Raw genomic sequence first — 56435 nt, 5'->3', positions numbered from 1 at the left:
CGGACGCGGCGTCTCTCCTGCCCGTTCGATCCAGCCGCCGCCCAGCGCACGATACAGATCCACGAGGTTCGTCCACCGTGCAAGCCGTGCCGAGATCAGCGATTGCTGCGACGAGTACAGGTCCGTTTGCGCCGTCAGCACCGTAAGGTAGCTGTCCACGCCGTTGCGGTAACGCAGATCGGACAGATCCAGCCGACGCTGGTTGGCAAACGTGTTGCGCTCGAGTGCGGCGATCTGCTGGTCGTAGGTGCCGCGCGCAGCGAGCCCGTCGGCCACTTCGCGGAACGCCGACTGGATCGCCTTCTCGTAGTTCGCAATCTCGATGCGCTTCTGCACGTTCGCGAGGTTCAGGTTCGCCACGTTCGCACCGCCCTGGAAGATCGGCAGCGTGACCTGCGGCACGAACGTCCAGGCTGCAGTGCCCGCCTTGAAGAGTCCGCCCAGCGTCAGGCTCTCGGTACCGAACGTGCTCGTGAGCGAGATCTTCGGAAAGAACGCGGCCCGCGCCGCGCCGATGTTCGCGTTCGCGGCGAGCAGCGTTTCCTCCGCTTCCATGATGTCGGGACGCCGCGTGAGCAGGTCCGACGGCAAACCGGCCGGAATGTCGGTCAGCAGGTTTTGCGCGCCAAGCGGCAAGCCTTGCGGCAGATCGCCTGGCAACGGCTCCCCGATCAGCAGAACAAGCGCGTTCTCCGCTTGCGCACGAGCACGCTCCTGAGCCTGCAGATTGGCCTTCGCCGTCTCGAGCACGCTCTCGGCCTGACGCAGATCGAGTTCCGTACCTGTGCCGTTTTCGAACTGCACCTTCGTCAGGTTGTACGAGTCCTGCGCCGTCTTGAGCGTGGACTGGGTCACCTGAAGCAGGTCGTCGTCGGCGAGCATGGTGAGGTACTGGTCCGCCACCTGCGACACGAGCGAAATTTCCGCTGCCTTGCGCGCCTGCGCCGTGGACAGGTATTGCGCAAGCGCCTGGTCCTTCAGGCTGCGGATGCGCCCCCAGAAGTCGATTTCCCACGACGCCGACAACCCGACGTTATAGACGCTGTACGGATTCGAGGGACCGGTCTGCAACGCACTGGGCACACGGGTGCGCGAGTCGGTTGCCACGCCGTTGATGGCGGGGAACAGGTCTGCGCGCGTGATCTGATACTGCGCCCGTGCGGCGTCGATGTTGAGCACCGAGACCCGCAGGTCCCGGTTGTTCTTGAGCGCGATTTCCACGAGCCGCTGCAGACGCGGATCGACGAAGAAGTCGCGCCAGCCGATGTCCGTGGCCGTAGCGCCGCTCGCGCTGCGCCCGTTCGTCGACGTGCCGCTCATGCCCGGCTGGGTCTCGTAGACGCCGCCGGTCGGGAACGACGACGCCACGGGCGCCGCTGGCCGTTCGTACCTCGGCGCCATCGTGCAGCCGGCGGCCAGCAAGGCGACCGCCGCTGCAATCAAAGCGTGTTTATGCATCTCAGTGTCCTTCCTTGCCCGAACCGTTGCCATCGTTGCCGCTACCGCCTTGCGGGCCGTGCGGGTGATGCTCGTCGTAATGGGCGAGCGCCTCGTCCGGATCTTCCTTCTCGCCGGCGAACCGCGCGCGGATCACCACGAAGAACATCGGGATCATGAAGATGGCGAGGAACGTCGCCGTCAGCATCCCGCCGATCACGCCGGTACCAATTGCGTGCTGGCTCGCCGAACCCGCGCCGTTACTGATGGCAAGCGGCAGCACGCCGAGAATGAACGCAAGCGACGTCATCAGGATAGGACGCAGCCGCAGCCGCGCGGCTTCCAGCGCCGCCTCGATCGGTCCCATGCCTTCACCCTGCTGCAGCTCGCGTGCGAACTCCACGATCAGAATCGCGTTCTTGGCCGACAGACCCACGGTGGTGAGCAGACCGACCTGGAAGAACACGTCGTTCTCGAGGCCGCGCAATGTCACCGCGAGCAGCGCACCGAGCACACCGAGCGGCACCACCATGATCACCGCGAACGGAATCGACCAGCTCTCATAGAGCGCCGCGAGACACAGGAACACCACGAGGATCGAGATACCGTAAAGGATAGGCGCTTGCGAGCCGGACTGGATTTCCTGGAACGACAAGCCGGTCCACTCGTAGCCGATACCCGCCGGCAGCTTCGTCGCGATCTGCTGCATGGCCTGCATGGCCTGGCCGGTACTCTTGCCCGGCCCCGCCGCGCCCTGGATTTCGACGGACGAAATGCCGTTATAGCGTTCGAGCTTCGGCGAGCCGTAGGTCCAGTGGCCGGTGGCGAAGGAGCTGAACGGCACCATCCCGCCCGAGCCATTGCGCACGTACCAGATGTTCAGGTCGCCCGGCGTCATGCGGAACGGCGCATCGCTTTGCACGTAGACCTTCTTGATCCGGTTGTCCGTATCGAGGAAGTTGTTCACGTACTGCGACGCCCACGCAATCGAGAACGTCTGGTCGACTGTGGATGCCGATACGCCCAGCGCCAGCGCCTTTTCACGGTCGATGTCCACCTTGAACTGTGGCGTGTCGTTCAGGCCGTTCGGACGCACGAGCGCGAGGTTCGGGTCCTTCGCGGCCATACCGAGCAACTGGTTGCGAGCCGCCATGAGCGCCGTGTGCCCGAGGCCGCCGCGATCCTGCAGTTCGAAGTCGAAGCCCGAGGCCGTACCGAGTTCCGGAATGGACGGCGGATTCACCGGAATCACCATCGCATCCTTGTAACCCGCATAGCGCGCGAACATGCGGCCCACGAGCGCCTGCACCTTCTGGTCGGCGTGCTGCCGCTCGGAGTAGTCCTTCATCCGCACGAACACGAGGCCCGAGTTCTGGCCACGGCCCGCGAAGCTGAAGCCGTTCACCGTAAACACGGCTTCGACGATGCTCTTCTCGTCCGTGAGCAGGTAGTTCGAGATGTTCGCCAGCGTGCGTGCCGTGGTTTCCTGCGTCGAGCCGGACGGCGTCTGCACGAGCACGAACATCGAGCCCTGATCCTCGTCGGGCAGGAACGACTTGGGCAGGCGCACGAACAGCAGCCCCACCGCCACGATCACCACCAGATAGATCACGAGCCAGCGGCCCGAGCGCTTGATCACGTGGTGCACGCCCGTGTGGTACTTCTCGCGGCTCTTGTCGAAGGTGCGGTTGAACCAGCCGAAGAAGCCCTTCTTCTCTTCGTGGTGGCCCTTCGGAATCGGCTTGAGGATCGTTGCGCAGAGCGCCGGGGTCAGGATCAGCGCGACCAGCACGGAGAGCACCATGGCCGCCACGATCGTGAGCGAGAACTGCCGGTAGATGGCGCCCACCGAGCCGCCCGAGAATGCCACCGGCACGAACACGGCCGAAAGCACGAGCGCCACGCCCACCAGCGCGCCGGTGATCTGGTCCATGGCCTTGCGCGTGGCTTCGCGCGGTGAGAGCCCTTCTTCGGCCATCACGCGCTCCACGTTCTCCACCACCACGATCGCATCGTCCACCAGCAGACCGATGGCGAGCACGAGGCCGAACATCGACAGCGTGTTGATGGAGAAACCCACCAGCGCCATGATCGCGAACGTGCCCAGGAGCACGACCGGCACCGCGATGGTCGGAATGAGCGTGGCGCGCAGGTTCTGCAGGAACAGGTACATCACGAGGAACACGAGGACGATACCTTCCAGCAGCGTCTTCACCACTTCCTCGATCGACAGGCGCACGAACGGCGTCGTGTCGTACGGATACTTCACGACGAGGCCCGGCGGGAAGTACTTCGACAGCTCGTCGACCTTCTGGCGCACGAGCTTGGCCGTCTGCAGCGCGTTCGCGCCCGTGGCGAGCTGGATGCCGAAGCCGGCCGTAGGCTGACCGTTGTACTTCGTGTCGAAGTTGTAGGTTTCGCCGCCCAGCTCGATGCGCGCCACGTCCTTCAGCCGCACCTGGGAGCCGTCCTGATTCACCTTCAGCAGGATGTTGCCGAACTGCTCGGGCGTGCGCAGCAGCGTCGCTTCAGTGATGGTGGCCTGCAGCGCCTGGCCCGGCACCGCAGGCGTGCCGCCCAGCTGACCGGCGGACACCTGTACGTTCTGCGCCGAAATGGCGTTCGACACATCGACGGGCGTCAGGCTGTAGTTCGTCAGCTTGTTCGGGTCGAGCCAGATGCGCATGGCGTACTGCGAGCCGAACAGCGTCACCGTGCCCACGCCGTCGATCCGGCTGATCGGGTCCTGGACGTTCGACGCGACGTAGTTCGCCAGGTCGTAGCGGCTCATGCTGCCGTTTTCGGAGTTGAAGGCGAGCACGAGCAGGAAGCTGCTGCTCGACTTCGTCACCTTCGTGCCGAGCTGCTGCACGACCTGCGGCAGAAGCGGCGTGGCGAGCTGCAGCTTGTTCTGCACCTGCACCTGCGCGATGTCGGGGTTGGTACCCGCGGCGAACGTGAGCGTGATGGTGGCCGTGCCGGAGTCGTCGGACGTGGAGGACAGATACAGCAGGTGGTCGAGACCGCTCATCTGCTGCTCGATCACCTGCGTGACGGTGTTTTGCACCGTGTCCGCCGAGGCGCCCGGATAGCTCGCGCTGATCTGGACCGCGGGCGGCGCAATGGTCGGATATTGCGCCACCGGCAAGGTGAAGATCGACGCGATGCCGGCGAGCATCAAGATGATGGCGATCACCCACGCGAAGATCGGGCGATCGATAAAGAACTTTGCCATGAAGCAGGCTCCCTGTTATTACGCGCCCGACGCAGCAGACGCCGCGGAAGCAGCGGCACCTGGCTGCGCGGCGGAACCGGCGGCAGCGCCCGAGCCCGCGGCGGCACCCGTTGCACCTGGTGCGCCTGGCGCCCCGCCCGCTTGCGCACCAGAGGCCGGCGCGGCCGGCAACTGCGCCGGCACGGCCTTCACCTCGGCGCCCGGACGAACCTTCTCGGTGCCCTGGACGATCACGCGGTCACCCGGGTTCAGTCCGCTCTCGACGATCCAGTTCGTGCCTTGCGTGCCGCCCGTCACGATGGTGCGGATCGCCACCTTGTTGTCGGCGCCCACCACGAGTGTCGTGGCCTGGCCCGACGCGTTGTGCGTCACGCCCACCTGCGGCACGAGGAAGGCGTTTTCGTTCATGCCTTCTTCGATGCGCGCGCGCACGAACATGCCGGGCAGCAGCACGCGGTCGGGGTTCGGGAAGATGGCGCGAACCGTGACCGAACCGGTGGTCTGGTCGACGGTGACGTCCGAGAACTGGAGCTTGCCCGGCTGCGAATAGGCGCGGCCGTCTTCCAGCAGCAGCGTGACCTTGGCGGCATGCGGACCGGCGGTCTTGATCTTGCCTTCCTGAATCTGCCGGCGCAGTTCGAGCCCTTCGAGGCTCGACTGCGTGAGGTCGACGTAGACGGGATCGATCTGCTGCACGGTGGACATCAGCGTGGCCGCGCTCGCCTGCACGTAAGCGCCCGGCGTGACCTGCGAGATGCCGACCTGGCCCGTGATGGGCGAGGTCACATCCGTATAGCCCAGATTGATCTGGGCCGTTTCGACCGCGGCCTTGCCCGAAGCGACGTCCGCTGCGGCCTGCCCTTGCGCCGCCACGGCGTCGTCGTAGTTCTGCTTGCTCACGGCGTTCGCCGCGACGAGCACCTTGTAGCGCGCCACCAACGCGTTCTGCGTGGCGAGGTTCGCCTGCGCCTTCGCGAGCGTCGCCTTCGCGCTATTGAGCGAAGCGATGTAAGGCGCCGGATCGATCTTGTACAGGCGCTGGCCGGCCTTCACGATGCTGCCTTCGGTGAATTCCCGGCGCAGCACGATGCCGTCCACCCGCGCGCGCACCTGCGCGACAAGGTAGGCGCTCGTGCGGCCCGGCAATTCCGTGGTGACCGGCACGGCGGTCGGCTGGACCGTCACCACGCCGACCTCGGGAGTTTGTTGCGGCGGTGCCGATTGTTTTTGTCCGCATGCTGCCAACACCACGGCAGCGGTCGCGACACTGATTAAGCGGAATGGAACCCGTTCGACGCGCATGGAGCAACCTCTGTCTATGACTGGGAACACAAAAAGTGCGTCCGTCTCGTGCGGGAGACGGGCACGCACACAAGCGTGTGAGACGACACAGTGACCGGACGCCTGAAGGCGATCACGCAGGGATATCGGGTGGAGCTCCCGGACTGAAAGGGAGACACCCATGCGCCGCCGGAACCGGCCGGCGCGAATACTTCCGTAAGCAACAGTGACGGATATTAACCGATTACCGGGTCATCCCTGCCTCGGCAACCGGCCGATGGGGTGCTATTATAGATACATTCATGAACGAATGTAAAAGCGTGGATGGGCGGCGAGCACAAAATTTCCGCCCGATTGTTTCGCTTTCTTGTATCTCAACAATCCAATTGTTGCGACGATCGTTCAAGCAGCCCCCCGCAGCAACGCAATCAAAGCAGGTCAGACGATTATGGTTCGACGTACGAAAGAGGAAGCGCTGGAAACACGCAACGGCATCCTCGACGCCGCGGAGCGCGTCTTCTTCGAGAAGGGCGTGTCGCGCACTTCGCTCGCCGACATCGCTCACGCCGCCGGCGTCACGCGCGGTGCCATCTACTGGCACTTCGCCAACAAGGGCGACCTGTTCACCGCCATGTTCGATCGCGTGCTGCTGCCGTTCGACGAACTGAAGGCCGCGTCGCGCGACCCCAGCGAACCCGATCCGCTCGGCCGCATACGCGACCTGTGCGTGCTATGCCTGCACGGCACGGCCACCGACGAACATCGTCGGCGCGTGTTCGACATCCTGTTTCTGAAGTGCGAGTTCGTGGAAGAAATGGGTCCGGTGGTGGAACGTCACCAGACCAACATACGAGAAGCGCTCGTCAACATCGAAGGCGGTCTGCTCAACGCCATGTCCAAGGGACAGTTGCCCGCGGATCTCGATGCCGCGCGCGCGGCACGGCTGCTTCATTCGGTGATTGGCGGCGCGCTGCGCGACATGCTGATGTCGCCCGATCTGTTCGACATGACCCAAGGCGCCGAACGCACCGTCGACGCCATGCTCGACGCGATCCGCTACAGCCCTGCGTTGCGGGTTGCGCCCGCACCATCCACGGACCAGCCGGTAGCCTGAACGCCGACGGCTCGCCGGGCGCGCGCCCGGCAGCGCTGCAGCCAACGCGCCGCTCAGGCGGCTTCGCGCCCGGCCCGCGCTTTCTGGTTCGAGGCGTAGATGCTGCCGCGCTCGAGCGGCGCGCCGGCCTCCACCGCCGCAATCCACTCGTCGGTGTTCGCCACCGCCGCAAAGCGCGACTGGAACACCACGCAGAACACGCGATGAATCTCCTCCGCCGAAGCGAAACCCGCGCTGTTCCCGTACGGCAATGAGCCCGTTGCATCGGCGAGAAATTCCACCGTCAGGCCCGCGTGGACAGCATGGTAGACGGTGGACGCATCGCAGTTGTGCGTCATGTACCCGACGACGGTGAGCGTGTCGATCTCGCGGGCGGCCAGCCAGTCGGCGAGGTCTGTGCCGGCGAATGCGCTTGGCAGCGACTTCTCCACGTAGTGGTCATGCGCGCGCGACGCCACCACCTCGTGCAGTTCCGCGCCGCGGCTGCCGCGAGCGAAGATCGGCGCACCGGCAGGCGCAAAGTTCTGCACGACGATCACGGGCACGCGCGCCGAACGGGCGGCGTCGATGGCGCGGCCGATGTTCGCGAGCGAATGATTGATGTTGGGATACTCGATCAGCAGGTTGCCATCGACGTACTCGTTCTGTACGTCGATAACGATGAGCGCGCGACGGGGCGGCAGCGACATGGAAACGCTCCTTGCGTAACGGGATAGGTGTGCGGCGTGCAATGCGGCGGGCAGCATGCCTGAGCGCACGCGACGGCTCAAGTTCAAAGCGCCTGAGTCCTCGGCGCGTTCACCCTTGCGCGAACCAGCGCGCCACGTACAACAGCAGCGCGACGAAGAAAATCATGGCGGCCCAGGCCCAGGTCGGCACCGCATGCGGCGCACTTTCGTGGCGCAGCGTGCTCGCGGCGCGTCCGCTCAACGTGCCGCCGTGTTGGGCGAGATGCGCGCGGCGGGCGACACCCGCGAGACTGATGGGTCGAAGGAACACATGCTGACGCCGCGCCGTCGTGCCGCGCGCGCGGTTCGGCCCCTGGCCGTGCTTGGCTTGAACGACTGCGCAGAACTCGGTGAAGAAGTCGTCGGCGAGATCGTGCAGCGCATTTTCGAGTTGCCGCGGCGGCAGCTGCGCAAGCGGTCCCGCGAGCGTCGCCCACACCGAGTAATCGACGCGCGTGCTCGCACCCTTCGAGAGACCCGCCGGCCCCGCGGGATGGTCGTCCGCACGCAGCGAGACGTCGATCTGCCCGCGCAGCGAGCCGACGCCGTCGGCACGCGCCTTGAAGCTCAACGTACGTTCAGGCGCATAGGGCTCCTGCCCTTCCTTCGGCACCACATGCACGCGGACTTCGTAGCGCGCGCGCAGTGGCCCGAGCGGCACGGTCAGCGTGAGTTCGTATTCGCCGGGCCCGAGCTGGCGGAACGACTCGCAGTTCTCCATGCTTGCGCGCAGCAGGGCGATATCCTGCAGCGCGTCCCATACGGCGGACGGGGCGAGTGGAATCCGTAACGCGTCGTTCAGTTCCATGGCGGCCTCCCCCTTTTCTCCCCCTTCAGCGCGCGGCCTCGCCGATCACGATGTCTGGTCGATGCGATCGACGCGCGAAGCGTAAAACGCCAGATAGCCGGTAATGTCCCTCACCTTCTCGAACGGTTGCTCGTAGCTCCACGCGGCGTTTTCGATCAAGCCGTCTTCGGTACGCAGATGGAAGTACGAGGCGTTGCCCTTGTACGGACAGTGCGATGTGTGATCGGAACGTTCGAGCCGCGCCATGTTGACGTCGGCGCGCGGGAAATAGAAGACGTCGGGCAGCCCGCTTTCGGAAAGCGTGAGCCCCTGATGCGTGTCGGCCACGGTAATGCCCTGATGGATGACTCGCACGCGATGAGAATTGGCCGCAATATCGATGCGATGATCGGCAGCCGGTTCCACAGCCATATTCGATCCCCTGTTCGTCAACAGTCGCCGCCGCGTCGCAGGCGTCGGCATGTTGCAGCGCCGCACCGACGGGCGCCTTTGCCGGGGCGTCCGCGCGCCATGCAAGACACTGCGCCAACGCACGCATGCTGCGGCACACCAAACGAAAAAGCCACGCTGCAAATTCGTGGCTTCATTATCGACGAAAGTTAAATCGGCTGCGCGGCGTTCATGCGCGCAGCCGCACGAATCAGCGCACCTACTGCGTGTTCCAGTGGAAGCCGGCGCGGGCCGTGCCCTTGGCCGGTATCGTCACGGCGCTCACCTTTTCCTCGCCCTTGTAGCTTGCGTGCACGGTGTAGCGGCCGGGACGCAGCCGCACCAGCATGAACGGGCCGCGCGAAGTGGTGGAGAGTGCGTCGCCGCCGTGCGAATCGACGATGCGCACGCGCACATCCGCAAGATAGTCCGCTGTGGGGCCAGTGAAGCGCAAGGCGAGCGGCCACTCGCTCTGCGCGCGCTCGAGCGCCTTCGATTCGTCCAGACCCACGCCGCCCGAGACGAACGACACGTCGCCCTGCTGCTGGACTTGCGGCAGACCACCGCCGTTGGCGTTGCCCGCGCTCGTGTTGTCGGTGGTGCTGCCACCCGTCACGTCGCTGGCCTGGGACCAGGCAGAGGTGGCGAAGCCGCCCGACGCAATGGTGGCCAGCCCGGCTACGGCGGCCACCGCGGCGAAGGATCGTAGTTTGCGTGGGGTATTCATCTTTTACGCTCCTGACGTGGTTGTTGGCTTCAGCCGGACATAGCCGCACATGGCATGCCCGCCTCCTGTCAAAACCTTACGTTGGACCGACCGGCGGTTCGCCGGCCGGGTTCCCGAAGCGTCACGGGAAGATGTAACGCGGTGCAACCGGGCGAACGGACTGCGGATTGCCCCGTCCGCCGCCTGACCGCTGAGGCTTGCAGCGTTAGCTCAGATCGACCGGCACGAAGATCTGTGCGTCGTCGCGCTGGATCAGCAGCGCGATGCTGCTGCCGGCCTGGGCCACCATCTGCTTCAACTGCTCCACCGAGGTCACGGGCCGGCCGTTCACGGCGAGAATCACGTCGCCCGGCTGGATGCCGGCGCTCGCCGCCGCACCGCCCGCCTGCTGCACGAGCAGGCCGTGCGTGAGCGACGTGCCGCTCTTCTCCTGCGGCGTAAGCGGACGCACGGCGACGCCGAGGCGGCCCTGCATCTGCGGCGTGGAATCGTTCGACGCCACCTTCGTGTCGTTCAGCGTGCCGATGGTCACGCTGAGGTTTTTGGTGCCCTTGTCGCGCCACACCTGGATGTCGGCCTTCGTACCCGGCTTGATGCCCGCGATCTGCGAGGGCAGGTCGGCCGAATCGGTCACCGGCGTGCCGTTCACCGAAAGAATCACGTCGCCGGGCTGCAAACCGGCCTTCGCAGCCGGGCCGCCCGGGTCCACCGAGCTCACCAGCGCGCCCTGCGGCTTTTGCATGCCGAACGAGTTGGCGAGCGTCTGGTTCATCGACTGCACCGACACGCCGAGCCGGCCGCGGCTCACGTGGCCCGTCTTCACGAGGTCGTCCTTGACCTTTATCGCCTCATTGATCGGGATAGCGAACGAAAGGCCCTGGAAGCCGCCCGTCTGCGAATAGATCATCGAGTTGATGCCGATTACTTCGCCCTGCAGATTGAACAGCGGCCCGCCGGAGTTACCCGGATTCACCGGCACGTCGGTCTGGATGAACGGCGTGTAGTTCTCGTTGGGCAGCGAGCGCGACTTCGCGCTGATGATGCCCGAGGTCACCGTGTTGTCGAAGCCGTAGGGCGAGCCGATGGCCACCACCCACTGCCCCACCTTGCTCTGACGCGGATCGCCGATCTTCACGGTGGGCAAGCCCTTCGCATCGATCTTGAGCACCGCCACGTCGGACTGCTTGTCCGCACCAATCACTTTCGCGCGGAACTCGCGCTTGTCGGTGAGCTTGACCGTCACGACGTTCGCGCCGTCCACCACGTGCGCGTTGGTGAGGATGTAGCCGTCGTTGCTGATGATGAAGCCCGAGCCGAGGCTCGTGCTGGGCACGTCGGCCTGGTCGCCGCCGTCGCCGCCATCGTCGCCCTGCATGCCGGGCATGTTGCCGTAGAAGTGGCGGAAGAACTGGTAGAACGGGTCGCTCGGGTCGATGGGCAACTGCATGTTGCCGCCGCGCTGCGCGGTATGCCGCACGACGTGCTTGGCGCTGATGTTCACCACCGCCGGCCCGTAGGTTTCCACGAGGCCGGAGAAATCGGGAATGCCGGTCTTCGCGGCGGCTTCGGCCGGCATCAGCGCGGCGGCTTGTGCGGGCGTGATGACCTGAGGCGGCGTCACGTTGCGCTGGCCCGCGACGTAACCCGCCGACAACGCGACGGCAACTGCCACGGCAACGGCACTGCGGGTAAGAATCTTGGCTTTCATTGCAGGGCTCCTGTCGAGAGGAATGCTTTTTGATGCCTCGAAGCGTAAGGGGTATCGCTTAAAGGAGTCTTAAAGCATTCGCGGGCTGGGAGCCGCTTGCAGACTGGCGCAGACGGCTTTGGCGACCTGCGCCGTAGGTGAGTCGCGCGGTGGCCGCGCCGGCCTGCCGATGGCCCGTCGCCCGTCAGAACCGCACGGTCACGAGCAGGCCGCCCGCGGGCGAGTCGCCGAGCATGATCTCGGCGTCGTGCTGGCTCGCAATGCGCCGCACGATGGCAAGACCCAGGCCGCTGCCCGATATGTCGGTGCGCGCGCGCGACTCGCCGGCGCCGACGCGATAGAAGCGGTCGAACACACGGGGTCGTTCCTCCGCGGGAATGCCGGGCCCGCTATCGGCAATACACACGACAGGATGGCCCTCTGCGAGACGCAGGCTCACGTCCACGCGGCCGCCGGCCGGCGTGTACTTCGTCGCGTTGTCGAGCAGGTTGTTGAACATGACCCGCAGCGCTTCCGCATTGCCGTTGATGGTGGCGGGCACACTGTCTTCGATGCCGAGGTCCACGCCGCGTTGCTGCGCAAGCGGCGCGTAAGCCGCCACGCAGTCGTCGAGCAGACCGTGCAGATCGACTGTGTTGTGCGCCGACGCGCGATTGTCCGGCTCGGAACGGGCCAACGCGAGCAATTGCTCCGCGAGCCGGGTGGCACGCATCACGCCTGCCTGCAGATCCGCCAGCGACTCGCGGCGGGTTTCGTCGTCCTTTGCGCGCGCAACCAGTTGCGCCTGGATCTGCACGGCGGCAAGCGGCGTGCGCAGTTCGTGGGCTGCGTCGGCCACGAAAGCGCGTTGCGTATCCAGTGCCTGGGCGAGCCGTTCGAGCAAGGCGTTGAGCGCGCGCACGAGCGGTTGCACTTCGTGCGGCAAGCGCCCTTCGGGCAACGGGTCGAGCGCTTCCGGATGACGCGTATCGAGCGCGCGCGTCACGCGTGCGAGCGGCGCGAGGCCGCGCCCCACCACCGTCCACACCGCGAGGCCCAGAAACGGCAGCAGCACGATGAGCGGCCACAGCGTACGCAGCGCCACGTTCGCGGCGAGCCGGTTGCGCACCGAGATGGGCTGCGCAAGCTGCACCACGTTATCGCCGACGATCGCGCCATACACGCGCCAGTCGCCGCGGTCCGTGCGCTCGGTGGAAAAACCGAGCTCGGCACGCGGCGCAAGCGGCGCGCGCGGATGCGAGTAGTACATGAGCACGCCGTTGCGGTTCCAGATCTGCAGCACGATGCCCTCGTCGCCGGTATCGCGCGAACCGAGAACCTGCGAGAACGGCTCGGACGGCAGCGCGGCCGCAATTTCCTGCAGCTGGTAATCGAACAGCTCGTTGGCTTCGGCGAGCGCCTGGCGATAAATCAGCCAGCCCGCGGCGCCCACCCCGGCCACGACGAGCGCGAGCAGCCAGAACAGCAATTGACGGCGAATCGAATGCATCGACCTGAGGTTTCCGTGGTTTCCGGTGTACGTGGAGAAATGCGCGGACGTGCGCGCCGGTCAGTCTTTCGCGATCATGTAGCCGAGGCCGCGCACGTTGCGGATCAGGTCGGCGCCAAGCTTCTTGCGCAAGGCGTGGATGTACACCTCGACGGTGTTGCTGCCGATCTCTTCGCCCCAGCCATACATCTTCTCTTCGAGTTGGCTCTTCGAGAGCACGGCGCCGGGGCGCGCGAGCAGCGCCTCGAGCAGCGCGAACTCGCGCGCGGAAAGCGCGACGGGCGCGCCGTCGAGCGTCACCTGGTGTGCGGCCGGATCGAGCGTGAGCCCGCCATGCCGGATGACCGACTCGGACCGCCCGGACTGCCGCCGGATCAGCGCGCGCATCCGCGCACCCAGTTCGTCGAGATCGAAGGGCTTGATCAGATAGTCGTCCGCGCCGGCGTCGAGGCCCTTCACGCGGTCGGCCACCGCGTCGCGCGCCGTGACGATCAGCACCGGCAACGCGTGGCCCCGCGCGCGCAGAGTGCGCAGCACGTCGAGCCCGTCGCGCTTCGGCAGGCCCAGATCGAGCAGCAGGAGATCGTAAGGCTCGCCGGACGCGGCTGAAAGCGCGGCCTCGCCGTCCTGCACCCAATCGACCGCGAAGCCCTCGCCGCGCAACGCCTTGCGTACGCCCTCGGCGATCATGCGGTCGTCTTCCACTAGCAATATGCGCATGGTGATCGAGAAGAAACGGTGGCGTCGAGCCGGCACGCGGCGCGCGGCAGGTCTCGACGAATAGTCCCGCATTCTAGCGCCCGCGCCTGACGGTTGCGGCAACGGAAGGCCGCAAGAAGGCGCCGGGCTTTTGACGCAGCGCCGCGGCATGTCTCTACAATGAGCGCTTCGTCCGAATCACCGGACCGCTCGCCTGCCTGCCGCACGCGCCACCGTGCCGGCCAGCCTGGCGGTTCGCCGACTGCCCGATTTCGCCTTCCATGCCGCTCGTCCGCCTTGCCTCGCTCGTCGTCCTGTCCGTGCGCCATCTGCTCCGCCCTCACTCGCCATCACGCGAGCAGACGAGTACCGCACCGAAGCATTCGCGAGCCATACGCAACGCGCACGTAGCCCGCACGGTGACCCGCGCCGCGGCTGTCACGACGCTGTTCGCCGCGTGTGCGACGGGCGCCGGGTTCCTCGCTACAACGCCCGCCGACGCGCGTCCCGCAAAGGCGCGGCATCCGTCGGTCAACGTCTCGACGGTGCTGCCGCCCTCGGTCATGGTCGGACTCGAGCGCGCCCGCGTGCCGCTCTCGTCCATCAGCGTGGTGATCGAAAAGGTGGGCAGCCGCACGCCCGTCGTGGCGCTCAACGCGGCCGAACCGATGATGCCCGCCTCCACGATGAAGCTCGTCACGACGTGGTCGGGCCTCTCGATTCTCGGCCCTGACTACCGCTGGCGCACGAGCGCCTACGCGGACGGCGAAACGGACGCGAACGGCGTGCTGCACGGCAGCCTCTACATCCAGGGCACCGGCGACCCGAAGCTCGTGCCGGAAGAATTGATCGACCTCGTGCAGAAGATCCACAAGGCCGGCATCAACGGCATCGACGGCGCGCTCGTGCTCGACAAACGCTTCTTCGATCCTTCCACGCGCGACCTGCCGCCCTTCGACGACGACGCCACCGCGCCCTACAACGTGGGCCCCGATCCGCTGCTCTACGCGTTCAAGTCGCTCTCGTTCACGCTCACGCCGTCGCCGGACGGCTCCGTAGCCGTCGACGTGCTGCCCGCGCTCGCGCAACTTCAGATCGACGACCGTCTGCGTGCCACGCGCGGCCCTTGCACGGGCGCCGCGTCGGCGCTCGCGCCGTCCGTGGAGCCCGAGACCAACGGCACCGTGGCCGCCACTTTCGCAGGCGACTATCCGTTGCGCTGCGGCGCGCGCACGATCAATGTCGCGGTGCTGGACCATTCGGCCTTTTTCGCTGGCGGTTTCCTCGCCTTGTGGCGACAGACAGGCGGCACGTTCACAAGGCCCGACGGCGGCGCGGGCGCCATCCGTGAAGGCGCCGTGCCCGCGGGCGCGCGGCTCGTCGCCACGCACGAAGGCCCCGTGCTCGCGGACATCGTTCGCGACATCAACAAGTTCAGCAACAACGTGATGGCGCGCAACCTGTTTCTGACGATCGGCGCGGTGACGAACAAACCGCCCGCCACGCCGGAAAAATCCGCGCGCGCCATCGCGGCCTTCCTGCGGCGCAGCGGCCTCGACATGCCGGACCTCGCAATGCAGAACGGCTCGGGGCTGTCGCGCGACGAGCACATCAGCGCGCTCTCGATGGCCAATCTGCTGCAGGCGGCCAATGCAAGCCCGGTTGCGCAGCCGTTCGTCGAATCGCTGCCGGTAGCCGGCGTGGACGGCACCATGCGCCACCGCCTCACGGATCTGCCCGTGGGCGGCAACGCGCATATCAAGACCGGCACGCTGCGCGACGTGCGCGCGATTGCGGGCTACGTAGCCGCCGCGGACGGCGAGACCTACGTCGTGGTCAGCCTGATCAACGATCCGCACTCCGAAGCGGCCCGCGCCGCTCACGACGCGCTGCTCGAATGGGTCTACCAGGGCATGCCGCAGGCCACAACGGTCAACGTGACCGAACACGCGAAGCGCCGCAAGGCACCGGCTCGAACCGTCCCGCGGCGCGGCGCGCATTAGCGCCCGCTCACGCCGGTAACGGGCCCGCTCCAGGCCCGGGCGCACGTGGAAGAATCCCTCTAGCAAAGCCTCGCGCCGGGGGCGTGGGAGCGTGTACCCTGTCGGGCAGCACGCGGCAGCGGAGGTCTTTTCACTGCACTTTCTGCTGCACCTGCCGCGGCGTTTAAAACACCAAACGAATACGAGACCCGGCTTGCGCCACCGCCGCGCATGCCCGAGACCAGGAGGGAGACATTCTCATGCGGTTCGATGCCGAATTGCTTCTGCTTGCCATGGCGCCCGTCTTCGTGGGCTGCATCGGCTGGGAAGCCTGGCATCTGTCGCGCGCGCAGCCCGACAGCGGCATCTACAGCTGGCGCGACACACTCTGCAACGCTGCGCTCGCGCTCATGCACCAGGCAGCCGACAAGGTGGCGTGGCTCTTCGTCATTCCCGTCTACGCGTTCTTCTACGCGCATTTCAGGCTGTTCACGCTACAGCCCGGCTGGGCCTCGTTCGTGCTGCTTTTCGTGGCTCAGGACCTGCTCTACTACGCGTTCCACCGCGCGAGCCATCGCGTGCGATGGCTGTGGGCCGCGCACGTCGTGCATCACTCGTCCGAACGGCTCAACCTCTCCACAGCTTTCCGTCAGAGCCTGATGTACCCGGTCGCAGGCATGTGGGTCTTCTGGATTCCGCTCGCGGTACTCGGCTTTCCTCCGTCGCAGATCGTCGCGATCGTGCTCATCAATCTCGCCTTCCAGTTCTTCGTGCACACGCAGGCCATCGGCAAGCTGGGCTGGCTCGAATACGTCTTCAATACGCCGTCGATCCATCGTGTACATCACGCGCGCAACGACCGCTACATCGACCGTAACTACGCCGGCGTGCTCGTGATCTGGGACCGCCTGTTCGGCAGCTACGTAGCCGAAGATCCGGCCGAGCCGCCGGTCTACGGCATTGTCGAACCGCTTCACACGTACAACCCGCTCAAGGCGACGTTCCATGAATGGGCGTCGATGCTCGTTGATGCGGCGCGCATGAAAGGGTGGCGCAATCGCCTCAAGGCCCTGTTCGCGCCGCCCGCCTGGGCGGCACAATGGCACGCGGCGCGCGATGCCGCGCAAGAACAAACAAACGCCACGACAGGCATCGTGAGCAGCGCAGCGGGTTCGGACACGAAAGCCGGCACCGTGCGCAACGCGTGAACGAGGTATCCGGGAACAATCAAGGAGCAATCCTTGAGCAAGCGAGGTTTCTGTAAGCGGGCGCCCGTCGTCGCGGATTCATCCTGGCGGGACGCTGCGTGCACCACTGGCGCAAAGCCAACATACGAGGAGATGTAGTCAAAATGAACCACAAGACAATCCAGCCGCAAAAACGGGCCAGCCGTACACGCTTCGCGAAAGCTGCCATCGCCAGTGCCGCGTTCGCACTGCTTGCAGCCTGCGGCGGCGGAGGCGGCAGCAGCAATTCATCGTCGTCCGGACCGGCGGGCGGCGTCACGCTTCAGGTCGTATCGTTCGGCGATAGCCTCTCGGACGTCGGTACGTATTCGCCCGTGATCGCGCTCGACTTCGGCGGCGGCCGCTTCACGACGAACCCCGGCGAAATCTGGACGCAGAAGGTCGCCGAATACTACGGCGGCACGCTCACGCCGGCCTACCTGGGTGGCTTCGGCCAGCCGCTGCAGGCATCCACCGGCCTCGGCTACGCGCAGGGCGGCTCGCGCGTGACGGACCCGAACGGCATCGGCCATGCGCCCGCGGGCCAGCCCGACTACGCACAGGCCACCACCGTGCCGATCGTCACGCAGGTTCAGGAGTACCTCTCCGCGCACACGAGCTTCAATTCGGGGCAGCTCGTACTGCTGAACGGCGGCGCGAACGACATCTTCTACCAGGCCGGCGTCGTCCAAGCCGCCGTAGCCGCTGGCCAGAGCCAGTCCACCGCGGTCCAGCAAGCCGTGACCGCCGTCGGGCTGGCGGCCACGCAATTCGTGCAGAACGTCGTGGCGCCGGTGCTCGCCGCGGGCGCCACGCACGTCGTGGTCTCGAACGTGCCGGACATCGCGCAAACGCCGCAGGGTCTCTCGGGCGGCGCGGCGACCCAGCAACTCTTCGCCGGCCTCGTGACCGCGTACAACCAGACGCTCGCGGGCACGCTGCAGGCAACGGGCCTGATGAGCAAGGTGATCTTCGTGCAGGCCGACCAGTGGCAGGACGGCATTCAGGCCAACTTTCAGGCCAACGGCTTCACGGTGTCGAACACGGGCACGGCCTGTAACCTCACCGCGATGGCGACCAATGCCGCGAAGTACGGCGTGACCAATCCGCAGGCGTTTGCTTCGTCGCTGTTCTGCTCGCCGCAGACCTACACGGTCGCGGGTGCGGACCAGACGTACATGTACGCGGACACGGTCCACCCGACCACGCACCTGCACGCGCTCTTCGCACAGCAGGTGGAGAAGCAGATCGCGGCATCCGGGCTCGGCAAATAAGTCGGCAAACAAGAAGCGCTTCTCGCGAGCAGCAAAAAGGCCCGGCCATTCAGATGGCCGGGCCTTTTTTTGATGGGCGTTTCGTTGAGTCTCTCAGGATGGGTTGCGTCGTGGCTTGAATCGCTGGCTGCGACGCGCGTTATCCGTGTAGCGCCTGTTGCGCCTATTCGCGTCCGTTGCGCTTATTCGCGCGCTTCAAACGCCGCCGCAGCGCGCCCGAGCCGGTCGTTCACGGCGATCCACTCGATGGTGTCGGGCAGTTTCTCGACAAGGATACGCGCAACGTTGGCGCGATCCAGCGCCCGCAGCAAGCCGTAGAGTTCGCGCGCATAGACGTGCGGGTCTTCGGGCGCCGCCACGAAATGCACGCCTTCTGCCGTCGCCCACGCGCCTGCTCGCGAAGCGCGGGCCACCAGCGCGATACGTTCGTCGGCGAGTCGCTTTGCAAGCAGCGCTTCCAGGGCTTCAAACGGCAGCAACACGAGCGGCGTGCGTGGCGCGTAGTGCGCCTTCAGCGTGCCCGAGGCGCGCGGCGCCGTGGCATCGGAACCGTCGGGCAGACGCGGCGCTTCGCCCAGCACGTCGGCAATCTCCTGCGGCGTGACGCGGCCGGGACGCAGCAGCGCCGGAAAGCCGCGTGAGAGATCGAGGATGGTCGATTCGATACCCACGTCCGACGGACCGCCGTCCAGCACGTAGACGCTGTCGCCGAATTCTTCGCGCACGTGCTGCGCGGTGGTGGGACTCACGTGGCCGAAGCGGTTGGCAGAGGGCGCCGCGACGCCGCCATGCCCGTGCCTGCGCGCCGAAAAGGCCGTGAGCAGTGCCTGGGCAACCGGATGCGACGGACAACGCAGTCCCACCGAATCCTGGCCGCCGCTCACGGCGGCCGGAATGTGCGCGGCGCGCTTGAGGATCAGCGTAAGCGGGCCGGGCCAGAAGACATCGATCAACTTCTGCGCCTCTGCAGGCAACGACTCCACCCAGAACGCGGGGTCGCCGCCCGGCGGCAGATGCACGATCACCGGATGATTGGCCGGCCGTCCCTTCGCTGCGTAAATGCGCGCCACGGCCTCGGGGTTCTGCGCGTCCGCGCCGAGGCCGTACACCGTCTCCGTGGGAAACGCGACGAGTTCGCCTGCATCGAGCAACGCCGCAGCGTGTTCGATCGCCTCGCGGCTGACGGTCGGTGCAGCGGCGGGCACAGCGGTAGAAGCGGCGACAGGCTTGTCTCGGTCCGGCATGGCGATGAGGTGCCTCAGCTCGTGGCGATGTGCAGCAGGCGAGCGCAATCGCGGGCGGCGGTGCGCGCTTCGTCGAGCGTGGCCGCCGTGAAGTTCACGTGCCCCATCTTGCGGCCCGGCCGCGCCTCTTCCTTGCCGTACAGATGCAGGCGCGCCGCAGGCATCGCGGCCACCTCGTGCCAGGGCGGCGTGACGGGCGCGCCGGGGCCCTTGCCGCTCTTGCCCGCATCGGGAAACCACACGTCGCCGAGAATGTTGAGCATCACAGCGGGCGAGTGCTGGCGTGTATCGCCGAGCGGCATGCCGGTCATGGCACGCACCTGCTGCTCGAACTGGCTCGTCGCGCAGGCATCCACCGTGTAGTGACCGGAGTTGTGCGGACGCGGCGCCATTTCGTTGGCCACGAGCGAGCCGTCTTCGAGCACGAAGAACTCGACGCACAGCACGCCGACGTAGCCGAGCTTTGCGGCGATATCGAGCGCCGCCTGCTGCGCCTGTTCCACGAGTTGCGGGTTCGCGTCGGGCGCGGGCACGATGGTGTGCGAGAGCACGCCGTGCCGGTGCGTATTCTGGGCGAGCGGATAGACGGCGGTGGCGCCGTTTGCGCCGCGCGCGATCAGTGCGGACACCTCGAACTTCAGCGGCAGCCGCTTCTCCAGCACGCACGCCACGCCACCCAGCGACGCATGCGCTTCGCGCACGTCGTGGGCGCTCGCCACGCTCACCTGGCCCTTGCCGTCGTAGCCGAGCCGCGCCGTCTTCAGAATGCCGGGCAGCACGGCTTCGAGCGCGGCATCGTCGATGGCGGCAAGCGCCTCCGACGACTCGATCACGACGTGCGGCGCCACCGGCACGCCGGCCGCCGCGATAAAGCGCTTTTCGGCGATGCGGTCCTGCGCCACGGCGACACACCGGCCGGCCGGGCTCACGAACGTGGTGCGAGCGAGGAAGTCGAGGCTTGCGGAAGGCACGTTCTCGAACTCGGTGGAGACCGCCGCGCACAGGCGCGCCAGTTCGGTGAGCGCGGCTTCGTCGTCGTAGGCGGCGCGCAGATGGCGGTCCGCGACGGAGCCCGCCGGGCTGCTTTCGTCGGGATCGAGCACCGCGACGCGGTACCCCATTGCCTGGGCGGCAAAGCAGAACATGCGGCCAAGTTGGCCGCCGCCCACCATGCCGAGCCACGCGCCGGGCAGGATGGGGGAAACGGGTGCGTTGTCTGGATTCATCTCAGTGGTCGGTCACGGCCGGCGGCGCGACGCTCGTGCGCGTGCGCGGCCAGCGGGAAATCAGAGCGCGGGCAATACCATCGCGTGCGCAGCCTGGTTCTGCTTCACGCGGAAGGCCGCGAGTTTGTCCGCGTACTCGGCAGAGGTGACGCTCAGAATCGACACCGCAAAGAGCGCCGCATTGGCCGCGCCCGCCTCGCCGATGGCGAAGGTTGCAACCGGCACGCCCTTGGGCATCTGCACGATCGAGTGGAGCGAATCGACGCCCTTCAGGTACTTGCTAGCCACCGGCACGCCGAGCACCGGCACCGTGGTCTTCGCGGCGAGCATGCCCGGCAGGTGCGCCGCGCCGCCCGCGCCCGCGATGATCGCGGCAAGGCCGCGCGAACGCGCGCTCTCGGCATAGGCGAACATTTCGTCGGGCATGCGGTGGGCGGACACCACCTTCGCTTCGTACGGCACGCCGAACTCCTGCAGGATCGCAACGGCATGCTTCATGACTTCCCAGTCGGAACTCGATCCCATCAGCACGCCGACGATGGGCGCGGCATGCTGGTGGGCGTGCGGGTGGGTCGTCTGGGCTGGCTGGACTTCGCTCATCGTGCTGGCTTCCTCTGGCGCTTCGCGGCGGCTCACGCGAGCTTCTGGCCAGTCAGCCGCTCCAGCGCCTCCTGGTACTTCTGCGACGTCTTTTCGATCACGTCGTCGGGCAGCTTCGGCGCGGGCGGTTCTTTCTTCCAGTTCTGCGTTTCGAGCCAGTCGCGCACGAACTGCTTGTCGAACGACGGCGGGTTCGTGCCCACCTGGTACTGGTCGGCCGGCCAGAAGCGCGAGGAGTCGGCGGTGAGCGCCTCGTCCATCAGGTAGAGCTTGCCGTGGTTGTCGAGGCCGAACTCGAACTTCGTGTCCGCGATGATGATGCCGCGCGTAGCCGCGTAGTCGGCGGCTTCCTTGTACAGCTTGATCGAGATGTCGCGGATGGTGGCCGAAAGCTCGGTGCCGATGCGGCGCTCCATCTCGTCGAACGTGATGTTCTCGTCGTGGTGGCCCATTTCGGCCTTGGCCGCGGGCGTGAAGATGGGCTCGGGCAGCTTCTCGGCGTTACGCAGGCCCGGCGGCAACTGCACGCCGCACACCGAACCGGTGGCCTGATAGTCCTTCCAGCCGCTGCCGGCCAGATAGCCGCGCACCACCGCTTCCACGAGGATCGGTTCGAGACGCTTCACGACCACCGCGCGGCCGCGCACCTGCTCGGCTTCGTCCGCGGCGACGACGCTTTCCGGCGCGACGTCCGTGAGGTGATTCGGCACGACGTGCGCGAGCTTCGCGAACCAGAAGTTGGCCATCTGGTTCAGCACGCGGCCCTTGCCCGGAATCGGCTCGCCCATGATCACGTCGAACGCCGAGAGGCGGTCGGTGGTGACGATCAGCAACTTGTCGTTGCCCACCGCGTAGTTGTCGCGGACCTTGCCGCGGCCAAGCAGCGGCAGCGAGCGGAGCGTGGATTCGTAGAGAGTAGACATCGTCGTGATTTGCAAAAAGTGGCGCCCGGGAGCTGGCGGAAACGGGGAAAAACCGAGGCTGTTCAAAAGCCAGACGCCGTTCCCACGGTCAGGCGGGAACGGCGGCACGGGTAACAACTGCGCGTGACTGCGGGCCCTGCGGCCAGCCCACGCCAGGCGGCGAACCCCTGGAACGCCCAGCCGGGAAGCTGGACGCCCTGAATCAGGGCGCCGCCAAACGCCGTATTTTACCGGACGACCTGCGCCAGTTCGCCGGCGACATACTTCTGCGCCATCTTTTCGAGCGAAACGGGCTTGATCTTCGCGGCCTGACCTTCGCAGCCGAAGGCCAGATAACGGTCCACGCACACCTTCTTCGCGGCTTCGCGCGCCGGCTTCAGGTAGTCGCGCGGGTCGAACTTCGACGGGTTTTCGGCGAAATAGCGACGAATCGCGCCGGTGATCGCGAGGCGCAGGTCGGTGTCGATGTTGACCTTGCGCACGCCGTGCTTGATGCCTTCCTGAATCTCTTCCACCGGCACGCCGTAGGTTTCCTTCATGTCGCCGCCGAATTCGCGGATCTCGGCGAGCAGTTCCTGCGGCACCGACGACGAACCGTGCATCACGAGGTGTGTGTTCGGAATGCGCGCGTGAATTTCCTTGATGCGCTGGATCGAGAGGATGTCGCCCGTCGGCTTCTTCGAGAACTTGTAGGCGCCGTGCGAGGTGCCGATCGCGATGGCGAGCGCGTCGCACTGCGTGAGCTTCACGAAGTCGGCGGCCTGCTCGACGTCGGTGAGCAGCTGCTCGCGCGTCATCGTGCCTTCGGCGCCGTGGCCGTCTTCCTTGTCACCCTTCATGGTTTCGAGCGAGCCCAGCACACCCAGCTCCGCTTCCACCGTCACGCCGATCGAGTGCGCCATCTCCACCACCTTGCGCGACACGTCGACGTTGTACTCGTACGTGGCCACCGTCTTGCCGTCGGCCTGCAGCGAGCCGTCCATCATGACGCTCGTGAAGCCGCTGCGGATGGCCGTGAGGCACACCGCGGGCGACTGGCCGTGATCCTGATGCATCACCACCGGAATGTGCGGATACGCCTCCACGGCCGCTTCGATCAGATGACGCAGGAACGCTTCGCCCGCGTACTTACGGGCACCGGCGGACGCCTGCATGATGACCGGCGCGCCCACCTGGTCCGCCGCCGCCATGATCGCCTGCACCTGCTCCAGATTGTTGACGTTGAATGCCGGCAGGCCGTAGCCGTTTTCGGCGGCGTGGTCCAGCAACTGACGCATTGATACGAGAGGCATGGTGTTACTCCTTTGATTTGAAACGAATCTGTCGTGCTGCCGGCCGTCTGTCGCGGCCGGTCTGGGCGGGTTTCTCAACCGCCGCGGCGCCGTATTACACGCTGCCGCTCATCCGAATAAGGGCGATTTTATCGCGAAGCAATCGGCGTTCCGCCTGCCTGGGCACTCTCGCGGGTCCGGAACGTGCGCTGGCTATCGCTTCGGGCGACAGCCGCAGCGCCGGCTGCGCGACGAAGCCGGGCGACGAGCGGTTGGCACGGCCTCTCGCGCGCCGCCTCTTGTCCGCTCGTACCCCGGCTCCGCTACGAACTTAGTACGGCGCACCCACCCGCACGATCTTCAGCGTGTTCGTGCCGCCCGCCTGGCCCATCGGCTCGCCGACCGTGAGCACGACCATATCGCCGCGCGACGCAAAACCCTTCGCCACGACGACTTCGAGCGCCTGCTGCAACGCGACATCGCGGTCGTGGCTGGTTTCGAGGTGCAGCGGCGTGACGTTGCGGTACAGCGCCATTGCGCGCTCGCTGCCCACGCGCGACGTGAGACCGAAGATGGGCACATGGGTCCAGTGACGCGAGAGCCACAGTGCCGTGGACCCCGATTCCGTGAGCGCGACGATCGCCTTCGCGCCCAGGTGGTAAGCGGTGAAGAGCGCGCCCATCGCGATGGACTGGTCGATGCGGGTGAACGTGCGGTCGAGGAAGTCCTTGTCGAGTTCCACGTGCTCGGACTTCTCGGCCTCGACGCAAATGGCGGCCATCGTTTCGATAGTCTGCACCGGATACTTGCCTGCCGCGGATTCGGCCGAGAGCATCACCGCGTCCGTGCCGTCGAGCACGGCGTTCGCCACGTCCGACACTTCCGCGCGCGTGGGCACCGGCGCGTGGATCATCGACTCCATCATCTGCGTGGCCGTGATGACGAGCTTGTTCGACTCGCGCGCCATGCGGATCATGCGCTTTTGCAGCGCGGGCACCGCGGCGTTGCCTACTTCGACTGCGAGGTCCCCGCGCGCCACCATGATGCCGTCCGAGGCGTCCAGGATGCCTTGCAGCGCCGGGATCGCCTCGGCGCGCTCGATCTTCGCGATCATCTTCGGCTTGAGCCCGTACGGCGCGCCCGCGATGTTCGCGAGTTGACGGGCCATCTCCATGTCCGTGGCGTTCTTGGGGAACGACACCGCGATGAAGTCCGCGCCAAGCGACATCGCCGTGCGAATGTCTTCCATGTCTTTCGCCGTGAGCGCGGGCGCCGACAGCCCGCCGCCCTGGCGGTTGATGCCCTTGTTGTTCGACAGGTCGCCACCCACGCGCACCGTCGTGTGAATCTCGCTGCCGATCACGCGCACCACGTCGAGCACAATCAGGCCGTCGTTCAGCAGCAGCACGTCGCCGGGCTTGAGGTCGCGCGTCAGGTCCTTGTAGTCGAGGCCGACGCGCTCGTCGTTGCCAAGCTCGCAGTCTGCGTCGAGCACGAACGCGCTGCCTGGCACCAGCGTGGTCTTGCCCTTCTCGAACTTGCCCACGCGAATCTTCGGCCCTTGCAGGTCGGCCATGATGGCGACTTCGCGACCGGCCTGGCGCGCACACTCGCGCACGAATTCGGCGCGCTGGCGATGGTCGTCGGCCGTGCCGTGCGAGAAGTTGAGGCGCACCACGTCGAGCCCTGCCTGCATCATTTGCAGCAGGATCTCCGGCGTGCTGGAAGCCGGTCCGATGGTGGCGACAATCTTGGTGGCGCGATGCATGAAACTCCTCGTCTGGGTGAGATCACTAGGAAGTGCGCTGAGAGTCGGGCGTGCAGGCAGTGCCGTTGCGGGCACCGCCATGGGTTGCGCGCCGGTTCGGGCCGGCGTCGCTTTGTGTGTTGGTGTGGCGCTTGTGGCTGTCGTTGCCGTTGTGGCTGTCGTTGCCGTTGTTGCTGTCGTTGCAGGTTCTGCGAGCGCCTGCGTGACGGCGCCGGGGGCAGCCGCCGCACGGGCGGTTTTCCTGGTCGATGACTTCGTGGATGAAGTTGAAGCGGTGCGCCCGTGAGCGGCGGCCGGGCGTGACACGCGCGTGCCGGCCGAAGCCGGCTTCGCTGCACGGGCGCGTGAGGCCATCTCAGGCCGCCGCGCGCGATTCGAGCACTTCGACGGCGGGCAGCTTCTTGCCCTCGAGGAATTCGAGGAACGCGCCGCCGCCCGTGGAGATGTAGCTGACCTTGTCGTGGATGCCGTACTTGGCGATGGCCGCGAGCGTATCGCCGCCGCCCGCAATGGAGAACGCCGGCGAATTGGCGATGGCTTGCGCGAGCGTCTTCGTGCCGTTGCCGAACTGGTCGAACTCGAACACGCCGACCGGGCCGTTCCAGACGATCGTGCCGGCCTTCTCCAGCTGCGCAGCGAGCGTTTTCGCCGTTTCCGGTCCGATGTCGAGAATCATGTCGTCGTCGGCGACGTCCGCCACGGCCTTGATCTCGGCCTTCGCCGTGGCCGCGAACTCCTTCGCCGTCACGACGTCCACAGGAATGGGCACCGACGCGCCGCGCGCCTTCGCTGCCTCGATGATCGCCTTCGCTTCCTCGACCAGATCGGCTTCGGCCAGCGACTTGCCGATCTTCAGACCGGCCGCGAGCATGAACGTGTTGGCAATGCCGCCGCCCACGATCAGCTGGTCCACCTTTTCGGCGAGCGACTTCAGGATGGTGAGCTTGGTAGAGACCTTCGAGCCCGCCACGATAGCGACGAGCGGGCGCTTCGGCGCGCCGAGCGCCTTGCCGAGAGCGTCCAGTTCCGCCGCAAGCAGCGGGCCGGCGCACGCCACCGGCGCGTATTTCGCGATGCCGTGCGTGGTAGCCTCGGCGCGGTGCGCGGTGCCGAAGGCATCGTTGACGTAGATGTCGCAGAGCTTCGCCATCTTCTGCGCGAGCTCGTCCGAATTCTTCTTTTCGCCCTTGTTCACGCGGCAGTTCTCGAGCAGCACCACGTTGCCCGAGGTCACGTTCACGCCGTTCTCCACCCAGTTCGCGACGAGCGGCACGTCGCGGCCCAGCAGTTCGGCAAGGCGCTTCGCCACCGGCGCGAGCGAATCTTCGGGCTTGAACTCGCCTTCCGTGGGACGGCCGAGGTGCGACGTGACCATCACGGCCGCACCGGCGTCAAGCGCGGCGCGGATGGCGGGCACCGAGGCGCGGATGCGCGTGTCTTCGGTGATGTTGCCCGCATCGTCTTGCGGCACGTTGAGATCGGCACGGATGAACACGCGCTTGCCGGACAGCTTGCCTTCGGAGATCAGATCGGTGAGACGCAGTACCTGGTTCATGATTGACAGTGCGTTGATGGTGGGAAGGCGGTGGCGGACGACGTGCAGCCCGGCGGTCGGGCCATTCACGGCTTCGGACGACTTCGGACGGCCTCGCGCAGTTCCGGGCAACCCGGCGCGCCTCGCATGGGGCGCACGATTTCAGGTGCCCTCGCGCAGCCACGAGCCGCCGCACCGGCGTCTCGCTGCATCGGTCCGCAAGAAGGGCATTTTAGCCGATAGCCATGTCGTTCTGAGACCGGCTGCGCCGCATGCCCCCTATTTGGGATCGCCCCGCATGACGCAATGCAGCACGCCTTCCGACCCAATCAGAACAGGAGACGCAGCGCAGTGAATGCCAGCATGCCGGTCACGATCGTGCCGAGCATGCTGCGGCGCCACAAGAACCAGGCAAGACCTGCAACCGTGGCGTAAAACTCGTGGTTGGAAAGCGCGAACGAGAGTCCCTCCGACGTTTCCAGCACGTCGGGCAGCACCACGGCGGCCAGCGCCGCAGCCGGCGCATAGCGCAGCGCGCGCTGCGCACGCTCGGGCAGCACCGTGCGCTCGCCGCCCAGCAGGAACAGCGCGCGCGTAATCGCCGTGACAACCGTCATGCCCGCGATAACGAGCCACATCTGCGTTGCGCTCATGATGAACCTCCGGTGCCGTCGTGGATGCGGCGCAGGTCCGCGCGCTCGATCAGCATGTCCGCCGCGGCGCCCGCTGCGAGCGCCGCCAGCACGGCGAGCGGCAGGGCGAGCCGGTACGGCAGGTCGAACGCGATCAGCGCGACGACGCCCGCGATCGTCACGGCAACGAGCGTGGAGCGCGTGGCAATGGCCGACACCATGATCGGAATGAGCGCGAGCGTGCCGGCGAGCGCGAGGCCCCAGTTATCCGGGATGAGGCTCGCGAGCAGAATGCCCGCCACCGACGACACCTGCCACGACAGCCAGCTCGCGCCGGCCATGCCCCAGAAGTACGCCTCCTTGCCCGGCACGTAGCCGTGCTGGAAGCTCTTTTTCTGGAACAGCAGGAAAATCACGTCGCCGTTGAAATAGCCGATCAACAGCCGCCGCCACAGCGGCAGATACGAGAAATGCGGCGCAAGGCCGGCGCTGAAGATCACGAATCGCGTATTGACCATGGCGGCCGTGAGCAGCACGGTCCAGATGGGCAGCTTCGCGGCGAGCAGCGGCAGCACGGCCAGCTGCGACGAGCCCGCATAGACGAGCAGCGACATGCCGAGCGCCTGGGGAATCGTCATGACCGACTTGCTCATCGCGATGCCCGTGACGAGGCCCCACGAGAAGATCGCCATCAGCGTGGGCGAATAGGCGCGCAAGCCTTCCTTGAAGGCACGGCGATCGACTTCGGTGAAACGGGCGCAGGACATGAGGAAGCGGGAGCGGAGCAAGCGCCGCGCGAGGCAGCGCAAGGTGCACGCGCGGCAGCCGTTCTGAGGGCGCCGTGTCTTGCAGCGCCCGTCCGCGCGTCGGAATTTGTCTTATGTGGACGCAGAATTATAGCGTCGGCAGCGGGCGAAATGCCCGTTCTTTGGGCAAAAGACGCTAAAATGGCGGTCTTCGCCGCTCGCCGGATTCACGTGTCACGCTGTCGCGCCGCGCCTCGCCCGTTCGCACGGGGCCGCTTGAGGTGCGCCCGCCGTGCCTTCCGCGCAAGGCGGCTTTCCCGCAGGACACATCCGTAACCGCACCGCCTGGAGAATCGTATGTCAATGGCCGACCGCGACGGCAAGATCTGGATGGATGGCAAGCTGATCGAATGGCGCGACGCCACCATCCACGTGCTCACCCACACCCTGCACTACGGCATGGGCGTATTCGAGGGCGTGCGCGCCTACAAGACGGCCGACGGCAGCACCGCGATCTTCCGCCTGAAAGAGCACACGAAGCGCCTGCTGAACTCGGCGAAGATTTTCCAGATGGACGTGCCGTTCGACCACGAGACGCTCGCGGCCGCGCAATGCGAAGTGGTGCGCGAGAACAAGCTGGAATCGTGCTACCTGCGCCCCATCATCTGGGTCGGCTCGGAAAAGCTCGGCGTCTCGGCCAAGGGCAACACCATCCACGTCGCCATCGCGGCCTGGCCGTGGGGCGCCTACCTCGGCGAAGACGGCATCAGGAAGGGTATCCGCGTGAAGACGTCCTCGTTCACGCGCCATCACGTGAACATCTCGATGGTTCGCGCGAAGGCATCGGGCTGGTACGTGAACTCGATTCTCGCCAACCAGGAGGCCACCGCCGACGGCTATGACGAAGCGCTGCTGCTCGACGTGGACGGCTACGTCTCCGAAGGCTCGGGCGAAAACTTCTTCCTCGTGAACAACGGCAAGCTCTACACGCCGGACCTTTCGTCGTGCCTCGACGGCATCACGCGCGACACGGTGATCCGTTTCGCGAAAGACGCCGGCATCGAGGTCATCGAGAAGCGCATCACGCGCGACGAGGTGTACATCGCCGACGAAGCCTTCTTCACGGGCACGGCCGCCGAAGTCACGCCGATCCGTGAACTCGACAACCGCACGATCGGCAGCGGCTCGCGCGGACCGATCACGGAAAAACTCCAGTCGATGTTCTTCGACGTCGTCTCGGGCAAGAACGCCCAATACGCAGACTGGCTCACGAAAATCTGACGCAGGCCCACAGCAGCGCCGCGCGCCTTCGACGCGCCGCCGGCTGTGACCTGGCTACAGCAACAACGAGAAACGTCCCCATGAGTGAAATCAAGGAAATGCCGCTGGTCGAACTGTCGGCAAAAGATCTTCCGGCGTACTGCCCGAATCCGTCGATGCCGCGCTGGAGCACGCATCCACGCGTCTTCATCGACGTGACCCACGGCGAGGCGCGCTGCCCCTACTGCGGCACGCGCTACAAGCTGCGTGACGGCGAGGTCGTGAAGGGCCATTGAGGGGCCACTGAGCGCCCGCGAGGGCTCCACCGGGCGCTTGCTCTGGGGCCACTACTCGCCGGGCGCGCTGAGGCGCCCCGCCGGACGCACGGCCCGCGCTGCTACACCGCGGGCTTCGCGCGAGGGTCGTACGGGACTCGTACTGCCCACGGCCCGCACCCGCGTCCTTCCCACTACCCACGCGCCGCACCCTCCAGTGCGGCGCGTTTGCTCATTTCCGGATACTTCTACTGATGCGCCGCGCGCTCGTTATCGCACCGAACTGGATTGGCGACGCACTCATGGCGCAGCCGCTTCTTTCGCGGCTCGTGAAACTGCATCCGCGCCTCCAGATCGATGCCGTCGCGCCCACCTGGGTCGCGCCCGTGCTCGAGCGCATGCCCGAGATTCGCGACGTCTACGCCACCGACCTCGCCCACGGCAAGCTGCAGATGCTGCGCCGCTGGCAACTGGCGAGCGACCTGCGCGATGTGGGCTACGACGCCGCTTACGTCCTGCCCAACTCGTTCAAGTCGGCGCTCGTGCCGTGGCTCGCGCACGTTCCGCTGCGCATCGGCTACACGGGCGAGAGCCGCTACGGGCTGCTCAACGTGCGCCACGCGAATCCGCGCAAGGACGAGCGTCCGCCCATGGCCGCCCACTACGCCGCGCTCGCCTACGCGCCCGGCGCGAAGATACCCGACGACCTGCCCATGCCGCGGCTCGAATCGGACCTGAACGAAGCCTCGCGCGTCTCGGCTCGCTTCAATCTGGACACGCGCGTGCCGCTCGTCGTGTTCTGCCCCGGCGCCGAATACGGCCCCGCCAAACGCTGGCCGCCCGAGCACTTCGCGGCGCTCGCGCAGATCATCGCCCGCTCGTTTCCGTACACGCAGATCGTCGCGCTCGGCTCGCCGAAAGACGCCCCGCTCGCTCAAGCCATTGCCGACGAGGCGCCGAACGTGCGCAACCTGTGCGGCCAGACCGCGCTCGGCGAGGCGTGCGCGCTGATTTCGCGCGCGAGCGCCGTGGTGACCAACGACTCGGGCCTGATGCACGTGGCCGCGGCACTGCGCCGCCCGCTCGTCGCGGTGTACGGGTCGACCGATCCGCGCCACACCCCGCCCCTCTCGGAGCTCGCGAAGGTACAATGGCTCCATCTCGAATGTAGCCCCTGTTTTCAGCGCGAATGTCCGCTCGGCCACCTGAACTGCCTGCGTCAGCTCAGCGCCGAACAGGTGTTCAGCGACCTGCGCGGCATGCTGCTCGCGCAACGCTAGCGGCGAGCAGCCGCAATGGGGACCGGGCCGCGGCGCGGCCGTGTCCCGAGGCAATTACCGGCCGTCGTGCCAGCGTCATGTTCGCGTCTCGCAGCGCTGGCATGCTCGCGGCTGGCCCGCTGACCGCCGCCCGCAACCCACGCGCCCTCTGCGCATACGAACGACGAGCCATGCCACGTTTTGCCCACATCTTCGAAGCCGCTGCCGATACCCTCAACGCCTGGTACCAGGCCGTCGCGGAAGTCAACATCGACAGCCTGATGGGCATGTGGATCGATGAAGAGTTCGTGAGCTACATCTGCGCGGACGGCTCGCATCTGCACGGGCTCGACGCCATCCGCACGGGCCTCGCGGCGCAGCTGGGAGCCCAGCCGGTTTCCATCGAACCGCTCGACGTGCGCGTCTACGACAGCCTCGGCACCGTGGTCTACGCAATTGCGGAAGCCCACCGGCCAGCCGATCCGGTCGCCACGCCGCAAATGGTCTTCACGACCTACGTGATGGTTCACGAACGCGGCGAATGGCGCATGGCGCACATCCACGCGAGCCGCATGCCCGACGACGCCGCGAGCCAGTTCGCCGCAAAAATGCGCCACGGCCAGGGCGCGTTGCACTGAGCGCCCCGAGGCGTTACTGAGCGGCGACGCTCGCGTTCGCCCACGGCGCCGCCGTCCGCACCATGAGCCCCATGCGCGACCCTGCTTCCGCTCCCACGAATTCATCCAACCCGACGTTACGCGCCGACGGGGTCGAGCCGTCTCTCGCGCAAGACACCGCCGCAAGCGGCTATCGCGCGCCTTTCTGGCTGCCGGGCGGCCATGCTCAAACCATCGTCCCCGCGTTGTTCGCGCGGCTGCCCGTCGTCACGTACCGGCGCGAGCGCTGGGACACGCCAGACGGCGACTTCATCGAACTCGACTGGCTCGACCACGGGAGTGCCGCGGCCATTGCGGCGGACGCCCCACTCCTCGTGCTGTTCCACGGTCTGGAGGGCAGCTCCGCCTCGCATTACGCGCGTGCCATGGCGGCCGCCGCCCGCGAGCGCGGCTGGCGTGCTGTGGTGCCCCACTTCCGTAGCTGCAGCGGGCCGCTGAACCTGATGCCGCGCTTCTATCACCTCGCCGATTCGAGCGAGGTCGACTGGGTGCTGCGGCGTCTGCGTCGGCAGCATCGCGGGCCGCTCGTGGCCGCGGGCGTCTCGCTGGGCGGCAACGTGCTGCTGCACTGGCTCGGTCAACGGCGCGAAGACGCATCCATCGTGACCGCTGCCGCCGCGATCTCCGCGCCGCTGGACGTGCATGCCGGCGGCAAGATGCTGGCCGAAGGCTTCGGCATGATCTACACACGCAGCTTCCTGAAGACACTCAAGGCGAAGGCCCAGCAAAAACTCACGCAGTATCCGGGGCTCTTCGACGGCTACGCCATGCTCAGCGCGCGCAACATGTACGAGTTCGACGACGTGGTCACCGCGCCGCTACACGGCTTTCGCAACGCCGACGACTACTGGACGCGCGCCACGGTACGTCCCTTGCTCGGCGAGATCAAAGTGCCGACGCTCGTGCTCAACGCGCGCAACGACCCGTTCCTGCCCGGCACCGCGTTGCCCGCGCAGAAAGACGTGGCCGCGTCGGTCCGGCTCGAACAGCCCTTGCACGGCGGCCACGTCGGCTTCATGACCGGCCCGTTTCCGGGCCGCTACGGCTGGCTCGCGACGCACGTGCTGAGCTATCTCGAATCGTTTGTCGATCATGGATGACATCGTCAAGCAGGCGCTCGCGCGCTGGCCCAATGTCCCGCATTGCACGGGGTGGCTGCTGCTCGACGCGCGCGGCCAATGGCGCATGCGCGACCAGGCCGCCCAGGCCCAGGGCGCGGCCGGCGACCCGATCCGCCACACGGCGCTGCTGGGCTTCATCAACCGCAACTACGCGTGCGACGAGAAGGGCCAGTGGTTCTTCCAGAACGGGCCGCAGCGCGTCTACGTCGAACTCGGCTATACGCCGTGGGTGGTGCGGCTTCACTGCGGCGCGGACGGCAAGCTCATGCTCGCCGATCAGACGGGCTCGGCCTTCGAGCCCGCAACGGCGTTCATCGACGACACGGGCGGCGTGCTGTTTTCGGATGCATCCCAGCCGCCGAAGGTGGCCGTGCTCCACGATCACGATCTGGAGCTGTTCTCCACGCACGCCACCTTGGCCGATGACGGCGCGAGCGGCACGTTCCACTGGCGTGCCGACCAGGCGCTCACGCTGCGGCCGATCCGCCGCGACGAGGTGGCTGCGCGGTTCGGGTTCGTTGCGAGTCCGGCGGATGCTGAAAAGCGGGAGCGGAGTTAGCAGGAGGCCGCGCGGACAGTGGCCGGGATAACGGTCGTGCGCGTCAGCCTCGCGAGCCGGGCCTCGCGAGCAGGGCCGCGCGGCCGTAGCAGGTTTAGCGGCTCGGGCCGGCCCGGTGAATCGCTGGAGTCGCGAAGCCGCCAATTCGCCCGCGCGCGTCAACCGTTCTTCTTCTCGTCCTCGCGCTCTTCCTTGTAGCGCTGCTCGAAGTCGTGCAAGCGGGCGTCGATGGTCGCGAGATCGTAGTACCCCACCGACTTCAGATCGCGTGCCTCCTTCAACTGGCGGATGGCCGAAGGCCAGGCGCCTTCCAGCGCGAACTTCTCGGCGAGCGCGCGATGCTGCGTGAGCGCATCGCCCGTTCCCACGCTCGCCTGCGCCAAGTAGAACCACCACGCGGACTGCTGCGGCTCCGCTTTCGTTTCGTTTGCCGCAAGTTCCTGGGCGTCGGCGAAACGGTGCGCCGCGAGCAGCGCCTTGAGCCGCGCGTCTACGGCTGCATGCGACGCCGGCCAGGCGCGTTGCGCGGCGGCCGCGAGCTTCAACGCTTCATCGTTATGGCCGGCATGGCTCGCAATTTCGACGGCGAGCACGTCGAGGCTCGGCGAGCTGCGCGTGCTGTCGCCCTCATGCACCTCGAACGTCGTGAATGCCTTGCGCGCATTCGCAAGCGACGCGGCGGCGGCATCGTACTGCTCCAGTTGCAGTTGCGCGTAGGCCATGCCGTACCAGTTCGACGCCACGTTGATGGCCGTGCGGTCTTCGATCTCGGAGCGCAAACGCGCGATCGCGTCGGCGTAGTCGCTGCGCGAGCGGTCCTGCATGACGCGCACGCGTGCCCTCACGAACCCGTACTCCGCCGACTGACGCGGCTGCCGATACGGCGACCGGCGTGCGCGGTCCTCCATGTCGGCGATGCGCTCCACGGTGAGCGGATGCGTGCGGGCGTAAGCCGGCACGCCCGTATCGCCCATCGCCGAGCGATCGAGCCGCTCGAAGAAGGTCACCATGCCGTAGGGATCGTAGCCGGCGCCCGTGAGCAGGCGAAAACCGACGCGGTCCGCTTCGCGCTCCGCGGAACGCGAAAAGCGCAGCTGATTGTCGACCGCGTACGCCTGGCCGCCCAGCACGATCGCACTGCCCAGATCGCCGCTGCGCGCGAGCACGCCGGCAAGCACGCCGAACAGGGTCGCCGCGAGCGCCGCGTAGCCGCTGCGCTCGTTGGCGGCGAGCATGCGGGCGATGTGCCGCTGCAGCACGTGGCCCATCTCGTGCCCGATCACGGACGCCAGTTCGGACTCCGTCTGCGTCGACGCAATGAGCCCGGTGTTCACGCCGATAAAGCCGCCCGGCATGGAAAACGCGTTGATCTGGCCGTCACGCACGGCGAAGACTTCGAAGTCCGGCCGGTAGCCGCCGATGAACTGGTCGCTTGCGGCCGAGGCGAGCTTCGTCGCAATGGCGTTCAGATAATCGGTGACGAGCCAGTCGTCGACGTAGTCGGGGTCGCGCCGAATCTCGCGCATGACGCGCTCGCCGAGCTTTCGTTCGGCCTCGGGAGAGAGCGAGCCCCCGGAGCCGTCGCCGAGGTCCGGCAGTTGCTGGTACCAGGTCGGCGCGCGCAGACTGGCGTTGGCGCCCGGCCGGCCGGACAGCCGCGCCTGCGCGCCGCCGTAGGTGCCGAATACGCCCTGGGCAATGTCGGGCGGCAGGAGCGGTTCGGCGTAGCTGGCGGACAACGCGCTTTCGAGCGGCGCTTCGCTCGAGACAGCCGCTTCGCGAGGAAGAGTCTTGCCGAAAGTGAGGTTGCCTGGTGTGACTGGGCGCGCGGTGGCGTTGGTGCCGATGGGCGCTGCGGCACGGGCGGTCGCTGAGGCGTCGGGGGCGTGGGGGGCGTCGGTGGTAGTTGCAGCGGCGCTGGTGGTGGCGGACGCGCCGGCTCCTGCTGTCGCGGTGCCGGACCCGGTGCCACCGCTGGTCGACTGAACCGCCGCGCGAGGTGCAACGACGGGCTGGGCTTGCGCGAACATGCCCGGCGGCACCGCGAGGGCAGCGCACAACCATGCAGCAAGGAGCCTGTTTGGACGCATTGGCAGTGTTCGATGAAACCGGCCGGGCGCCTCACCACGCACGACGATGCGGCATGAAACCCCAGTGCGCTTTTCGCGAGCTTGTCCGCTCGCAGAGGCCGGCTTGAAGGTGTTCGGAAAGCACGGCTATTGTAGCCGCTGGTAGCCGCTGGACCATGCCCCGATGGCACCGTGGCACACCGTCGGAAACGCCGGGCGCTGCTATGATAGGCGCCCTTTCAAGGAGCCAGACGATGTCAGAACTCACCCATTTCGACGACTCCGGCAAAGCGCATATGGTGGACGTGGGCGCCAAGGCGGAAACCAGACGCATCGCCGTGGCGCGCGGCTCGATCCGCATGCTGCCCGAGACGTTCGCGCTGATCCGCGACGGCGGCGCGAAAAAGGGCGACGTGATCGGCGTGGCCCGTATCGCGGCGATCCAGGGCGCGAAGCGCACCGCGGACCTGATCCCGCTGTGCCACCCGCTCGCGCTCACGCGCGTGGCGGTGGACTTCGCACTCGACGAAACGCTACCCGGCGTGCATTGCACGGCGCAGGTCGAGACGTTCGGGCGCACCGGCGTGGAAATGGAGGCGCTCACGGCCGTGCAGGTCGGTCTGCTGACCGTCTACGACATGTGCAAAGCCGTCGATCGCGGAATGACCATCACCGATGTGAAGGTGATGGAGAAGCATGGGGGGAAGTCGGGGGATTGGGTGGCGGCTTAACCGTAGCCCGAGGCACACGCTTATGCAGCCTCAGGCGCAAACCCGCCGGCCGCGGCGGCGGCCCTGAAGCCGCCGTCGTGGCCGGCGCGGCGTATTAGTCGTCCCCTTCGTCGTCCTGCTGGTTCGCGCCCGGAGGCGGCGTGCCGTACTTCTTGACCAGCTCCGCCTTGAAACCCGCAAGCGACGGCTGCTCGTCGCACAGGTCGTACAACGACGCCAGTTGCGACGGCCAGTCGTGCAGTTCCTGCGCGAAGATCTTCAGACGCCCGACCGTATCGAAGGCCGCCGCCGTATCGCCGTTCAGGGCCTGCAGCACGGCATAGCGGCGCAATACCGTTTCGCCGGGCAATAGCGCGATCGCCCGGCGGTGCATGGCGAGCTTGTGCGGCAAGTCGTTGGCGTCGACGGGCAGAAGCGTCGCGAGACCGTACTCACCCCACGCGCCGAACAGGAACGACGGATCCGCACGATACTGCTCGGCGGGACGCGAGCCGTAGTACAGCACCTCGGCGCGGGTGTAGTCGCGATAGACCGGATAAAGCGCAGCCAGTCCGCCGAACACGATCACCGTGTAGAGACCAAACGACGCCCTTTCCGGAACAAGCCGCAACGGCTTCGTTTCGAGCAACCCGAAGACGAACATCGCGGGCAGCAGGAAGAACATGTACTGCTGCGGGTACTCCACAAGCGCGTGCATCACCAGCACACCGATCAGCGCGACGCCGAAGACCCGTCCCGCGGTATGCGGCGCGCGCAGCACCCGCACGAGCCACGCGACAAGCCCGACCACGGCCACCACGAAGCCGGCCACGCCGGTCTTCGCCAGCAGGTCGATGAAGATGTCGTGCGAGTTGTTCGCGATCTCCACGCCGCCGAGCGTCTTGACCAACTGGTACTGATAGCCTGGGAACTCGCCCCAACCCACGCCGAAGAGCGGGTGCATCTTGAACATCGTCCAGCCGTATTTCCAGAGGGCGAGGCGTGGCGCGATCTGTCCGGCGTCGCGGAACCGGTCGGCCGCCGACTCCCCGAGTTCGAGGTGGTAATGCACGTTGGCCCAGCGCACCACTGCGTTGACGACGACGAACAGCACGGTGAGCACGACCGGAATCAGCCACTGCCAGTTGCTGCGCCGAAAGGCCAGGTTGCGCTTCGCCTCGGCAAACGCCATCCAGAACCCGGCCACCACGATCACGCCCATTTGCAGCCACGGACCGCGGGAAACCGTCAATGCGAGTCCAGTGGCATAGATCACCGAAAGGAGTCCCCAGAGCAGGACGGGCAGGCGCCTCGTCTGCACCAGAAAGAGCGCGGCGGCCATCGCGAACGCGATGTAGGTCGCGAGGTGGTTGGCCTGCGCCATGTTGCCGAACGGACGACGATCCACCGTGATGTTGTAGGCCACGACAAAGGGCGAGACCTTCGCTTCCAGATGAAACAGCTGCACGACCTGGCAGAACACGGCAAACAGGCCGCCGAGCAGCAACGCGTATGCGCCCCAGCGCAACGCCGTGTCCGCCATGTTCGCGCGCGCAAAGCCGTAGCCCGTGTGTGCGGCTACGAATGCCGCGAGCAGGAAGCCGCCGCCCAGCCAGTTCATCGAGGGCTGCTGCACTGGAAGTACGAACGACTGCGCAATGAGCAACGCACCGAACAACAGCGGCACAAGCGCGACGGCCGGTGAGGCAAATGCGATACGCGGCCGCGACGTGCCGACGAGCAGCACCATGGCCCCCGCGGTCAGCAGGTAGAGCGCCAGCGCGGTGAATTCGGCATAGAAAGTCGGGATGGGGTACGTATGGTTGACGACCGCGTACGGAAGAATCAACGCGGCAGCAAGCAGAACGAGCGAAAGAAAACGCGCAAAGGAAGAGGGCATGAGTAACCGGCGGCATCAGCAACCGGCGCACTATACAAAACTTTTCCCGGGCTGTGCGGTTGCCGTGGTGCGAATACGGCGACCATTTCAGCACCATGCCCCCCTTCGCGCGTTTGCTGTCCCTTCCTCAGGCACGGCACTCCGGTGGTGCAAGGTTGCCTGCAAGCGTGGCGGCATCGACAGGCATAGGCCCCGAGCCCGGTGCCGGTAGCGAGGACGCCGCCTTGCCGCCCGCGAAACATTCCCACGTGATGGCGCCTGCCTGGGCTGTGCCTTGAACGAGCGCGACGCGGGCGGTGGGAGCGTCGGCGTTGTCAGGCACCGAGGGCACGAGCACCAGCGTGTTGGCGCCCGCAGCGGCCACGCGTGGCGTGAAGGCGATCGCGATTTGGCCCGTGTTCTCATCCACGCGGATGGATTCCACATTGCGTGTGGCGGGCGGCGAGGCGAAGCCCGCGCCGAACGCGTTGCCGCTCGCGGCATTCTCCGCCACCGCGAGGCGCGCCGACGCTGCCAGCGACAAGCCCTCGCCTACCCGACTGCGCGCGAGATAGTCCTGGTAGGCGGGAATCGCATACGCGGCGATCACGCCGACGATCGCAAGCACGATCATCAGTTCGATCAGCGTGAATCCGGCGTTGACGAAGGCGCGTGCGTGACGAACGGCTCGTGTGGACCGGCTCGACACAAGGTGGCAGCAGCGGCCTTGATGTGACAGCGAGATCTGCATCGAGGCGTGCGCGAGCGGCGGCACGCAGAGGGAAACGGGAACGGTCATCGGGCGAACTCCTGGAACGAAAAACGCCTGCCTCCGTATGGAGACAGGCGTTGATCGTATCCAGCCACCTCATGCCGCGGCAGTCGGCCGGATGGCCATGCCGCGAGGTCGGCTTATGCGGCACGCCTCGCTCAGCCGCGACGGGCTCAATGCGTGCCGGAGGAACCCGCTGTCGCACGTCGCTCGTTGCGGCGCTTCAGCACGTATCCGAGTACTACGACAAAGACTGCGCAGCCGATAGAAGCGCCGTATTCCGCGACAGGCGTGTCCAGTATCGGCCAGCGGTCGCCGGCAGGGTCGTTGATGATGAGTCCCCCCGCGATCCAGCCGAGCAGCGCCGCGCCGAGCGTCACCACGATCGGGAAGCGGTCCAGCAGCTTCAGCACGAGCTGGCTACCCCACACGATGAGCGGAATGCTCACGATGAGCCCAAAGATCACGAGCGCGATGCGGTGCTGCGGGTCGGCCTGCTCGGCTGCGCCGGCAATGGCGATCACGTTGTCGAGGCTCATCACCGCGTCGGCGACGATGATGGTTTTGATGGCCGAGATCAGCTTGTCGGCCGGCTTGACGTTGGAGTGGCCCTCCTGCGAAGGCGCGACGAGGCGCACGCCGATCCACAGCAGCAGCAGGCCGCCCGCGAACTTCAGCAGCGGAACGTCGAGCAGCACGACCGCAAACGCGATGAGCGCCACCCGCAGCACGATGGCGCCAGCGGTGCCCCAGATGACGCCGCGCATGCGCTGGCTGGCCGGCAGATCGCGGCAGGCGAGCGCAATGACGACTGCGTTGTCGCCGCCTAGCAGGATGTCGATGATGACGATCTGAAAGACTGCGGGCCAATGGAGTGTCGTGAAAAACTCGAGCATGGACAGGCAATGAGAGTGGGAGAAGGCGAACGCGCGGCCAACAAAAAAAGCGAGGAAGCAATCTTCGCTCCCTCGCTCTGTCTTGTTACGCCACGAAAGGGTTCCGTAAGCGTATCAGAAAAACGCGGCGGCGCGCTGTTGCGCGGCCGGCGCGTTACTGGTTACAGCACCGACTTCAGCAGGCGGCCCATTTCCGACGGGTTCTTCGTGACTTTGATGCCGCAGGCTTCCATGATCTCGAGCTTCGCTTCGGCGGTATCCGCACCGCCGGAGATCAGCGCGCCGGCGTGGCCCATGCGCTTGCCCGGAGGCGCCGTCACGCCCGCGATGAAGCCCACCACCGGCTTCTTCATGTTGTCCTTGATCCAGTAAGCGGCGTTCGCTTCGTCCGGACCACCGATCTCACCGATCATGATGACGGCGTCCGTGTCCGGATCGTCGTTGAACATCTTCATGACGTCGATGTGCTTGAGACCGTTGATCGGGTCGCCGCCGATACCGACTGCCGACGACTGGCCAAGGCCGAGCGCCGTCAGTTGGCCAACCGCTTCGTACGTCAGCGTGCCCGAGCGCGACACCACGCCGATGCGGCCCTTGCGGTGAATGTGACCCGGCATGATGCCGATCTTCAGCTCGTCCGGCGTGATGGTGCCGGGGCAGTTCGGTCCGAGCAGCAGCGTCTTGCGGTTCTCGCGGCGCATGCGGTCCTTCACTTCGATCATGTCGCGCACGGGAATGCCTTCCGTGATACAGATCGCGAGATCGAGGTCGGCCTCGACGGCTTCCCAGATCGCGGCGGCAGCGCCTGCGGGCGGCACGTAGATGACCGAGACGGTCGCGCCCGTTTCGGCCTTCGCTTCCTTGACGCTCGCGTAGATGGGAATGCCTTCGAAGTCTTCGCCGGCCTTTTTGGGGTTCACGCCTGCAACAAACGCCTCACGGCCGTTTGCGTATTCGCGGCACGCACGGGTATGGAATTGACCGGTCTTGCCGGTAATGCCCTGCGTGATGACCTTGGTGTCCTTGTTGATCAGAATCGACATGTATTGACCTCTGTTCGTTTGGCGTCGCGCCATGCGCCCAGTCCGGCTTGCCTGCGCCTTGCAGCGGGCTGGCCGGCTCACGCGCGTCGCGCCGCCATGCGTGTTCGGTGAAGCGCCCTTTACTTGCCTTCGGCTGCCGCGACGACCTTCTGCGCAGCCTCTTCCATGCTGTCTGCCGAGATGATCGGCAGGCCGGAATCGGCCAGCATCTTCTTGCCGAGGTCCTCGTTCGTGCCTTTCATGCGCACGACGAGCGGCACTTGCAGATGCACGGCCTTGGACGCAGCGATCACGCCTTCGGCGATCACGTCGCAACGCATGATGCCGCCGAAGATGTTGACCAGAATGGCCTTCAGGCCCGGGTTCTTCAGCATCAGCTTGAAAGCTTCCGTGACCTTCTCCGTCGTGGCGCCACCGCCGACGTCGAGGAAGTTCGCGGGCTCGCCGCCGAACAGCTTGATGGTGTCCATCGTGGCCATCGCAAGGCCTGCGCCGTTCACGAGACAGCCGATGTTGCCGTCGAGCGAAATGTAGGCGAGGTCGAACTTCGACGCTTCCACTTCAGCCGGGTCTTCTTCGTCCAGATCGCGGTACGCCACGATCTCCGGATGACGGAAGAGCGCGTTCGAGTCGAAGTTGAACTTGGCGTCGAGTGCGATGACCTTGCCGTCGCCGGTCAGGATCAGCGGGTTGATTTCGGCGAGCGATGCGTCCGTCTCCCAGAAGCCCTTGTAGAGGCCCTGAAGGATGGCGCGTGCCTGGGGAATCGAAGCGTCGGGAATGCCGATCTGCTTTGCGAGGCCGTCGGCTTCGGCGTCGGTCAGGCCCGTGGACGGCTCCACCGCGACCTTGTGGATGGCTTCCGGCGTCTTGGCGGCCACTTCTTCGATATCCATGCCGCCTTCGCTCGAGGCCATCACGACGACCTTCTGCGACACGCGGTCGATCACGATACCGACGTACAGTTCCTTCTTGATGTCCGCGCCTTCTTCGATCAGCAGGCGGTTCACCTTCTGGCCTTCCGGACCGGTCTGGTGCGTCACGAGCTGCATGCCGAGAATCTGGTTCGCGTACTCACGCACCTGATCCAGCGACTTCGCGACCTTCACGCCACCGCCCTTGCCGCGACCGCCCGCGTGGATCTGCGCCTTGACGACCCACACCGGGCCACCCAGCTCTTCAGCAGCCTTGACGGCGTCGTCCACCGAGAAGACCGGCTTGCCGCGCGGTACCGCGACTCCGAATTTCCGCAGGATTTCCTTACCCTGGTACTCGTGAATCTTCATGCGTGATTCCCTTCAGTCTGAGAGTTGGATTGAACTTCGTTTCCGCTTTTCTTGTTCAGGCCGGACGCGCCGTCGGCGTCGCCGCCGCGGTCCATCTGCCTGCCGGTTTCAATGGAATCCGCCGCGCGCGCCGCGTCGCGCGGCGCATGCCCGTACCAGCGCGGATAGAACTGTCGAACCGCCTCGCCGTCGAATCGCAGCGCGTGGCAGCGACCGAGCTGGGAAGGCGGGTTGTCTGCGGTGCGCCCGTCGTCGCCTGTGTTGCGAGCGGACTCGCGCTTGCCGCTTCCCTGCTCCGGCGCGCTATCGCCCGTATGCCACACGTCGCCGGCGAACGCCTGAATGGCGGCGGTGGGCAGCACGGCACATAGCTCCGTGAGGTGCGTGCAACCCGCCGTGCCGGCCAGCAGTTGGGCAGCATCGCGACGAAAATTACGGAGCAGATTGAGCCCAATGAGGGCGCGATAAGCGGGATTGGCGGCTTCGCATTGACCAGGATAGGGCACCCAGTCGGACGACGCGACGGCGTCGACGACATTGAGCTCCCGATCGATCGTGATGCGAAGCCAGAGTTCATGAATTGGCAGACCGTTGCGACGGACACCCGACGCAAGGGCCACATCGCGCGGCTTCTGGTCGGTCAGGCATGCCTCGATATCCCATAAACCGTCTTCGCGCTCGTAGGCTTCTGCCCGAATCGCACGCGTATGGCGCAACTTGCGGGAGACAGGCAGGGGAAGCGGCATGCGGAAAGGCGAGGCTGTGTTGAGAAACCTCACAATTTTAGCATAGCGGGTATTTCCCACTTGGGGAAACCCCGTGGAGGTATCGCATCACTCCTGCAGACGTTGAGGTGCGCGAGACCGGAAGCCGAGTGCCAGATTCAGGCGCGGACTAAAAGGCTCAGCGAGGCCTCCGTGAAGGGCTGGATCAAGGTTCGGGCCAGTCGTCTTCCATGCCCTTCAGGATTTTCGCGATGGTGGCGTGAGAAAAGCCACGCGCGGCCAGGAAGCGCGCCTGACGCGCCCGCTCGGCGGGCGTTTCGGGAAGCTGGCCGTACTTTCGGCGCCATACGGATTGAGCGCGCGCCAGTTCAGTTTCGCGAAGTTGGGCGCTGACCTGCTCGATAAGCGTGTCGCCCACAGCGTGCCGTTTCAGTTCGCCAACAATACGGCCGGCGCCAAGCCGGGATGCCCGCCGATGAACGAGACTCTCGGCGAAGCGCGAATCCGAAAGCCAGCCTTCCCGCTCGAGCGATGCCAGCAGCGCATCCAGTTCGCCGACGTCCTCGACGAACGGCATCAGCTTGCGGGAAAGTTCTGAACGGCTGTACTCGCGGCGAGAGAGGTAAGCCAGCGCACGCGCCTTGGGTGAACGGCCGGGGCGCTGCTGGGTGCCAGCCGATGAATTTGGGCGCGCGGTCGTGGACCGTGCGCGTTCCGAGGACCGGCTGAACGCCGGCCCATCGGTGGTGTCGTCGCCTGGATGCGCTGGGTCCGCGGCATGTGGATCAAGCCGCGCAGGCGGCACCGGCGCGGACGGACCCTTGCGCATCACGTGACGATCACTCCTCTTCGCCTGCGACTTCGACGTCGTCCGACTGGACCGCATCAGCCGGCATCGCAACCACGCCGAGGGATTCGCGAATACGGTTTTCGATTTCCCGGGCGATGTCCGGATTCTCGCGCAAGAATTCACGCGCGTTGTCCTTGCCCTGACCAATGCGTTCGCCGTTATAGCTGTACCACGCACCTGCCTTGTCGACGATCTTGGCCTGCACGCCAAGATCGATGATCTCGCCCTGGCGTGAAATGCCTTCACCGTACAGGATGTCGAACACCGCTTCGCGGAACGGCGGCGACACCTTGTTCTTGACGACCTTCACGCGCGTTTCGTTACCGATCACCTCATCGTTCTTCTTGATCGAACCGATACGGCGAATGTCCAGGCGCACCGACGAGTAGAACTTCAGCGCGTTGCCGCCCGTGGTGGTTTCCGGATTGCCGAACATCACGCCGATCTTCATGCGAATCTGGTTGATGAAGATCACGAGGCAGTTCGTACGTTTGATCGTGCCGGTGAGCTTGCGCAGCGCCTGCGACATCAGACGCGCTTGCAAACCGGGCAGCGAGTCGCCCATTTCGCCTTCGATTTCGGCCTTCGGCACAAGTGCCGCGACCGAGTCGATCACGATCATGTCGATCGAACCCGAGCGCACCAGCGCATCAGCTATTTCCAGCGCCTGTTCGCCGGTGTCGGGCTGCGAGATCAGCAGTTCCGGCACGTTGACGCCAAGCTTGCTTGCGTACTGAACGTCGAGCGCGTGTTCCGCGTCGATGAACGCCGCCGTGCCGCCCAGCTTCTGCATTTCGGCGATCACCTGCAGCGTGAGCGTGGTCTTGCCCGACGACTCAGGACCGTAGATTTCGACCACCCGACCGCGCGGCAAGCCACCGACACCCAATGCGATGTCGAGGCCGAGCGAGCCGGTAGACACCACCTGGATGTTTTCCACTACCTCGCCGTCGCCGAGCCGCATGATCGACCCTTTGCCGAACTGCTTTTCGATCTGCGCGAGCGCAGCAGCAAGCGCCTTGCTCTTTTCAGCAGTCAGTCCAGCCGAGCCTTTCTTGCTTTCTTCCATGAATCGTCCTTTGCTATGATGAACGGCGTCTGAGGCAGATGTGCAGGCCGCTGCAGGACACGTTGGTACACGCGCCGCTGCGATTGCACATGAATCTCGGACACTGTATAAAAAAACAGTAGTTTTGGCAAGCCCGGCAAGCCGGATTCCTGAGTTCGGGCTTCGTACCGGAGCCGACACCCGCCGCCGCCACGACACTTTTGGAGACCGCGCTGAGCGCCGCGCGACAACACGGCGCCGGCCCAAGCAACGCTGGGCGCATCATGCGAATTCTCATTGCCGAAGACGACAGCATACTCGCGGACGGTCTTGTCCGATCACTCCGCCAATCGGCCTATGCGGTCGACCACGTCAAGAACGGCGTGGAGGCGGATACCGCGCTGTCGATGCAGTCTTTCGACCTCCTGATACTCGATCTCGGCCTGCCGCGCATGCCCGGGCTCGAGGTGCTGCGCCGCCTGCGCGCCCGCAACTCGAATCTGCCCGTGCTGATCCTCACGGCCGCGGACAGCGTGGACGAACGCGTCAAAGGGCTCGACCTCGGCGCCGACGACTACATGGCCAAGCCGTTCGCCCTCAACGAACTCGAAGCGCGTGTGCGCGCGCTGACGCGCCGCGGCGCCGGCGGCGGACCGACGGTCGTGCGTCATGGCGCGCTGTCGTTCGATCAGGTCGGCCGCATTGCGTGCATCAACGACCAGGTGCTCGATTTGTCCGCGCGCGAACTCGGCGTGCTCGAAGTGCTGCTGCAGCGGATTGGCCGGCTGGTATCGAAGGAACAGCTCGTCGATCACCTGTGCGAGTGGGGCGAGGAGGTCAGCAACAACGCAATCGAGGTCTACGTGCACCGGCTGCGCAAGAAGCTGGAGCCGGGCGGCGTGCGCATCGCGACGGTGCGCGGGCTCGGCTACTGCCTCGAAAAAGCGGCTCAGGCGCCCGTACCGGCGCCGGCGGCATCGGCCGCGGCTTCGGCGGCTGCGCCCGGCGCGCCTGCCGCGAACGACCCATCGGCGTCGTCGAAGCCGGTAGCGGGCTCGGCAGCGAGCGTTGAAGCTGGAGAAACCTCAGCGGCAAGCGGACTCGCCGCATCCGCCGCCCCATCCCCGGCATCGGCCGCCACCGGCTCGTCCGCCGCCGTCACGCCCACAAGCAAGCCCGCAATGCCGGCAACCCATCCGTACAAGTAAGGACAGCATGGCCGCGCCTCTCGATGTCCGGCGCGCTGCCGGTTCGCCCCCGCCTTCGCCGTCCGCTCCCGTACCGCTCGATGACGACACGCGCGACGCGCGCTACGAGAACCCTTTCGCGCCGCCCGACGAAACCGAGAGCGCCGCGCAGGCACGTCCGCGCTCGCTCTTCGGCGAGATTCTCGACTGGATGCTGGCGCCGCTGCTGCTGCTGTGGCCGATGAGCATCGCCGTCACCTACCTCGTGGCAAAGTCCATTGCCAACGGGCCGTTCGACCGCGCGCTGGAAACCGATGCCTACGTGCTCGCGCGGCAGATCCATCCCGTCAACGGCGTCGCCGAACTCACGCTGCCCGAGTCCACGCGTGACTTCCTGCGCGCGGACAACATCGACAGCGTGTTCTTCCAGGTGCTCGGCACGCGCGGCGAACTGGTGGCAGGCGAGCGCGACATGCCGCTGCCGCATGAAGACGATCGCCCGCAGCCCGGCATCGTCGAATTTCGCGACGACATGCTGCGCGGCAACGATATCCGCGTGGCCTACACGACTGTCGAGTTCCCGCAGACGCCCGGTGCACAGCCGGTGCTCGTGCAGGTCGCCGAAACACTCGACAAGCGCCGCCAGCTGGCCAACGACATCATCAAGGGCGTGATCCTCCCGCAGTTCGTGATTCTGCCGCTCGCCATCGTGCTTGTCTGGTTCGGCCTCTCGCGCGGGCTCGCGCCGTTGCATGCGCTGCAGTCGAATATCCGCGCGCGCCGACCGGACGACCTTTCGCCGCTCGAGGCGCGCCGCGCGCCACCCGAAATCGAGCCGCTCGTCACGTCGTTCAACGACCTGCTTACGCGCCTCGAACAGAACATGGAGCTGCAAAAGCGCTTCATCGCCGACGCCGCGCATCAGATGAAAACCCCGCTTGCCGGCCTGCGCACCCAAGCCGAACTCGCGTTGCGCCAGGAAGCGCCCGCGGAAGTTCATCGCTCGCTCCAGCAGATCGCGACGAGTTCCGAGCACGCGGCGCGGCTCGTCACGCAGTTGCTGGCGCTCGCGCGCGCCGAGAACCGCTTGTCCGGACAGATCTTCACGGCGGTGGACGTAGGTGAGGTGGCACGCAACGCCGTGCGCGACTGGGTGCAGGCAGCGCTCGTGAAGCAGATGGACTTGGGCTACGAAGGGCCCGACAGCGCGGACCCGAAGATCGAGGTGGAAGGACACCCGGTGATGCTGCGCGAGATGCTGTCGAACCTGATCGACAACGCGATGCGCTATACACCCGCCGGTGGCCGCATCACCGTGCGGGTACGCCCGGATGCGGCGGCGGGCGTCGTGCACCTGGAGGTCGAGGACACGGGGCCTGGCATCCCCCTCGCCGAACGCGAGCGGGTAACGGAGCGCTTTTACCGGATTCTCGGCCGCGAGGGCGACGGCAGCGGGCTGGGCCTTGCCATCGTCAAAGAAATCGCGACGATGCACGGCGGCACGCTCACGATCGAAGACAACGTGTACCAGGAAACGCCGCGCATGGCGGGCACGCTCGTGCGCATTACGCTGCGCATACGGGAAGCGATGCAGACGAATGCGTCCTGAAGCTTGCTCAACGCACGCTCAGGGAACCCTCAGCGGCACTTGCGAATACCCCAAGGACTTACCCTTACGGACAAGGTTTGCAACCGCAAATGGCACAGCAGAATTAACGACATAAGCATCCGTTGAAGCCATTTTCTGTGAATTTATCCGACAAAGACGTAATCACACCAGACGCAAAACTCCGCCAAAGCCCCCATTGCGCGTCAGTAACCAGTAAGTTTCCGTTCCAATAATGAGCCGCAGGTGCGTCTGTCCGGGCGCGCCTCACGAATATCAAAACGGAGACGACTTATGGCAACCGTAGGCGGACAGCTATCGCACGCACCCATGACAGGCGCCGAAAAACGGGTGATTTTCGCCTCGTCGCTGGGCACGGTTTTCGAGTGGTACGACTTTTATCTCGCCGGATCACTGGCGGCTTTCATCAGCAAGAGTTTCTTCTCCGGCGTCAATCCGACAGCCGGCTTCATCTTCACGCTGCTCGGCTTTGCCGCGGGTTTCGCCGTCCGACCGTTCGGCGCCATCGTCTTCGGACGCCTGGGTGACCTGGTCGGTCGCAAGTACACGTTCCTCGTCACCATCGTCATCATGGGTCTGTCGACGTTCGTGGTCGGCTTCCTGCCGGGTTATGCGTCCATAGGCATCGCTTCGCCCGTCATCTTCATCGTGATGCGGCTTGCGCAAGGTCTCGCGCTCGGCGGCGAGTACGGCGGCGCGGCAACCTACGTGGCAGAGCACGCGCCGGCCGGCCGACGCGGCTTCTACACCGCGTGGATCCAGACCACTGCGACGCTGGGCCTGTTCCTGTCGCTGCTCGTGATTCTCGGCGTGCGCACGTTCGTGGGCGAAGAGCAGTTCGGCGCATGGGCATGGCGCATTCCGTTCATCGCGTCGATCCTCCTGCTCGCCGTTTCGGTGTGGATACGGCTGCAACTGAACGAGTCGCCCGTGTTCGCGCGCATCAAGGCAGAGGGCAAGACGTCGAAGGCCCCGCTGACCGAAGCGTTTGGCCAGTGGAAAAACCTCAAGCTCGTGATCCTCGCGCTGATCGGCCTGACCGCCGGCCAGGCCGTGGTGTGGTACACCGGGCAGTTCTATGCGCTCTTCTTCCTGACACAGACGCTGAAGGTGGACGGCGCAAGCGCCAACATCCTGATTGCGATCGCACTCCTGATCGGCACGCCGTTCTTCCTGTTCTTCGGCTCGCTCTCGGACCGCATCGGCCGCAAGCCGATCATCATGGCCGGCTGCCTGATCGCGGCGCTCACGTATTTCCCGCTCTTCAAGGCGCTCACGCACTACGCCAACCCGGCGCTCGACGCCGCGACCCAGAAGTCGCCGATCGTCGTGGTCGCGAACCCGGACGAATGCTCGTTCCAGTTCAACCCGGTGGGCACGGCGAAGTTCACGTCGTCTTGCGATATCGCGAAGGGCGCGCTGTCGAAGGCCGGTTTGAACTACACCAACGTGGCAGCACCGGCCGGCACGATGGCGCAGATCAAGGTGGGCGATACCGTGGTCGAGGCGTATGACGGCAAGGCGACCGACGCAAAGGAAAAAGGCACCGCGTTCGACAAGTCGCTCGGCTCTACGCTGAAGGCCGCCGGCTACCCGCCGAAGGCCGACCCGTCGCAGATCAACTGGCCCATGTCGGTGGTGATCCTGACGATTCTCGTCATCTACGTGACGATGGTGTACGGCCCGATCGCCGCGATGCTGGTGGAAATGTTCCCGACGCGGATTCGCTATACGTCCATGTCGCTGCCGTATCACATCGGCAACGGCTGGTTCGGCGGCTTCCTGCCGGCCACGGCCTTCGCGATTGTGGCCACCAAGGGCGATATCTATTCGGGGTTGTGGTATCCGGTCGTGATCGCACTCGCGACGTTCGTGATCGGGATGCTGTTCGTGAAGGAGACCAAAGACTCGGACATCTACGCCCAGGATTGAGGGCACAGCGAACGGGGGTTCGACTGTGAAGCGCCAGGATGGATGGGGTTCCCGAAGCCTCATCTCATTGGAGGCGCCAATGTTTTGGGTGTCTTGGGCGCCCTCTCGTTGGCGTAGAAGTTCGGTCAAAGCACTGAAGGGGCGAAGAGGATGCCGGCAGGGGGGGTTGACAGCCACGACCGGCACCTTCATAATCCGCCTTCTTTCGGCGAATTAGCTCAGTCGGTTAGAGCGACGGAATCATAATCCGCAGGTCCGGGGTTCGAATCCCTGATTCGCCACCATCTTCAAAAAAGCCTTGTAGATCAATGGTCTACAAGGCTTTTTCTTTTGTCTGGTGTCACAGCAAGTGACACAGATGATCAAGATTCCCCGCCTACAACGCGACCGCCACGGCACCTACTATCTGCGAGTCGTCGTCCCGAAATCTCTTCAAACTGCCCTCAAACAGGTAGAGTTCAGGAAGTCCCTCGGCACGAAGGATTTCCAGCAAGCAAAATTGCTTGCGCTCCACTTCAACATTCAGATCGAGAGCAGTAGGATGAGCAAGCCGAAAATCACCGATTTCGTTATCCAGCCGAGCGACCTCGACAAATACCGAATTAATCTCAAAGACGGAATCATCGAAGCGACTGACGCGGAAGACCATGCACGAGCAATGGATGCCATTGAGAAAATGGGCAGGTTTAAAGACGCTGTTACAGTCGCTGCCGGAAAACTAGAAACGAAATCCCTGTTGCTGTCAGATGTTGTCGAAAAATATCTGCTTGAGAAGAAGTTCGACAATAAAGACAGCACGCTCTACGAGAAGAAGAATTGCTATAACGATTTCATCGAATTTTCGAAAGGCCCAAGAATTGGCTCGGTAAACGATGAAACGGCTATTGCGTACAAGCAAAACATGCTGGCCAATAATATTTCAGCGCGCCGAATCAACGCAAAAATTTCCTTTCTCAATGATTTGTTTGAATTTGCCATCAACAATAAATATTATTTCCAAACAAATCCATTCACGAAAATCCGAATTTCAGCAAAAAGTCGGCTCGCACAGAATGAAACTCATTGGGTCGCATACATCGATGAAGAACTGAAGAAAATTTTTTCTCCAAAGCACTATGGCTTCATGAGGCGAAAACCCGACTACTTCTTTGGTCCACTTATCGCACTCTTTACTGGAATGCGCATCGAAGAAATCTGTGCAATGCGTGTGGATCTGATCAAGGAGGAAGCGGGAATTCATTACTTTGACATTCCTGCCGATATAGCGAAAACGCAAAAATCTATACGTAAGGTTCCGATCAGCGACGCAATTGTCTCAACTGGATTTCTCGATTATGTAGCGGACGTGCGAAAACACGGGAAATCGCATATTTTCTTTTATTTGCCACCCAGTGGAAAAAACGGATTCAGCAAAAATCTGAGCCGTCGCTATGGCCAATATCTGGACACAAGCGCAATCAACATCATTAGTCCGGAAAAAGTTTTTCACTCGTTCCGAGCAACATTCATTAATTACTTGACCGACCTAAACACCAATCCGGCTCTTGTTATGTCTTTAGTTGGACACATCGAACAAAATCTGGTCAATGTCAAACTTAACTCAGTCCATTTCACCAAGTACCAAGCGGAGAAATCGCTTGCCACTCTAAAAAACATCGTGGATATTGTGAATTTTCCGTTTCTCGATCTTTCCCAGTTTAAATATCATCGATCGATGTTCAATATTTGGAAGTAAATTTCAATTCAGAAAAATAATCAAGCTCATTTCCCGCTTGATAATGGCAAGTAAACTTCACTCACCATTATCAAACAGGTTTTTATCTCGCTTTCAATCTCCCCGCAAATTCGCTTAGCCAATGGACCAACATTTGCCGGTCCGATAAAGAAACGCCCTCCAATACACTGGCAATTTCATTGGCTTGGTCTATCGTTCGTGTTGACGATTCGCCTAATAAATCCTCAGTTTTACATCTAAACAGTTCCGCCAGTTCAGCAAGCCTGACGACCGTAGGAATGGCTGTCCCACGTTCCACGCGTGCAATCGCTTCTCGTTGCAGGCCGAGCTTCTCGGCAACCTGTTCTTGCGTGAACCCTGCTTCCACCCGCTTTTTTGCGACGGTTCGCCCAACCGCAACAGCTAGAGCTTGCTCTGCTGACTTGTCCATAGCTCGTTCTCCAATGCTACTTCAATCGTCGCAGTGCAACGTCTTGACATGTAGCCCTTTTAAGGTTGCAATGCTACGTCGCGAGTAGCAGTCAACGATAATTGGCGCCAGAGGAAGCACATGCGACTTCTGGCAGAGCATCCACATTGAGGAACCAGCCTTGAAGAACCCAAAGTTGCGTCAGATTGGCGTCACCACACTTGTCTCATCAATACTTGCTGGTTGTGGTGGCGGTGATGATGGAAACAGCAACACCAGCAACAGCACCAGCCAGTTGCAACCATACTCAGTTGATTACATTGATTACAACGCTAGCGCCGGAATCTCAGCTTCGCCCTGGAATGGTGCGCAGTTCGTTGATAACTTGCCGACGAAAACAAACGCTCAAACAATCACTCAAGGCGGTTGGACAGGACAGCTTACTTATGGGACTTCTAGCAAAACGAGCATTTTGCAAGTCACTAATAATGTGGTTGCGAATACAAGTCCAATTAGTGTTTCGGGTACTGCCACAACGAAAATCTTCGATCCATACGGCACAACAGGAATTCCTCTCGGCACGTCAGTTGAGCCAAATCTCGACGGTGCATATGAAATTTGTGGTCCAGCACCGGCCGGAAGTATTAGCGACAATGGTTTTGCGGCAACCAACGTTTTGATTACGAGTAGCGCAACTCTCGTCACAAACGTAAGTGAGCTTGCCGGTCAGACGTTTAAATTTAATCAATATTGCGACCCGGTAAATCAGAGCAATCCGCAAACTTTGAGTTTTGACTCAAGTGGAAACGCCACTTTCGAGTTATATACAGGGTCGAGCAATTCAGGCAATTTGACTCCAACTCAAGTCACATCATCGGCTTTTCAATCTGCGATGAATGGAATTCCTTACGGCGACCAGCAACAAGGACAAGTAATTTGGTCGGTTTATCGCTTTCTTACAGCAACGAATAGCGTGAAATACATCGTGATCGAGCGAGGTAGTGCCGATGGCAATTATATTGGCATTTGGTATTGATCAAGGAAAACATCGTGGAAAGCACATTCTCAGCGCAATTTGAAACCGTCCAACAAAGTGACGGTAGCACAACCATCAAATATCGCGTCAAAATCTATCAAGGTCCAAACGGTGCAAAAGCTACAACGTTTGCATTGCTCGGCTCGCTGGTTTACTTCTATCTCACGTGGGCATTTTCACTCGTTTCATCTCTGATTGCGCTTTTGATGCTCGCATTTTATGCACTGTGCGCCCACAAATTCATTACGGGCCGGGCAAAATCTGTGACTGTCATCCCCGGGCAAGGCTTACGCTGGTCACATCATCAACTGCCATTTTCTGAAATTAAAGATTTTGGCGTGATGCGTGTACAAGCAAATTCAATGGGACAACACAATGTCTCTGGCTATGTGTACGCCGAAAGTCGCGGCCGGGAAATCCCAGTTACTGAGCACGTGCCGTTTGCACTGGCAAGCGCAATTCGCGACGAAATTCACAACCGCTCATTTATCGTTATTTAAGAAACCTCACCATGAAGAAATATCTCGCCCTTATTGTAGTCCCTTTCCTTCTCTCGGCTTGCGGCAATAAGTTGAATGGAAACTACGAAAATTCGGACCATACCATGAAGCTCACATTCGAGTCGGAGGAAAAAGTTATCATCACTGGCGGTGGAGTCATGAATACAGAATTTAGCTATCAACTAGATGGTAAACTTCTCAAGATCCAACTTCCCGACGGCGTGCGCGTATTGACGCTGGAAGATAATGGCGACATTCAAGTGCCACCGAATATCATTCTGAAAAAGCAATAGAACTAAACCCACTCCAATGCAAAAAGGCGATCAATGGATCGCCTTTTTTGTTTTGCATCAGAACTGTATCAGTTCAGGTCTTCTCTGGACTTGCTTAATCATATTAGCGAGAATAAAACGAAAGTCAATAGCCAACCTGAAAATATTTCCAGAATTTACTTGACAAGCGCAAAAATCCGAATTAACTCTTAAGTTGGTGTTTTATGCGTCAGTAGTGTGTATTAGTTGGTTCTTCTCTAGACTTGTTGTCTGATATACAAAACCCTACTCCCGATTCAGAGCATCCAGTAATAATTTATAGCAAGTTGCAACGGTGTAGTGAAGCGTTAAATCAAAACTTAGTCATCACCCTTTGCCAAACATTCAGAGAATGCGAGCACTGACGAAACCAACTTCAAGCTATAAACGCGGTTACAAACTATCGACGATAGTAAAGTGGTTAGAATGGGATACTTGGAAAGCCACACGGAAGACAATCAGCAGACCCGCCAAGTGTGAAATTAGCTTCACGAACTGCAAATCGGCTACAGCTAACAATGAAAGTCGAAGGGATGGATGTGATACACACGAATCCTTCAAAGTCAAAAACTCGCAACCCTGCGGGTAGGGTAAGACTTTGAGGGAATTCGTGTGAAACACGAAAAGCGAAAAGTCAAAAAACAAAACAACAAGTCCCCCGAAATGAAATGAAGGAAAAATAGGCGATTTTATCTAGCCACATACTTTTTTCGACGCCTCCTCTTGAATTCGACAAATACAACCCCACGTCACGAGGATGCGATTGGGCGGTCCTTTCGCAGCTTTGGAGAAAATAATGGATACTTACTGCATTACTGCCGCAAATCACAACAATCCAAACGACAATCGCGCATCAGAATTTTATGTGCGAAAGAAAATTAAAAATGAAGATGGTACAATCGTATGGCGACGACTAGGAAAGAGAACGCTAAATGAAGTAGCTCTGCTTTTTGGCGCAAGGTGATAAAGTTTTGTCGGGAACGGCTACAAAAACCGGTGAAGACACATATGAAATCACCCCGGGCTACCCGATTGAGCTTGAACTTCGAATCGCAAAAAATGATAAGAACTTCAAGATTACCGATTTGCCCACGTTCTAACGCAAACCGACTGACAAAGAAAAGCACCCACTGGGTGCTTTTTTACGCCTAAATTGAAAATTTCTTCTCAAAAATTCGTTTTTCAGCCACTGCGAGAAGCGCGTCGTAAACTTCTCTCGCAAATTGGCGCTCACTATCTGTCGCATCGTCCGATGCCAAATAGTGATCATTTATATCGCCTGCCAAAAATCTAATCAGATTGTGCGGGAAATCCTCTGATTTACTCAGTCGATGATGCGAAAGTGATCCAACGTTAATATCGAACTCTAAAACCTCGTAATGCTCATTCACCCCGGCTGCCTTGTGAATCTCAATTTTTGTCGAACCGTGATCGATATCAGTTGGCTTACCGACGAAAAATTCGTACTCACTTCCTGAACGCATCACAATCTGAAGTGCGTATTTCAGATCCAGGTCACCGAAAAGTGCGCGATAACCATCCATAACCAAAACCAAATCCGCCACTTCTTCGGCATCTAAACCAAAATATTGCCCCGCATCTTTCGCCTTACACCACTTCAATTTTTTGCTCAATTTCGCCTCACTTGAAATCACAGCGCACGATCTTCAGGCTTCACAATTCGACGGTAAAACATAAATTCATCGCAGTTGGCTCAACTCTCGTTGTCAAGATCGCCTACTGCCAAGTTTGCCGATCATTTTATACGATGTGGCGTTACGGGAAAAATCAGTGTGCAGTCATTTTCATCACAGCACCCAGCGCAACATCTTAAAAGTCGAATCAAAGCGAGATCAAAATTTGACAATCAAATTCTATACTGCACCATTACACCAAAAACCGGGGCAAAACATAAGCAAGTTTACTCATCGTGCGCACTGTATGTGCGCTCAATGTATTGGGGCAAATTTTCGTTGAAAATTTGGGGAGCGGCCTTGCCTCTCGTTAAATATCCGATAGGATATAAGAACAAACAAAAAAATAATGAGGGCGCTGATATGAAGAAAGTTCGAATTCACTTCAAGATGACAGATGAAGATAAGTCAATATTAGAAGAAAAAATGAAGAGATGGGGATTTGACAACATGAGCGAATTCTTACGGTGCTTGATCCGTAGCGACGACAGCTTATATCTTCCAACACGCACACAACTAACTTATGAGATCAACAAAATTGGGGTGAATCTCAATCAAATCACAAGACATCTAAACGAAAGAAATCCCATTCATGTTTTGCTTTTAAATGATGTTGCTAAAATCAAAAGCGATCTCACATCAATTTTAAAATCCTTTGATGAATCCATCAAAGCGGAAAAGAAGTTGCCCCGCTAATGATTGTAAAGATTTTTGCTACCGGCGTTGGACGCGGGAAAGGACCTATCAACTATTTGCTGAGCGAAAAAGATCACACAGGCAAATCGAGAAGTGTCAAACCTGAAGTTTTGTGGGGAGATCCAAAGCTCACTCGCGACATCATTGACAACATAAAGAATAAGCAAAAGTACACGTCTGGAGTAATCGCGTTTCGCAAGGAAGAAAAGCTAAGTCGGAAAGATTATTTAAATATAATAGAGGAATTTCACAACTACATGATGCCACTCGGCAATGAGCGCATCAATTCCACATGGATTTTTCATTTTGACAAAGGACGGCCAGAGCTTCATTTCGTGGTTCCTAAAATCGACCTCAAAACAAATCTAGCTTTAAATATTTCACCGCCAGGCGAACAAAATCAAGAATATTTTCGGCTATTTGGTGCCATGATGAATGACCGCTATGGATTTGCGCAAGTCGTGCCGATCGATAACGACACTGGAATTACGATGAAAGCTAGCGAGCACAAATCAGGCACCGATACTGCCAAATTCAAAATAGACATCCATCGACGCATAAAAAACGAAATTCGCGTTGGAAATATCAAAAACCGCGATCAGTTAGTCGATTGGCTAAACACAAAATCGTTTCAAGTCGTAACGAAGTCTAGCAATTATCTAACCGTTAAGTAGTCGGACCTGAATAATCGTGCGAGGCGTATGCAGTAAGGCTGTGAAGCCGAAACGGTGTTGTTGGATTTGCAAGAAGCGGGCATATTGATGCGTGAATCCTGCAAATCCTGACGAGGTGTGGATG

51 protein-coding genes and 1 tRNA gene (1 of these 52 running past the window's edge) are annotated in these 56435 nt (G+C 63.2%); 22 read left to right on the top strand and 30 right to left on the bottom strand.

Going from position 1 to position 56435, the window contains the following annotated elements; translation table 11 throughout:
• The 3 genes in view from PKKP23_RS10060 to PKKP23_RS10050 are tightly spaced (at most 18 nt apart) and all read right to left on the bottom strand, a layout consistent with a single transcriptional unit that may run on beyond the window.
• Positions 1-1458: the 5' portion of an efflux transporter outer membrane subunit gene (locus PKKP23_RS10060; RefSeq protein ID WP_126876764.1), read on the bottom strand. It extends 69 nt beyond the left edge of the window; the window shows 1458 of its 1527 coding nt (coding positions 1-1458); the start codon lies at positions 1456-1458; its stop codon lies off the left edge, out of view.
• A 1-nt stretch (position 1459) separates the two neighbouring features.
• Positions 1460-4672 (bottom strand): efflux RND transporter permease subunit, encoded by a 3213-nt coding sequence (locus tag PKKP23_RS10055; RefSeq protein ID WP_017772831.1) that lies wholly within the window; start codon positions 4670-4672, stop codon positions 1460-1462.
• 18 nt (positions 4673-4690) lie between these two features.
• The gene (locus PKKP23_RS10050; protein ID WP_126876763.1) at positions 4691-5974 is read right to left on the bottom strand and encodes an efflux RND transporter periplasmic adaptor subunit; all 1284 of its coding nucleotides are present in this window, start codon (positions 5972-5974) and stop codon (positions 4691-4693) included.
• A gap of 427 nt (positions 5975-6401) precedes the next feature.
• On the opposite strand from PKKP23_RS10050, the gene PKKP23_RS10045 reads away from it, so the two are divergent.
• Entirely contained in the window at positions 6402-7067 is a 666-nt protein-coding gene (locus PKKP23_RS10045) for a TetR family transcriptional regulator (protein WP_126876762.1), read from the top strand.
• 53 nt (positions 7068-7120) lie between these two features.
• Here the strand turns inward: PKKP23_RS10045 and PKKP23_RS10040 are convergent, their stop codons facing one another.
• From PKKP23_RS10040 to PKKP23_RS10010, 7 genes are all read right to left on the bottom strand, one after another.
• A complete protein-coding gene (locus PKKP23_RS10040; RefSeq protein WP_126876761.1) occupies positions 7121-7756 on the bottom strand; it encodes a cysteine hydrolase family protein in 636 nt (211 codons plus the stop codon).
• Between the two features lie 109 nt (positions 7757-7865).
• A complete protein-coding gene (locus PKKP23_RS10035; RefSeq protein WP_017772828.1) occupies positions 7866-8603 on the bottom strand; it encodes an SRPBCC family protein in 738 nt (245 codons plus the stop codon).
• Between the two features lie 45 nt (positions 8604-8648).
• Entirely contained in the window at positions 8649-9014 is a 366-nt protein-coding gene (locus PKKP23_RS10030; protein WP_126876760.1) for a DUF427 domain-containing protein, read from the bottom strand.
• Positions 9015-9252: 238 nt separating this feature from the next.
• Positions 9253-9759, bottom strand: a complete 507-nt coding sequence (locus PKKP23_RS10025) for a carboxypeptidase-like regulatory domain-containing protein (protein WP_126876759.1) — start codon at positions 9757-9759, stop codon at positions 9253-9255.
• A gap of 205 nt (positions 9760-9964) precedes the next feature.
• Positions 9965-11467 (bottom strand): DegQ family serine endoprotease, encoded by a 1503-nt coding sequence (locus PKKP23_RS10020; RefSeq protein ID WP_017772825.1) that lies wholly within the window; start codon positions 11465-11467, stop codon positions 9965-9967.
• Positions 11468-11651: 184 nt separating this feature from the next.
• Entirely contained in the window at positions 11652-12956 is a 1305-nt protein-coding gene (locus tag PKKP23_RS10015) for an ATP-binding protein (RefSeq protein ID WP_126876758.1), read from the bottom strand.
• 60 nt (positions 12957-13016) lie between these two features.
• Positions 13017-13676 carry a response regulator gene (locus PKKP23_RS10010; RefSeq protein ID WP_042299729.1) on the bottom strand — a complete coding sequence of 220 codons (660 nt, stop codon included), beginning with the start codon at positions 13674-13676 and terminating at the stop codon, positions 13017-13019.
• A gap of 260 nt (positions 13677-13936) precedes the next feature.
• Between PKKP23_RS10010 and dacB the strand changes: the two genes are divergently transcribed.
• From dacB to PKKP23_RS09995, 3 genes are all read left to right on the top strand, one after another.
• Positions 13937-15658: a D-alanyl-D-alanine carboxypeptidase/D-alanyl-D-alanine endopeptidase gene (dacB, locus tag PKKP23_RS10005; RefSeq protein ID WP_126876757.1), complete on the top strand. Its 1722-nt coding sequence runs from the start codon at positions 13937-13939 to the stop codon at positions 15656-15658.
• Positions 15659-15897: 239 nt separating this feature from the next.
• Positions 15898-16845: a sterol desaturase family protein gene (locus PKKP23_RS10000; RefSeq protein WP_126876756.1), complete on the top strand. Its 948-nt coding sequence runs from the start codon at positions 15898-15900 to the stop codon at positions 16843-16845.
• A 143-nt stretch (positions 16846-16988) separates the two neighbouring features.
• Positions 16989-18137 carry an SGNH/GDSL hydrolase family protein gene (locus tag PKKP23_RS09995; RefSeq protein ID WP_017772819.1) on the top strand — a complete coding sequence of 383 codons (1149 nt, stop codon included), beginning with the start codon at positions 16989-16991 and terminating at the stop codon, positions 18135-18137.
• Positions 18138-18319: 182 nt separating this feature from the next.
• Here PKKP23_RS09995 and PKKP23_RS09990 read toward each other — a convergent pair whose 3' ends face one another.
• The 9 genes from PKKP23_RS09990 to PKKP23_RS09950 all read right to left on the bottom strand — a co-directional run bounded on the left by PKKP23_RS09990 (position 18320) and on the right by PKKP23_RS09950 (position 28102).
• Positions 18320-19381: an L-threonylcarbamoyladenylate synthase gene (locus PKKP23_RS09990; protein WP_126876755.1), complete on the bottom strand. Its 1062-nt coding sequence runs from the start codon at positions 19379-19381 to the stop codon at positions 18320-18322.
• Positions 19382-19395: 14 nt separating this feature from the next.
• Positions 19396-20607, bottom strand: coding sequence for a 5-(carboxyamino)imidazole ribonucleotide synthase (locus PKKP23_RS09985; protein ID WP_126876754.1), 1212 nt, complete (start codon positions 20605-20607; stop codon positions 19396-19398).
• Between the two features lie 60 nt (positions 20608-20667).
• Positions 20668-21207 (bottom strand): 5-(carboxyamino)imidazole ribonucleotide mutase, encoded by a 540-nt coding sequence (purE, locus tag PKKP23_RS09980; protein ID WP_026121041.1) that lies wholly within the window; start codon positions 21205-21207, stop codon positions 20668-20670.
• Between the two features lie 32 nt (positions 21208-21239).
• Positions 21240-22130, bottom strand: coding sequence for a phosphoribosylaminoimidazolesuccinocarboxamide synthase (locus PKKP23_RS09975; RefSeq protein ID WP_017772815.1), 891 nt, complete (start codon positions 22128-22130; stop codon positions 21240-21242).
• Between the two features lie 227 nt (positions 22131-22357).
• Positions 22358-23422 carry a class II fructose-bisphosphate aldolase gene (gene fba, locus PKKP23_RS09970; RefSeq protein WP_026121040.1) on the bottom strand — a complete coding sequence of 355 codons (1065 nt, stop codon included), beginning with the start codon at positions 23420-23422 and terminating at the stop codon, positions 22358-22360.
• Between the two features lie 310 nt (positions 23423-23732).
• Positions 23733-25169 (bottom strand): pyruvate kinase, encoded by a 1437-nt coding sequence (gene pyk, locus PKKP23_RS09965; protein ID WP_017772813.1) that lies wholly within the window; start codon positions 25167-25169, stop codon positions 23733-23735.
• Between the two features lie 355 nt (positions 25170-25524).
• Positions 25525-26724 carry a phosphoglycerate kinase gene (locus PKKP23_RS09960; protein ID WP_126876753.1) on the bottom strand — a complete coding sequence of 400 codons (1200 nt, stop codon included), beginning with the start codon at positions 26722-26724 and terminating at the stop codon, positions 25525-25527.
• A gap of 308 nt (positions 26725-27032) precedes the next feature.
• Positions 27033-27356, bottom strand: a complete 324-nt coding sequence (locus PKKP23_RS09955) for an AzlD domain-containing protein (protein WP_017772811.1) — start codon at positions 27354-27356, stop codon at positions 27033-27035.
• The gene (locus PKKP23_RS09950) at positions 27353-28102 is read right to left on the bottom strand and encodes an AzlC family ABC transporter permease (RefSeq protein ID WP_017772810.1); all 750 of its coding nucleotides are present in this window, start codon (positions 28100-28102) and stop codon (positions 27353-27355) included. The genes PKKP23_RS09955 and PKKP23_RS09950 overlap by 4 nt, the downstream gene beginning before the upstream one ends.
• A 336-nt stretch (positions 28103-28438) precedes the next feature.
• Between PKKP23_RS09950 and PKKP23_RS09945 the strand changes: the two genes are divergently transcribed.
• The 6 genes from PKKP23_RS09945 (at position 28439) to PKKP23_RS09920 (ending at position 33232) form a co-directional block, all read left to right on the top strand.
• A complete protein-coding gene (locus PKKP23_RS09945) occupies positions 28439-29362 on the top strand; it encodes a branched-chain amino acid transaminase (protein ID WP_114809197.1) in 924 nt (307 codons plus the stop codon).
• Between the two features lie 80 nt (positions 29363-29442).
• Positions 29443-29637: a zinc-finger domain-containing protein gene (locus tag PKKP23_RS09940; protein ID WP_017772808.1), complete on the top strand. Its 195-nt coding sequence runs from the start codon at positions 29443-29445 to the stop codon at positions 29635-29637.
• Between the two features lie 233 nt (positions 29638-29870).
• Positions 29871-30896: a lipopolysaccharide heptosyltransferase II gene (gene waaF / locus PKKP23_RS09935; protein ID WP_017772807.1), complete on the top strand. Its 1026-nt coding sequence runs from the start codon at positions 29871-29873 to the stop codon at positions 30894-30896.
• A gap of 170 nt (positions 30897-31066) precedes the next feature.
• Positions 31067-31513 (top strand): nuclear transport factor 2 family protein, encoded by a 447-nt coding sequence (locus tag PKKP23_RS09930; protein ID WP_017772806.1) that lies wholly within the window; start codon positions 31067-31069, stop codon positions 31511-31513.
• A gap of 62 nt (positions 31514-31575) precedes the next feature.
• Entirely contained in the window at positions 31576-32652 is a 1077-nt protein-coding gene (locus PKKP23_RS09925) for a hydrolase (protein WP_420873210.1), read from the top strand.
• Entirely contained in the window at positions 32645-33232 is a 588-nt protein-coding gene (locus PKKP23_RS09920; RefSeq protein ID WP_126876751.1) for a DUF2946 family protein, read from the top strand. The genes PKKP23_RS09925 and PKKP23_RS09920 overlap by 8 nt, the downstream gene beginning before the upstream one ends.
• A gap of 158 nt (positions 33233-33390) precedes the next feature.
• Here PKKP23_RS09920 and PKKP23_RS09915 read toward each other — a convergent pair whose 3' ends face one another.
• Complete coding sequence (locus PKKP23_RS09915; RefSeq protein ID WP_240658864.1) at positions 33391-35262, bottom strand: M48 family metallopeptidase; 1872 nt, start codon at positions 35260-35262, stop codon at positions 33391-33393.
• A 293-nt stretch (positions 35263-35555) separates the two neighbouring features.
• Between PKKP23_RS09915 and moaC the strand changes: the two genes are divergently transcribed.
• Positions 35556-36032, top strand: coding sequence for a cyclic pyranopterin monophosphate synthase MoaC (gene moaC, locus PKKP23_RS09910; protein ID WP_017772802.1), 477 nt, complete (start codon positions 35556-35558; stop codon positions 36030-36032).
• A gap of 94 nt (positions 36033-36126) precedes the next feature.
• Here moaC and PKKP23_RS09905 read toward each other — a convergent pair whose 3' ends face one another.
• The 8 genes from PKKP23_RS09905 to recA all read right to left on the bottom strand — a co-directional run bounded on the left by PKKP23_RS09905 (position 36127) and on the right by recA (position 44531).
• Entirely contained in the window at positions 36127-37911 is a 1785-nt protein-coding gene (locus PKKP23_RS09905) for a PglL family O-oligosaccharyltransferase (RefSeq protein WP_126876750.1), read from the bottom strand.
• 127 nt (positions 37912-38038) lie between these two features.
• Complete coding sequence (locus tag PKKP23_RS09900; RefSeq protein ID WP_168724556.1) at positions 38039-38641, bottom strand: pilin; 603 nt, start codon at positions 38639-38641, stop codon at positions 38039-38041.
• 194 nt (positions 38642-38835) lie between these two features.
• Positions 38836-39558, bottom strand: a complete 723-nt coding sequence (locus PKKP23_RS09895) for a TerC family protein (protein ID WP_017772799.1) — start codon at positions 39556-39558, stop codon at positions 38836-38838.
• A gap of 161 nt (positions 39559-39719) precedes the next feature.
• Entirely contained in the window at positions 39720-40601 is an 882-nt protein-coding gene (sucD, locus tag PKKP23_RS09890) for a succinate--CoA ligase subunit alpha (RefSeq protein ID WP_017772798.1), read from the bottom strand.
• Between the two features lie 119 nt (positions 40602-40720).
• Entirely contained in the window at positions 40721-41887 is a 1167-nt protein-coding gene (gene sucC, locus PKKP23_RS09885) for an ADP-forming succinate--CoA ligase subunit beta (RefSeq protein WP_017772797.1), read from the bottom strand.
• Positions 41884-42633: a DUF2889 domain-containing protein gene (locus tag PKKP23_RS09880; RefSeq protein WP_126876748.1), complete on the bottom strand. Its 750-nt coding sequence runs from the start codon at positions 42631-42633 to the stop codon at positions 41884-41886. Before PKKP23_RS09880 ends, sucC begins: the two co-directional genes overlap by 4 nt.
• A 184-nt stretch (positions 42634-42817) precedes the next feature.
• Positions 42818-43498 (bottom strand): recombination regulator RecX, encoded by a 681-nt coding sequence (gene recX / locus PKKP23_RS09875; protein ID WP_126876891.1) that lies wholly within the window; start codon positions 43496-43498, stop codon positions 42818-42820.
• Complete coding sequence (gene recA / locus PKKP23_RS09870) at positions 43452-44531, bottom strand: recombinase RecA (RefSeq protein ID WP_017772794.1); 1080 nt, start codon at positions 44529-44531, stop codon at positions 43452-43454. The genes recX and recA overlap by 47 nt, the downstream gene beginning before the upstream one ends.
• Before the next feature lie 263 nt (positions 44532-44794).
• Between recA and PKKP23_RS09865 the strand changes: the two genes are divergently transcribed.
• The 5 genes from PKKP23_RS09865 to PKKP23_RS09845 all read left to right on the top strand — a co-directional run bounded on the left by PKKP23_RS09865 (position 44795) and on the right by PKKP23_RS09845 (position 50991).
• Positions 44795-45718 (top strand): response regulator transcription factor, encoded by a 924-nt coding sequence (locus PKKP23_RS09865; RefSeq protein ID WP_240658862.1) that lies wholly within the window; start codon positions 44795-44797, stop codon positions 45716-45718.
• Positions 45719-45725: 7 nt separating this feature from the next.
• Positions 45726-47306 carry a sensor histidine kinase gene (locus PKKP23_RS09860; protein ID WP_126876746.1) on the top strand — a complete coding sequence of 527 codons (1581 nt, stop codon included), beginning with the start codon at positions 45726-45728 and terminating at the stop codon, positions 47304-47306.
• A 291-nt stretch (positions 47307-47597) separates the two neighbouring features.
• Positions 47598-49256 (top strand): MFS transporter, encoded by a 1659-nt coding sequence (locus PKKP23_RS09855; protein ID WP_026121035.1) that lies wholly within the window; start codon positions 47598-47600, stop codon positions 49254-49256.
• Positions 49257-49463: 207 nt separating this feature from the next.
• Positions 49464-49540: transfer RNA gene (locus PKKP23_RS09850), tRNA-Met, on the top strand.
• A 74-nt stretch (positions 49541-49614) separates the two neighbouring features.
• The gene (locus PKKP23_RS09845) at positions 49615-50991 is read left to right on the top strand and encodes a site-specific integrase (RefSeq protein WP_126876745.1); all 1377 of its coding nucleotides are present in this window, start codon (positions 49615-49617) and stop codon (positions 50989-50991) included.
• Positions 50992-51073: 82 nt separating this feature from the next.
• On the opposite strand, the gene PKKP23_RS09840 is transcribed toward PKKP23_RS09845, so the two are convergent.
• Positions 51074-51421: a helix-turn-helix domain-containing protein gene (locus PKKP23_RS09840; RefSeq protein ID WP_081601725.1), complete on the bottom strand. Its 348-nt coding sequence runs from the start codon at positions 51419-51421 to the stop codon at positions 51074-51076.
• 160 nt (positions 51422-51581) lie between these two features.
• Between PKKP23_RS09840 and PKKP23_RS09835 the strand changes: the two genes are divergently transcribed.
• The 4 genes from PKKP23_RS09835 (at position 51582) to PKKP23_RS33745 (ending at position 54211) form a co-directional block, all read left to right on the top strand.
• On the top strand, positions 51582-52436 hold the full coding sequence (locus PKKP23_RS09835) for a hypothetical protein (protein ID WP_126876744.1): 855 nt from the start codon (positions 51582-51584) through the stop codon (positions 52434-52436).
• Positions 52437-52450: 14 nt separating this feature from the next.
• Entirely contained in the window at positions 52451-52936 is a 486-nt protein-coding gene (locus PKKP23_RS09830; protein WP_126876743.1) for a hypothetical protein, read from the top strand.
• An 11-nt stretch (positions 52937-52947) separates the two neighbouring features.
• Positions 52948-53229, top strand: coding sequence for a putative periplasmic lipoprotein (locus PKKP23_RS09825; protein WP_126876742.1), 282 nt, complete (start codon positions 52948-52950; stop codon positions 53227-53229).
• Positions 53230-54043: 814 nt separating this feature from the next.
• Entirely contained in the window at positions 54044-54211 is a 168-nt protein-coding gene (locus PKKP23_RS33745) for a hypothetical protein (RefSeq protein WP_161978089.1), read from the top strand.
• A 184-nt stretch (positions 54212-54395) separates the two neighbouring features.
• Here the strand turns inward: PKKP23_RS33745 and PKKP23_RS09820 are convergent, their stop codons facing one another.
• Positions 54396-54881 carry a hypothetical protein gene (locus PKKP23_RS09820; RefSeq protein ID WP_126876741.1) on the bottom strand — a complete coding sequence of 162 codons (486 nt, stop codon included), beginning with the start codon at positions 54879-54881 and terminating at the stop codon, positions 54396-54398.
• Between the two features lie 75 nt (positions 54882-54956).
• On the opposite strand from PKKP23_RS09820, the gene PKKP23_RS09815 reads away from it, so the two are divergent.
• Together PKKP23_RS09815 and PKKP23_RS09810 are read left to right on the top strand one after the other, a co-directional pair.
• The gene (locus PKKP23_RS09815) at positions 54957-55637 is read left to right on the top strand and encodes a plasmid mobilization protein (RefSeq protein WP_126876740.1); all 681 of its coding nucleotides are present in this window, start codon (positions 54957-54959) and stop codon (positions 55635-55637) included.
• Complete coding sequence (locus PKKP23_RS09810) at positions 55637-56311, top strand: relaxase/mobilization nuclease domain-containing protein (protein WP_126876739.1); 675 nt, start codon at positions 55637-55639, stop codon at positions 56309-56311. The genes PKKP23_RS09815 and PKKP23_RS09810 overlap by 1 nt, the downstream gene beginning before the upstream one ends.
• Positions 56312-56435: the final 124 nt, after the last annotated feature.

The organism is Paraburkholderia kururiensis JCM 10599 = LMG 19447, assembly GCF_003986935.1.
Classification (GTDB): Bacteria; Pseudomonadota; Gammaproteobacteria; order Burkholderiales; family Burkholderiaceae; genus Paraburkholderia; species Paraburkholderia kururiensis.
The sequence above is the reverse complement of the archived record's forward strand: the minus strand, read 5'-3'. Positions and strand labels throughout refer to the sequence as shown.

Coding starts and splice junctions, on each gene's coding strand:
- PKKP23_RS09940 (WP_017772808.1), top strand. CDS start 29,443: ATGAGTGAAATCAAGGAAATGCCGCTGGTCGAACTGTCGGCAAAAGAT.
- PKKP23_RS10035 (WP_017772828.1), bottom strand. CDS start 8,603: ATGGAACTGAACGACGCGTTACGGATTCCACTCGCCCCGTCCGCCGTA.
- purE (WP_026121041.1), bottom strand. CDS start 21,207: ATGAGCGAAGTCCAGCCAGCCCAGACGACCCACCCGCACGCCCACCAG.
- PKKP23_RS09865 (WP_240658862.1), top strand. CDS start 44,795: ATGCGAATTCTCATTGCCGAAGACGACAGCATACTCGCGGACGGTCTT.
- PKKP23_RS09960 (WP_126876753.1), bottom strand. CDS start 26,724: ATGAACCAGGTACTGCGTCTCACCGATCTGATCTCCGAAGGCAAGCTG.
- sucC (WP_017772797.1), bottom strand. CDS start 41,887: ATGAAGATTCACGAGTACCAGGGTAAGGAAATCCTGCGGAAATTCGGA.
- PKKP23_RS09920 (WP_126876751.1), top strand. CDS start 32,645: ATGGATGACATCGTCAAGCAGGCGCTCGCGCGCTGGCCCAATGTCCCG.
- PKKP23_RS09995 (WP_017772819.1), top strand. CDS start 16,989: ATGAACCACAAGACAATCCAGCCGCAAAAACGGGCCAGCCGTACACGC.
- PKKP23_RS09880 (WP_126876748.1), bottom strand. CDS start 42,633: ATGCCGCTTCCCCTGCCTGTCTCCCGCAAGTTGCGCCATACGCGTGCG.
- PKKP23_RS09900 (WP_168724556.1), bottom strand. CDS start 38,641: ATGCAGATCTCGCTGTCACATCAAGGCCGCTGCTGCCACCTTGTGTCG.
- PKKP23_RS09985 (WP_126876754.1), bottom strand. CDS start 20,607: ATGAATCCAGACAACGCACCCGTTTCCCCCATCCTGCCCGGCGCGTGG.
- PKKP23_RS09915 (WP_240658864.1), bottom strand. CDS start 35,262: ATGTTCGCGCAAGCCCAGCCCGTCGTTGCACCTCGCGCGGCGGTTCAG.
- dacB (WP_126876757.1), top strand. CDS start 13,937: ATGCCGCTCGTCCGCCTTGCCTCGCTCGTCGTCCTGTCCGTGCGCCAT.
- PKKP23_RS09925 (WP_420873210.1), top strand. CDS start 31,576: ATGAGCCCCATGCGCGACCCTGCTTCCGCTCCCACGAATTCATCCAAC.
- PKKP23_RS10040 (WP_126876761.1), bottom strand. CDS start 7,756: ATGTCGCTGCCGCCCCGTCGCGCGCTCATCGTTATCGACGTACAGAAC.
- PKKP23_RS10020 (WP_017772825.1), bottom strand. CDS start 11,467: ATGAAAGCCAAGATTCTTACCCGCAGTGCCGTTGCCGTGGCAGTTGCC.
- PKKP23_RS10045 (WP_126876762.1), top strand. CDS start 6,402: ATGGTTCGACGTACGAAAGAGGAAGCGCTGGAAACACGCAACGGCATC.
- PKKP23_RS09930 (WP_017772806.1), top strand. CDS start 31,067: ATGCCACGTTTTGCCCACATCTTCGAAGCCGCTGCCGATACCCTCAAC.
- PKKP23_RS09840 (WP_081601725.1), bottom strand. CDS start 51,421: ATGGACAAGTCAGCAGAGCAAGCTCTAGCTGTTGCGGTTGGGCGAACC.
- moaC (WP_017772802.1), top strand. CDS start 35,556: ATGTCAGAACTCACCCATTTCGACGACTCCGGCAAAGCGCATATGGTG.
- PKKP23_RS09825 (WP_126876742.1), top strand. CDS start 52,948: ATGAAGAAATATCTCGCCCTTATTGTAGTCCCTTTCCTTCTCTCGGCT.
- recX (WP_126876891.1), bottom strand. CDS start 43,498: ATGCGGTCCAGTCGGACGACGTCGAAGTCGCAGGCGAAGAGGAGTGAT.
- PKKP23_RS09855 (WP_026121035.1), top strand. CDS start 47,598: ATGGCAACCGTAGGCGGACAGCTATCGCACGCACCCATGACAGGCGCC.
- PKKP23_RS10055 (WP_017772831.1), bottom strand. CDS start 4,672: ATGGCAAAGTTCTTTATCGATCGCCCGATCTTCGCGTGGGTGATCGCC.
- PKKP23_RS10050 (WP_126876763.1), bottom strand. CDS start 5,974: ATGCGCGTCGAACGGGTTCCATTCCGCTTAATCAGTGTCGCGACCGCT.
- PKKP23_RS09845 (WP_126876745.1), top strand. CDS start 49,615: ATGATCAAGATTCCCCGCCTACAACGCGACCGCCACGGCACCTACTAT.
- waaF (WP_017772807.1), top strand. CDS start 29,871: ATGCGCCGCGCGCTCGTTATCGCACCGAACTGGATTGGCGACGCACTC.
- PKKP23_RS09860 (WP_126876746.1), top strand. CDS start 45,726: ATGGCCGCGCCTCTCGATGTCCGGCGCGCTGCCGGTTCGCCCCCGCCT.
- pyk (WP_017772813.1), bottom strand. CDS start 25,169: ATGCATCGCGCCACCAAGATTGTCGCCACCATCGGACCGGCTTCCAGC.
- PKKP23_RS33745 (WP_161978089.1), top strand. CDS start 54,044: ATGGATACTTACTGCATTACTGCCGCAAATCACAACAATCCAAACGAC.
- recA (WP_017772794.1), bottom strand. CDS start 44,531: ATGGAAGAAAGCAAGAAAGGCTCGGCTGGACTGACTGCTGAAAAGAGC.
- PKKP23_RS09895 (WP_017772799.1), bottom strand. CDS start 39,558: ATGCTCGAGTTTTTCACGACACTCCATTGGCCCGCAGTCTTTCAGATC.
- PKKP23_RS09945 (WP_114809197.1), top strand. CDS start 28,439: ATGTCAATGGCCGACCGCGACGGCAAGATCTGGATGGATGGCAAGCTG.
- PKKP23_RS10000 (WP_126876756.1), top strand. CDS start 15,898: ATGCGGTTCGATGCCGAATTGCTTCTGCTTGCCATGGCGCCCGTCTTC.
- PKKP23_RS10025 (WP_126876759.1), bottom strand. CDS start 9,759: ATGAATACCCCACGCAAACTACGATCCTTCGCCGCGGTGGCCGCCGTA.
- sucD (WP_017772798.1), bottom strand. CDS start 40,601: ATGTCGATTCTGATCAACAAGGACACCAAGGTCATCACGCAGGGCATT.
- PKKP23_RS09955 (WP_017772811.1), bottom strand. CDS start 27,356: ATGAGCGCAACGCAGATGTGGCTCGTTATCGCGGGCATGACGGTTGTC.
- PKKP23_RS09905 (WP_126876750.1), bottom strand. CDS start 37,911: ATGCCCTCTTCCTTTGCGCGTTTTCTTTCGCTCGTTCTGCTTGCTGCC.
- PKKP23_RS09810 (WP_126876739.1), top strand. CDS start 55,637: ATGATTGTAAAGATTTTTGCTACCGGCGTTGGACGCGGGAAAGGACCT.
- PKKP23_RS10030 (WP_126876760.1), bottom strand. CDS start 9,014: ATGGCTGTGGAACCGGCTGCCGATCATCGCATCGATATTGCGGCCAAT.
- PKKP23_RS09950 (WP_017772810.1), bottom strand. CDS start 28,102: ATGTCCTGCGCCCGTTTCACCGAAGTCGATCGCCGTGCCTTCAAGGAA.
- PKKP23_RS10015 (WP_126876758.1), bottom strand. CDS start 12,956: ATGCATTCGATTCGCCGTCAATTGCTGTTCTGGCTGCTCGCGCTCGTC.
- PKKP23_RS09990 (WP_126876755.1), bottom strand. CDS start 19,381: ATGCCGGACCGAGACAAGCCTGTCGCCGCTTCTACCGCTGTGCCCGCC.
- fba (WP_026121040.1), bottom strand. CDS start 23,422: ATGCCTCTCGTATCAATGCGTCAGTTGCTGGACCACGCCGCCGAAAAC.
- PKKP23_RS10010 (WP_042299729.1), bottom strand. CDS start 13,676: ATGCGCATATTGCTAGTGGAAGACGACCGCATGATCGCCGAGGGCGTA.
- PKKP23_RS09975 (WP_017772815.1), bottom strand. CDS start 22,130: ATGTCTACTCTCTACGAATCCACGCTCCGCTCGCTGCCGCTGCTTGGC.